This window comes from Streptomyces sp. 17_S59 (assembly GCF_056930295.1).
In genome coordinates this window covers 1,830,341-1,885,891 of record NZ_JBXOWD010000001.1, presented here as the reverse complement: position 1 = coordinate 1,885,891, position 55,551 = coordinate 1,830,341, and the positions used below count along the sequence as shown (strand labels likewise).

The 55,551-nt window shown below is 70.3% G+C and carries 56 protein-coding genes and 1 pseudogene (2 of these 57 only partly in view); 24 read left to right on the top strand and 33 right to left on the bottom strand.

Translation table 11 applies throughout. The features are described 5' to 3' along the window. From ahcY to AC1Z4A_RS08215, 5 genes are all read left to right on the top strand, one after another. Nucleotides 1–358, top strand: partial view of an adenosylhomocysteinase gene (gene ahcY, locus AC1Z4A_RS08235; RefSeq protein WP_483677206.1) — the 3' end only. It extends 1,079 nt beyond the left edge of the window; only the last 358 of its 1,437 coding nucleotides appear in the window; its start codon lies off the left edge, out of view; it ends in the stop codon at nt 356–358. A 99-nt stretch (nt 359–457) separates the two neighbouring features. Further along, nucleotides 458–1,813 (top strand): phosphotransferase family protein, encoded by a 1,356-nt coding sequence (locus AC1Z4A_RS08230; RefSeq protein WP_483677205.1) that lies wholly within the window; start codon nt 458–460, stop codon nt 1,811–1,813. After that, a complete protein-coding gene (locus AC1Z4A_RS08225; protein WP_483677204.1) occupies nt 1,810–3,339 on the top strand; it encodes a lyase family protein in 1,530 nt (509 codons plus the stop codon). Before AC1Z4A_RS08230 ends, AC1Z4A_RS08225 begins: the two co-directional genes overlap by 4 nt. After that, nucleotides 3,336–4,322: a GHMP family kinase ATP-binding protein gene (locus AC1Z4A_RS08220; protein WP_483677203.1), complete on the top strand. Its 987-nt coding sequence runs from the start codon at nt 3,336–3,338 to the stop codon at nt 4,320–4,322. Before AC1Z4A_RS08225 ends, AC1Z4A_RS08220 begins: the two co-directional genes overlap by 4 nt. Further along, nucleotides 4,319–6,589 carry a pyridoxal-phosphate dependent enzyme gene (locus tag AC1Z4A_RS08215; protein ID WP_483677202.1) on the top strand — a complete coding sequence of 757 codons (2,271 nt, stop codon included), beginning with the start codon at nt 4,319–4,321 and terminating at the stop codon, nt 6,587–6,589. Before AC1Z4A_RS08220 ends, AC1Z4A_RS08215 begins: the two co-directional genes overlap by 4 nt. Before the next feature lie 97 nt (nt 6,590–6,686). On the opposite strand, the gene AC1Z4A_RS08210 is transcribed toward AC1Z4A_RS08215, so the two are convergent. The 4 genes from AC1Z4A_RS08210 to AC1Z4A_RS08195 form a co-directional block, all read right to left on the bottom strand. Beyond that, a complete protein-coding gene (locus AC1Z4A_RS08210; RefSeq protein WP_483677201.1) occupies nt 6,687–7,892 on the bottom strand; it encodes an FG-GAP-like repeat-containing protein in 1,206 nt (401 codons plus the stop codon). A 100-nt stretch (nt 7,893–7,992) separates the two neighbouring features. Further along, nucleotides 7,993–10,056 carry a glycoside hydrolase domain-containing protein gene (locus tag AC1Z4A_RS08205; protein ID WP_483677200.1) on the bottom strand — a complete coding sequence of 688 codons (2,064 nt, stop codon included), beginning with the start codon at nt 10,054–10,056 and terminating at the stop codon, nt 7,993–7,995. 178 nt (nt 10,057–10,234) lie between these two features. Next, the gene (locus tag AC1Z4A_RS08200; RefSeq protein WP_483677199.1) at nt 10,235–11,701 is read right to left on the bottom strand and encodes a C40 family peptidase; all 1,467 of its coding nucleotides are present in this window, start codon (nt 11,699–11,701) and stop codon (nt 10,235–10,237) included. Nucleotides 11,702–11,999: 298 nt separating this feature from the next. Next, nucleotides 12,000–12,188, bottom strand: a complete 189-nt coding sequence (locus AC1Z4A_RS08195) for a hypothetical protein (RefSeq protein ID WP_483677198.1) — start codon at nt 12,186–12,188, stop codon at nt 12,000–12,002. A 256-nt stretch (nt 12,189–12,444) separates the two neighbouring features. On the opposite strand from AC1Z4A_RS08195, the gene AC1Z4A_RS08190 reads away from it, so the two are divergent. Together AC1Z4A_RS08190 and AC1Z4A_RS08185 are read left to right on the top strand one after the other, a co-directional pair. Next, nucleotides 12,445–12,693, top strand: a complete 249-nt coding sequence (locus AC1Z4A_RS08190) for a hypothetical protein (protein WP_483677197.1) — start codon at nt 12,445–12,447, stop codon at nt 12,691–12,693. A 251-nt stretch (nt 12,694–12,944) separates the two neighbouring features. Next, nucleotides 12,945–13,949: a LuxR C-terminal-related transcriptional regulator gene (locus AC1Z4A_RS08185; protein WP_483677196.1), complete on the top strand. Its 1,005-nt coding sequence runs from the start codon at nt 12,945–12,947 to the stop codon at nt 13,947–13,949. Between the two features lie 6 nt (nt 13,950–13,955). Here AC1Z4A_RS08185 and AC1Z4A_RS08180 read toward each other — a convergent pair whose 3' ends face one another. Together AC1Z4A_RS08180 and AC1Z4A_RS08175 are read right to left on the bottom strand one after the other, a co-directional pair. Then, nucleotides 13,956–14,666, bottom strand: a complete 711-nt coding sequence (locus AC1Z4A_RS08180) for a nucleotidyltransferase domain-containing protein (protein ID WP_483677195.1) — start codon at nt 14,664–14,666, stop codon at nt 13,956–13,958. Nucleotides 14,667–14,737: 71 nt separating this feature from the next. Then, nucleotides 14,738–15,376: a CatB-related O-acetyltransferase gene (locus AC1Z4A_RS08175; protein ID WP_483677194.1), complete on the bottom strand. Its 639-nt coding sequence runs from the start codon at nt 15,374–15,376 to the stop codon at nt 14,738–14,740. 406 nt (nt 15,377–15,782) lie between these two features. Here AC1Z4A_RS08175 and AC1Z4A_RS08170 point away from each other — a divergent pair, with 406 nt between their 5' ends. After that, on the top strand, nt 15,783–16,007 hold the full coding sequence (locus tag AC1Z4A_RS08170) for a nuclear transport factor 2-like protein (protein WP_483677193.1): 225 nt from the start codon (nt 15,783–15,785) through the stop codon (nt 16,005–16,007). 9 nt (nt 16,008–16,016) lie between these two features. Beyond that, nucleotides 16,017–16,988, top strand: coding sequence for an SCO4651 family lipoprotein (locus AC1Z4A_RS08165; RefSeq protein WP_483677192.1), 972 nt, complete (start codon nt 16,017–16,019; stop codon nt 16,986–16,988). 234 nt (nt 16,989–17,222) lie between these two features. On the opposite strand, the gene AC1Z4A_RS08160 is transcribed toward AC1Z4A_RS08165, so the two are convergent. The 5 genes from AC1Z4A_RS08160 to AC1Z4A_RS08140 all read right to left on the bottom strand — a co-directional run bounded on the left by AC1Z4A_RS08160 (nt 17,223) and on the right by AC1Z4A_RS08140 (nt 22,067). Then, on the bottom strand, nt 17,223–17,678 hold the full coding sequence (locus AC1Z4A_RS08160; protein ID WP_483677191.1) for an NUDIX hydrolase: 456 nt from the start codon (nt 17,676–17,678) through the stop codon (nt 17,223–17,225). A gap of 101 nt (nt 17,679–17,779) precedes the next feature. Then, nucleotides 17,780–18,904: a DNA glycosylase AlkZ-like family protein gene (locus tag AC1Z4A_RS08155; protein ID WP_483677190.1), complete on the bottom strand. Its 1,125-nt coding sequence runs from the start codon at nt 18,902–18,904 to the stop codon at nt 17,780–17,782. A 74-nt stretch (nt 18,905–18,978) separates the two neighbouring features. Then, nucleotides 18,979–20,316, bottom strand: a complete 1,338-nt coding sequence (locus AC1Z4A_RS08150) for a B12-binding domain-containing radical SAM protein (RefSeq protein WP_483677189.1) — start codon at nt 20,314–20,316, stop codon at nt 18,979–18,981. A gap of 81 nt (nt 20,317–20,397) precedes the next feature. Then, on the bottom strand, nt 20,398–20,859 hold the full coding sequence (locus tag AC1Z4A_RS08145) for a hypothetical protein (protein ID WP_483677188.1): 462 nt from the start codon (nt 20,857–20,859) through the stop codon (nt 20,398–20,400). Between the two features lie 728 nt (nt 20,860–21,587). Next, complete coding sequence (locus tag AC1Z4A_RS08140) at nt 21,588–22,067, bottom strand: hypothetical protein (RefSeq protein WP_483677187.1); 480 nt, start codon at nt 22,065–22,067, stop codon at nt 21,588–21,590. 323 nt (nt 22,068–22,390) lie between these two features. Between AC1Z4A_RS08140 and AC1Z4A_RS08135 the strand changes: the two genes are divergently transcribed. Then, complete coding sequence (locus tag AC1Z4A_RS08135) at nt 22,391–22,942, top strand: flavoprotein (RefSeq protein ID WP_483677186.1); 552 nt, start codon at nt 22,391–22,393, stop codon at nt 22,940–22,942. 32 nt (nt 22,943–22,974) lie between these two features. Here AC1Z4A_RS08135 and AC1Z4A_RS08130 read toward each other — a convergent pair whose 3' ends face one another. From AC1Z4A_RS08130 to AC1Z4A_RS08105, 6 genes are all read right to left on the bottom strand, one after another. Further along, a complete protein-coding gene (locus tag AC1Z4A_RS08130) occupies nt 22,975–23,319 on the bottom strand; it encodes a hypothetical protein (protein WP_483677185.1) in 345 nt (114 codons plus the stop codon). A gap of 91 nt (nt 23,320–23,410) precedes the next feature. Then, complete coding sequence (locus AC1Z4A_RS08125) at nt 23,411–24,244, bottom strand: transposase family protein (protein WP_483677184.1); 834 nt, start codon at nt 24,242–24,244, stop codon at nt 23,411–23,413. Between the two features lie 73 nt (nt 24,245–24,317). Further along, on the bottom strand, nt 24,318–24,770 hold the full coding sequence (locus AC1Z4A_RS08120; protein WP_483677183.1) for a hypothetical protein: 453 nt from the start codon (nt 24,768–24,770) through the stop codon (nt 24,318–24,320). A 107-nt stretch (nt 24,771–24,877) separates the two neighbouring features. After that, nucleotides 24,878–25,132: a hypothetical protein gene (locus tag AC1Z4A_RS08115; RefSeq protein WP_483677182.1), complete on the bottom strand. Its 255-nt coding sequence runs from the start codon at nt 25,130–25,132 to the stop codon at nt 24,878–24,880. Nucleotides 25,133–25,562: 430 nt separating this feature from the next. Beyond that, nucleotides 25,563–25,934, bottom strand: a complete 372-nt coding sequence (locus AC1Z4A_RS08110; RefSeq protein WP_483677181.1) for a hypothetical protein — start codon at nt 25,932–25,934, stop codon at nt 25,563–25,565. 107 nt (nt 25,935–26,041) lie between these two features. Further along, a complete protein-coding gene (locus AC1Z4A_RS08105) occupies nt 26,042–26,536 on the bottom strand; it encodes a hypothetical protein (protein ID WP_483677180.1) in 495 nt (164 codons plus the stop codon). Between the two features lie 123 nt (nt 26,537–26,659). On the opposite strand from AC1Z4A_RS08105, the gene AC1Z4A_RS08100 reads away from it, so the two are divergent. From AC1Z4A_RS08100 to AC1Z4A_RS08090, 3 genes are all read left to right on the top strand, one after another. Then, complete coding sequence (locus AC1Z4A_RS08100; RefSeq protein WP_483677179.1) at nt 26,660–28,150, top strand: alkaline phosphatase D family protein; 1,491 nt, start codon at nt 26,660–26,662, stop codon at nt 28,148–28,150. Nucleotides 28,151–28,274: 124 nt separating this feature from the next. Then, entirely contained in the window at nt 28,275–29,588 is a 1,314-nt protein-coding gene (locus AC1Z4A_RS08095; protein ID WP_483677178.1) for a multidrug effflux MFS transporter, read from the top strand. Between the two features lie 27 nt (nt 29,589–29,615). Beyond that, entirely contained in the window at nt 29,616–30,638 is a 1,023-nt protein-coding gene (locus AC1Z4A_RS08090) for a small ribosomal subunit Rsm22 family protein (RefSeq protein WP_483677177.1), read from the top strand. A 76-nt stretch (nt 30,639–30,714) separates the two neighbouring features. Here AC1Z4A_RS08090 and ddaH read toward each other — a convergent pair whose 3' ends face one another. After that, entirely contained in the window at nt 30,715–31,539 is an 825-nt protein-coding gene (ddaH, locus tag AC1Z4A_RS08085) for a dimethylargininase (protein WP_483677176.1), read from the bottom strand. A 125-nt stretch (nt 31,540–31,664) separates the two neighbouring features. Then, nucleotides 31,665–31,853 carry a DUF6243 family protein gene (locus AC1Z4A_RS08080; protein ID WP_483677175.1) on the bottom strand — a complete coding sequence of 63 codons (189 nt, stop codon included), beginning with the start codon at nt 31,851–31,853 and terminating at the stop codon, nt 31,665–31,667. 182 nt (nt 31,854–32,035) lie between these two features. On the opposite strand from AC1Z4A_RS08080, the gene AC1Z4A_RS08075 reads away from it, so the two are divergent. Together AC1Z4A_RS08075 and AC1Z4A_RS08070 are read left to right on the top strand one after the other, a co-directional pair. Continuing rightward, a complete protein-coding gene (locus AC1Z4A_RS08075) occupies nt 32,036–32,629 on the top strand; it encodes a TetR/AcrR family transcriptional regulator (RefSeq protein ID WP_483677174.1) in 594 nt (197 codons plus the stop codon). 134 nt (nt 32,630–32,763) lie between these two features. Then, on the top strand, nt 32,764–33,492 hold the full coding sequence (locus AC1Z4A_RS08070) for a bifunctional DNA primase/polymerase (protein ID WP_483677173.1): 729 nt from the start codon (nt 32,764–32,766) through the stop codon (nt 33,490–33,492). A gap of 78 nt (nt 33,493–33,570) precedes the next feature. On the opposite strand, the gene AC1Z4A_RS08065 is transcribed toward AC1Z4A_RS08070, so the two are convergent. From AC1Z4A_RS08065 to AC1Z4A_RS08035, 7 genes are all read right to left on the bottom strand, one after another. Beyond that, the gene (locus AC1Z4A_RS08065) at nt 33,571–34,569 is read right to left on the bottom strand and encodes an SCO2278 family lipoprotein (RefSeq protein ID WP_483677172.1); all 999 of its coding nucleotides are present in this window, start codon (nt 34,567–34,569) and stop codon (nt 33,571–33,573) included. After that, a complete protein-coding gene (efeU, locus tag AC1Z4A_RS08060) occupies nt 34,463–35,437 on the bottom strand; it encodes an iron uptake transporter permease EfeU (RefSeq protein WP_483677171.1) in 975 nt (324 codons plus the stop codon). The genes AC1Z4A_RS08065 and efeU overlap by 107 nt, the downstream gene beginning before the upstream one ends. A 103-nt stretch (nt 35,438–35,540) precedes the next feature. Beyond that, nucleotides 35,541–36,875, bottom strand: coding sequence for an iron uptake transporter deferrochelatase/peroxidase subunit (gene efeB / locus AC1Z4A_RS08055; protein ID WP_483677170.1), 1,335 nt, complete (start codon nt 36,873–36,875; stop codon nt 35,541–35,543). Between the two features lie 11 nt (nt 36,876–36,886). Beyond that, on the bottom strand, nt 36,887–38,017 hold the full coding sequence (efeO, locus tag AC1Z4A_RS08050) for an iron uptake system protein EfeO (protein WP_483677169.1): 1,131 nt from the start codon (nt 38,015–38,017) through the stop codon (nt 36,887–36,889). 127 nt (nt 38,018–38,144) lie between these two features. Further along, complete coding sequence (locus tag AC1Z4A_RS08045; RefSeq protein WP_483677168.1) at nt 38,145–38,993, bottom strand: heme ABC transporter ATP-binding protein; 849 nt, start codon at nt 38,991–38,993, stop codon at nt 38,145–38,147. Between the two features lie 121 nt (nt 38,994–39,114). After that, entirely contained in the window at nt 39,115–40,239 is a 1,125-nt protein-coding gene (locus AC1Z4A_RS08040; RefSeq protein WP_483677167.1) for a FecCD family ABC transporter permease, read from the bottom strand. A 1-nt stretch (nt 40,240) separates the two neighbouring features. Continuing rightward, nucleotides 40,241–41,266 carry a heme/hemin ABC transporter substrate-binding protein gene (locus tag AC1Z4A_RS08035; RefSeq protein ID WP_483677166.1) on the bottom strand — a complete coding sequence of 342 codons (1,026 nt, stop codon included), beginning with the start codon at nt 41,264–41,266 and terminating at the stop codon, nt 40,241–40,243. Between the two features lie 147 nt (nt 41,267–41,413). Between AC1Z4A_RS08035 and AC1Z4A_RS08030 the strand changes: the two genes are divergently transcribed. The 3 genes from AC1Z4A_RS08030 (at nt 41,414) to AC1Z4A_RS08020 (ending at nt 45,268) form a co-directional block, all read left to right on the top strand. Then, nucleotides 41,414–42,886 (top strand): HtaA domain-containing protein, encoded by a 1,473-nt coding sequence (locus AC1Z4A_RS08030; RefSeq protein ID WP_483677165.1) that lies wholly within the window; start codon nt 41,414–41,416, stop codon nt 42,884–42,886. Nucleotides 42,887–43,017: 131 nt separating this feature from the next. Then, the gene (locus AC1Z4A_RS08025; RefSeq protein WP_483677164.1) at nt 43,018–44,637 is read left to right on the top strand and encodes an HtaA domain-containing protein; all 1,620 of its coding nucleotides are present in this window, start codon (nt 43,018–43,020) and stop codon (nt 44,635–44,637) included. A 172-nt stretch (nt 44,638–44,809) separates the two neighbouring features. Further along, nucleotides 44,810–45,268 (top strand): DUF8189 domain-containing protein, encoded by a 459-nt coding sequence (locus AC1Z4A_RS08020; protein WP_483677163.1) that lies wholly within the window; start codon nt 44,810–44,812, stop codon nt 45,266–45,268. 2 nt (nt 45,269–45,270) lie between these two features. On the opposite strand, the gene AC1Z4A_RS08015 is transcribed toward AC1Z4A_RS08020, so the two are convergent. Further along, complete coding sequence (locus tag AC1Z4A_RS08015; RefSeq protein WP_483677162.1) at nt 45,271–46,143, bottom strand: hypothetical protein; 873 nt, start codon at nt 46,141–46,143, stop codon at nt 45,271–45,273. Nucleotides 46,144–47,152: 1,009 nt separating this feature from the next. On the opposite strand from AC1Z4A_RS08015, the gene AC1Z4A_RS08010 reads away from it, so the two are divergent. Further along, nucleotides 47,153–48,385, top strand: a complete 1,233-nt coding sequence (locus tag AC1Z4A_RS08010; protein WP_483677161.1) for a M20 metallopeptidase family protein — start codon at nt 47,153–47,155, stop codon at nt 48,383–48,385. A 66-nt stretch (nt 48,386–48,451) separates the two neighbouring features. Here AC1Z4A_RS08010 and AC1Z4A_RS08005 read toward each other — a convergent pair. From AC1Z4A_RS08005 to AC1Z4A_RS07995, 3 genes and pseudogenes are all read right to left on the bottom strand, one after another. Further along, nucleotides 48,452–48,915: pseudogene (locus AC1Z4A_RS08005) on the bottom strand (NUDIX domain-containing protein). Between the two features lie 78 nt (nt 48,916–48,993). Further along, the gene (locus AC1Z4A_RS08000; protein ID WP_483677160.1) at nt 48,994–49,572 is read right to left on the bottom strand and encodes an HD domain-containing protein; all 579 of its coding nucleotides are present in this window, start codon (nt 49,570–49,572) and stop codon (nt 48,994–48,996) included. A gap of 22 nt (nt 49,573–49,594) precedes the next feature. Next, nucleotides 49,595–50,383: an XRE family transcriptional regulator gene (locus tag AC1Z4A_RS07995; protein ID WP_483677159.1), complete on the bottom strand. Its 789-nt coding sequence runs from the start codon at nt 50,381–50,383 to the stop codon at nt 49,595–49,597. 102 nt (nt 50,384–50,485) lie between these two features. On the opposite strand from AC1Z4A_RS07995, the gene AC1Z4A_RS07990 reads away from it, so the two are divergent. From AC1Z4A_RS07990 to AC1Z4A_RS07975, 4 genes are all read left to right on the top strand, one after another. Beyond that, nucleotides 50,486–50,692, top strand: coding sequence for a hypothetical protein (locus tag AC1Z4A_RS07990; protein WP_483677158.1), 207 nt, complete (start codon nt 50,486–50,488; stop codon nt 50,690–50,692). A gap of 477 nt (nt 50,693–51,169) precedes the next feature. Continuing rightward, nucleotides 51,170–51,340, top strand: a complete 171-nt coding sequence (locus tag AC1Z4A_RS07985) for a hypothetical protein (RefSeq protein WP_483677157.1) — start codon at nt 51,170–51,172, stop codon at nt 51,338–51,340. A gap of 92 nt (nt 51,341–51,432) precedes the next feature. Beyond that, complete coding sequence (locus AC1Z4A_RS07980) at nt 51,433–52,209, top strand: aKG-HExxH-type peptide beta-hydroxylase (protein ID WP_483677156.1); 777 nt, start codon at nt 51,433–51,435, stop codon at nt 52,207–52,209. 19 nt (nt 52,210–52,228) lie between these two features. After that, nucleotides 52,229–52,366 (top strand): hypothetical protein, encoded by a 138-nt coding sequence (locus AC1Z4A_RS07975; RefSeq protein WP_483677155.1) that lies wholly within the window; start codon nt 52,229–52,231, stop codon nt 52,364–52,366. 183 nt (nt 52,367–52,549) lie between these two features. Here AC1Z4A_RS07975 and AC1Z4A_RS07970 read toward each other — a convergent pair whose 3' ends face one another. Both AC1Z4A_RS07970 and map read right to left on the bottom strand, forming a co-directional pair. Continuing rightward, complete coding sequence (locus AC1Z4A_RS07970) at nt 52,550–53,215, bottom strand: biliverdin-producing heme oxygenase (RefSeq protein WP_483677154.1); 666 nt, start codon at nt 53,213–53,215, stop codon at nt 52,550–52,552. A gap of 161 nt (nt 53,216–53,376) precedes the next feature. Continuing rightward, nucleotides 53,377–54,234, bottom strand: a complete 858-nt coding sequence (gene map, locus AC1Z4A_RS07965; RefSeq protein WP_483677153.1) for a type I methionyl aminopeptidase — start codon at nt 54,232–54,234, stop codon at nt 53,377–53,379. 71 nt (nt 54,235–54,305) lie between these two features. Between map and AC1Z4A_RS07960 the strand changes: the two genes are divergently transcribed. After that, entirely contained in the window at nt 54,306–54,536 is a 231-nt protein-coding gene (locus AC1Z4A_RS07960) for a hypothetical protein (protein ID WP_483677152.1), read from the top strand. Between the two features lie 40 nt (nt 54,537–54,576). On the opposite strand, the gene AC1Z4A_RS07955 is transcribed toward AC1Z4A_RS07960, so the two are convergent. Beyond that, on the bottom strand, nt 54,577–55,551 hold the 3' portion of the coding sequence (locus AC1Z4A_RS07955) for an MFS transporter (protein WP_483677150.1). It continues 354 nt past the right edge of the window; 975 of the gene's 1,329 nt are visible here — the last part of the coding sequence; its start codon lies beyond the right edge, outside the window; the stop codon is at nt 54,577–54,579.

Below are 55,551 nucleotides of genomic sequence, written 5' to 3'. Positions count from 1 at the left end.
CGGCATCCTCAGGCGCGAGCTGAAGCCACAGGTCGACGAGTGGATCTGGCCCGACGGCCGGTCGCTGCTGGTCCTCTCGCACGGCCGGGACCTCAACTTCGGCAACGCCACCGGCCACCCGGCGTTCGTGATGTCGGCCTCCTTCACCAACCAGGCCCTCGCCCTTCTCGAACTCGCCGGGAACCGCGGTGGCTACCCCGTCGGGGTGCACAAGCTGCCCCGCAAGGCGGACGAGCAGGTGGCCCGGCTCCACCTCGGCGCGCTGGGCGTCCGCCTGGCCGAACTGACGCCCAGTCAGGCCGAGTACGCGGGCGTCCCCGTGGACGGCCCGTACAAGCGGGAGGACTACCGGTACTGACCCGGGGCGTGTCCGACGGGCCCGCACCCCTCCCACCGGGCGGGCACGCCCCGGCCGCACCACCGCACCGACACCGGCACCACCGGACAGGACCCGACCTTGCATATCCGTCTGCTCGACCTCCCGCCCGCTCCCGGCGCCACCGGCCCGCGGGAGACCACGACCGCACAGGTGGCGGACCGCCTCACCCGCGCGGGCCACACGGTCACCCTCGCGGGCCCCGGCGCCGACGCGCCGCCGGGACCCGTGCCCCGGCTGGTGTTCGTGCTGCCCTCCGGGCAGGAGCACGGCCTCGTGGCGCGCCGGGTCGCCGAGGCGCGGGCCGGCTGCCCGGGCGCGCCCGTGATCGTGGCCGGGCCCGCGGCGAGCCTCGACCCGGAGGGCGCCCGGCGCGCCCTGGGCGCCGACGGCAGCCTGCCCGGCACACCGGAGGAATCGATTCCGTGGCTGGTCGGCGCCTGCGCCGAGGACCCGGGGGTGCTGGAGCCGGACGCCATCGGCCGCGTCCGCCCCACCTTCGGGCGCTGGGACGCCGCGGCCCGGCGGGACGCGGCACGGCAGCAGGCGGAGGTCGGGGAGATCGCCGACCGGGCGGCCCGCCGACTGGGTCTCGGCACGCCCGTCCCGGCCGGCACGGGCCTGGAGTTCGCGGTCTTCCGGGCCCACGGCAGGGAGCTGGGGGACGTCGCCCTCCGGGTGCCCCGGCAACCCGTGATCCACTACACCGCCCGGGACCCCTTCACCGCCCGGCAGGCGCTGGAGCAGGAGCGGCTGATCGCGGCGCACCTCCACCCGCGGGGGCTGCCGGTCGCCGAGCCGCTCGCCCTGGTGGAGACCCCCACGGCGCCCGTGCTGGCCTCCCGCTTCCTGCCCGGCGCGGGCTCCGCCCCCGCCTCCGACCGGATCGGCGAGCTGCTGGCCCGGCTGCACAACGAACCGCCGCCGCCCGGGATCCGCCCGCTGGACCACGACGGCTGGCCCATCGACGTGAACATCGCCCGGCGGGTCTCCCTGCGCTGGGCCTGGCTCGCCGAGCAGGTCCCCGGCCTGCCGCCGCTGCCCCCGCTCGACCGGCTCGTCCCGCTGCTGGCCCCGCTGGCCGGCCACCCCCGGCTGCTCCACCTCGACGTCCGCGCCTGCAACATGGCCGCCTCGGACGGCGAGGTCACCGGCCTGTTCGACTGGGGCTGCTCGATGATCGGGCACCCGGCCCTGGAGCTGGCCCGCGTCAAGGAGAACGCCGCGCTGCCGGAGAACGGGCTGGACACCGAGGCGCTGCTGGCCGGCTACCGCCGCCACGCCCCGGAGCCCGTCCTGGACCGGGCCGTGGACGCGGTGCTGCGCCTGGACGGCGTGACCATGCTCTGCGTCGTCTTCGGCGGCGACGACCCGGACACCGAACGGATGGCGATGCTCGTCGAGCGGGCCAGGACCCTTGCGGAGGACGTGAAATGAGCACGCCGAGCACCAACGGAGCCACCGGACCGTCAGCCGCCCCCGCACCCCTCAGCGGCCGGGTCACCGGCAGCCCCAGCGAACTGTGGCACGAGGAGGTGCTGGGCCCCCACTTCCGGTACGAGGTGACGCACCTGCTGCCCTGGTACGTCGCGATCGAGAAGGTGCTGGCCCTCGAGTACGCGCGGCTGGGCGTGCTCGGCGAGGAGCAGGCCCGCCTGCTCGGACAGGCCCTGCACACCGCGGACGCCGCCGCGCTCGTCGCGGACCCGGCGGCCAACATGTCCGACATCACCTTCGCGCTGGAGCGGCACGTCGAGCAGCGGCTGCCGGAGCCGGTCCCGGCCTGGCACGTCGACCGCAGCCGCAACGACCTCCAGTCCTGCGCCCAGCTGATGTACGGCCGCCACGAGCTGGCCGCGGCCGCCGGTCGGCTGCTGGACTTCGGCACGGCCGTGCACCGCCTGGCCGGCTCCGGCCGGGAGCTGCCGATGCCCGGCCACACCCACTTCCAGGCCGCCCAGATCATCACCCCCGGCTACTACCTGGCCGCGGTCTCCGAGCAGATCCTGCACACCCTGCGCCGGCTGCTGGCGACCTACGACGGCCTCGACGCCTGCCCGCTCGGCTCCGGCGCGATGGCAGGCCAGGAACTCCCCTGGGACCGCGACCGGATGGCCCGGCTGCTGGGCTTCCGGCGCGCCCAGCCCGTCGCGCTGACCGCGGTCGCCTCGCGCGCCTGGGTGGCCGAGGTGACCGCCGAGCTGGGCCTGCTCGGCGTCGCCCTGAGCCGCTTCACCACCGACCTGCTGACGTGGGGGAGCAGCGACCTCGGCTTCATCGACCTGCCGGACGAGCTGTGCGGCATCTCCTCCGCGATGCCGCAGAAGAAGAACTTCCCGGTCCTGGAGCGGATCCGGGGCCGCACCGCACATCTGACGACCTATCACCTCGATGCGGTGCTGGGCCAGCGGAACACCCCGTACACCAACCTGGTCGAGGTGGGGAAGGAGGCCGGGGCCAACCTGGCCACTGCCTTCGGCACGCTGCGCAGCGTGCTGCGGCTGTTCACCGAGGTCGTCGAGCGGCTGACCTTCCGGGCGGACCGGATGCGGGCCGCCTGCGAGCGCGAGTACCTCGGCGGCTTCGGCCTGGCCAACGCGCTCACCCTCGGCGAGGGAGTGCCCTGGCGCCGCGCCCAGGTCGTCGCGGGAGCGTACATCGTCGCGGCGATGGCGGCGGGCCTCTCCCCGGACCGGCCCGACCCGGAGCTGCTGCGGCGCGTCGCGGCCGAGCGCGGCTTCGCGCTGGCCGACCCGGCCGCGGCGCTGCGGGCCGTGACGGACGTCGACGCGGGCCTGCGCCGCCTGGCGTCGGCCGGCTCGGCGCACCCGGACGCCACCGCCGCCGTGCTCCGCGAACAGACCGCCGAGTACGAGCGGTTGCGCGCCGAGTGGACCCGGCGCAGTACCTTCGTCGGCGACGGCCTCGCGGAGACCGACGCCCTGCTCGGGACAGGCCGGTGACCCGCTCCCCGGGCACGGCGGGCCGGCTCGGCGGACCCGGCCTCGCGGAGCCCGGCGACGCGGCGGGAGCCACCGGCACCGGCACGGCCTTCGGCACCTTCGGCGAACTCCTCCAGGGCGTGCTGCCCGACGGCGGGCACTTCCTGGTCACCTTCCCCATCGACACCTGGGCCCGGGCCAGGTTCCGGCTGTGGGACGCCACGGACGGGCCCGCCGCGCAGGACGTCCTGGCCCGGCCGGAGGGCAAGCGCAAGTCCCGGACCGCCGCCCGGCTGGTGCTGGACGCCCTCGGCCACCGCGGCGGCGGACTGCTTGAGCTGGAGAGCGACCTCCCCGAGGGCAAGGGCCTGGCCAGCTCCTCCGCCGACCTCGTGGCCACCGTGCGGGCGGTGGGCGCGGCCCTCGGCGTCCGCTTCGGACCCGCCGAGATCGAGGCGTTCCTGCGCCGCATCGAGCCCTCCGACGGCGTGATGTACGACGAGATCGTCGCCTTCGACCAGCGGGAGGTGCGGCTGCGCGAGCGCCTGGGCCGGCTCCCGGCCCTGGCCGTCGTGGCCCACGACGAGGGCGGACAGGTGGACACCGTCCGCCACAACCGGATCCCGCTCCCGTTCCGCGCCCCGGAACGGGCCGAGTACGCCCGGCTGCTGACCGAACTGCAGGAGGCCGTCGCCACGGGCGACCTCCCCGCGGTCGGCCGCGTCAGCACCCGCAGCGCCGAACTGAACTCCCGGGTACGGGCCCGCGGCGACCTGGAAGTGCTGCGCCGCGCCTGCCGCGACCTGGACGGAATCGGCCTGGTGCTCGCCCACAGCGGCACCATGCTCGGCGTCGCGTTCGCCGCCGACGACCCGGAGCTGGCCGACAAGACGAAGCATCTGCGCACGGCGTGCGCACCGCTGCCGGGCACGGTGTCCGTGTTCCGCTCGCTCGGCGAGGGCAGCGCGTGGTCCGCCGTGGCCGACGGGGGAGGAGAGCCGTGATCCACGACAGCATGCATGAGGTGATCGGGCGGACCCCGCTCGTCCGGCTGCGCCTCGACGCCCCGCCCGGCGTCGAGGTGTACGCCAAGCTGGAGCTGGCCAACCCGTTCGCGATGAAGGACCGGGTCGCCCGGCACATCGTCCTCAGCGCCCGGCAGCGCGGGGTGCTCCGCCCCGGCGCCCCGATCGTGGAAAGCTCCTCCGGCACGATGGCGCTGGGCGTGGCCCTGGTCGGCCGGGCGCTCGGCCACGACGTGCACATCGTCACCGACCCCAGGATCGACCGGGTCACCCGCGCCAAGCTGCGCTCACTGGGCTGCACCCTGCACGTGGTGACCGAGATGTCGGACCAGGGCTGGCAGGGCGCCCGGCTGGAGCGGCTGGCCGCGCTGATGCGCGAACTGCCCGGCGCCTTCTGGCCCCAGCAGTACAGCAACCCGGACAACCCCGGCGCCTACCGGCAGCTGGCCGGTGAACTCTGCGAGGACCTCGACCGGATCGACATCCTGGTGGGGGCGGTCGGCTCCGGCGGCTCGCTGTGCGGCACGGCGCGGGCGCTGCGGCGCACGCAGCCGGGCCTGTGGGTCGTCGGCGTCGACTGCGTGGGCAGCGCCCTGTTCGGGCAGCCCGACGAGCCCCGGCGGCTGCAGAGCGGGCTCGGCAACAGCCTGCACCCCAAGAACCTCGACCGCCGGGTCGTCGACGAGGTGCACTGGCTCAACGACCGCGAGGCCTTCGAAGCGGCCGCGGCCCTCGCCCTCGAACAGCAGATCTTCGCGGGCAACACCTCCGGATCGGTCTACCGCGTGACCGGCGACGTCGCCGCCCGCGCCCGGCCCGGCGCCAGGATCGTCTGCATCTTCCCCGACCGGGGCGACCGCTACGCCGACACCGTGCACAGCCCCGAGTACTGGCGGGAGCAGGGCCTCGACGCCCTGGAGTCGTCCCGGTCGCCGGAGGCGGTCGACTACGGGACCCCGGTCCGGGCCTGGTCCCGCGCCGTGGTCAAGGACGTGGAGGGCGAACGGCACCTGCTGTTCGTCGAGTCCAACACCACCGGCACCGGGATGATGGCCCTGCGGTCGGCCGCCGCGCTGGGCCTGCGGCCCGTGCTGCTGACCGGCGCGCCCGAGCGCTACGCCGGGCTCGCGGAGACCGGCAGCGAGGTCCTGCGCTGCGACACCAACGACGCCGACGCGCTGCGGGCCGCCGTCCAGGACCGGTTCACCCGCGAGGAGATCGCCGGGGTGACCACCACCAGCGACTTCTACGTGCCCGCCGTCGCCGGCATCGCCGAGTGGCTGGGCCTGCCCGGCAACCCGGCCGACGCCATGACCACCTGCCGCAACAAGGCCCTGATGCGCGAGGCCCTCACCGCGGCCGGGGTGGCCCAGCCCCGGTACGCCCTGGTGCGCGACCCGGCCGAAGTGCCGGACGCCGTCACGGCGGTGGGCCTGCCCTGCGTGGTCAAGCCCGCCGACGACTCGGCCTCCAGCAACGTGCTGCTGTGCGCCTCGCCGGAGCAGGCCCGCGCCCATGCCGAGCTGGTCCTCGGCATCCGCACCAACGTCCGCGGCATGCCCACCGCCCGCACGGTGCTGGTCGAGGAGTTCGTCGACGCCCCCGAGTTCAGCGTCGAGATGTTCAGCCGCGACGGCGTGGCCGAGTGCGTCGGCATCACCGCCAAGCACGTCACCGGCTCCCCGTACTTCGTGGAGCACCGGCACGTCTTCCCGGCGCCCCTCCCGGCGGATTCCGCCGCCGCGCTCGAGCGCACGGTGGCCGCCGCCCTGACGGCCTGCGGCGTCGAGCTGGGCCCCACCCACACCGAGGTCAGGCTCACCGCCGCCGGACCGGTGATCATCGAGATCAACCCGCGGCTGGCCGGCGGCATGATCCCCGAACTCGTCCGGCTGGCCACCGGGACGGACCTGCTGGAGCAGCAGCTGAGGGCGGCGGTCGGCCTGCCGCCCCTGCTGCTGCCCACCCGGAAGGAGTTCGCGGGCATCCAGTTCCTGCTGGCCGACCGGGAGGGCGTCCTGACCCGGGTGGACGGCGAGGCCGAGGCGGCCGGCGTCGAGGGCGTCGCCCAGGTGAAGGTCACCGGGCGGCCGGGCAGCCGGGTGGCACCGGCCCGCAGCGCCTACGACCGCCTCGGCCATGTGATCGCCGCAGCGTCCACGCCCGAGGCCGTGACCGCGGCCCTCGACACGGCCGCCGCCGCGATCCGCCTCGGTGTGGCGGACGGCACGGCGGACGCGGGCTAGAGCGAAAAGGTGCGGGGCACCCGGGCGAGCCGGGTGCCCCGCACCACTTTCACTGCGCTGTCCTGCCGTGCCTTCGGCTGCTGTTACCAGCCGCCTGTTACCAGCCGCCGGTGCCGATCTCGACGCGGTCGCCGAGCTTCTTGCCGTTGCCGGGGTAGAGGTAGAGCTTTCCGGTCTGGCCCGGGTCGGAGGCGACGGCGGCGAGGTCGGCGATGCCGTCGCCGTTGAAGTCGGCGGCTGCGTAGTCGCTGATGCCGTTCCAGCCGCCGGTGCCGATCTGGGTGCGCTCGCCGAGGGTGTCGAGGCCGGACTTGCCGGTGCCCGGGTAGAGGAACAGCTCGCCGGTCTCGGTCTTGGTGGCGACGATGTCGGGCTTGCCGTCCTTGTTGAAGTCGCCGGCCACGACCTTGTTCATGCCGTTCCAGCCGCCCGTGCCGATCAGGACGCGGTCGCCCAGGGCGTCCGGGCCCTTCTTTCCGGTGCCGGGGTAGAGGAACAGCTCGCCGGTCTCCTTCTTCGAGGCGATCAGGTCGGTCTTGCCGTCGCCGTTGAAGTCGCCCGCGCTCAGGTTGTCCATGCCGTTCCAGCCGCCGGTGCCGATGAGGATCCGGTCGCCGAGGGCGGCGAGGCCGGACTTGCCGGTGCCGGGGTAGAGGAACAGCTCGCCGGTCTCGGCCTTGGAGGCGATGATGTCGTCCTTGCCGTCGCCGTTGAAGTCGCCGACGGTGAGGTTCTTCATGCCGTTCCAGCCGCCCGACCCGATCTGGACGCGGTCGCCGAGCATGTCGAGGCCGGACTTGCCGGTGCCCGGGTAGAGGAACAGCTCCCCGGTGTCGACCTTGACCGCGACGAGGTCCTTCTTGCCGTCGCCGTTGAAGTCACCGGCCGCCAGCTGCGTCATGCCCGGGTCGTTCGGGGGCTTGGGCTTGTCCGGGAACGGGTCCGCGTGGTCGCTGCCCAGCCCGGCCTGGCGGCCGCACTCCGGCCAGGCGCCCGGGCCCTGGCCCTTGAGCACCTTCTCCGCGATGCGTATCTGCTGTTCCTTGGTGGCCAGGTCGGCGCGCGCCGCGTACTGCTTGCCGCCGTAGGCCTGCCAGGTGTCCTGCGAGAACTGGACACCGCCGTAGTAGCCGTTGCCCGTGTTGATGTGCCAGTTGCCGCTGCTCTCGCAGTCGGCGACCTTGTCCCAGGTGGCGACCGAGGCGGCGGAGGCCGACGAGCCGGAGCCGAAGAGGGAGAGGGCTGCGACGGGAGCGATCACCAGGGGGAGGAGCCGCCTGCCGATGCGGGTCTTGGAAGACATGGGAAGCCTGTTCGGTGAGAAGTGAAGGAGAGAGAAGAAGAAGGGGAGAAGGGCCGGCCGGGGGCGCCTCGGTCGTCAGGCGCCGCGCCTTCGGGGGCTGTTACCAGCCGCCGGTGCCGATCTCGATGCGGTCGCCGAGCTTCTTGCCGTTGCCGGGGTAGAGGTAGAGCTTTCCGGTCTCGCCCGGGTCGGAGGCGACGGCGGCGAGGTCGGCGATGCCGTCACCCGTGAAGTCGGCGGCCGCGTAGTCGGAGATGCCGTTCCAGCCGCCGGTGCCGATCTGGACGCGGTCGCCCAGGGTGTCCATGCCGGACTTGCCCGTGCCGGGGTAGAGGAACAGCTCGCCGGTCTCGGTCTTCGCCGCCACCAGGTCGACCTTGCCGTCCTTGTTGAAGTCGCCCGCGACCAGCTTGTTCATGCCGTTCCAGCCGCCGGTCCCGATGAGGACGCGGTCGCCGAGGGTGTCGAGGCCCTTCTTGCCGGTGCCGGGGTAGAGGAACAGCTCGCCGGTCTCGCTCTTGACCGCGCCGAGGTCGGTCTTGCCGTCGCCGTTGAAGTCGCCCGCGAACAGGCCCTTCATGCCGTTCCAGCCGCCCGTGCCGATGAGGATCCGGTCGTCCAGGGCGTTCAGGCCGTTCTTGCCGGTGCCCGGGTAGAGGAAGAGTTCACCGGTCTCCGTCTTGGAGGCGATGATGTCGTCCTTGCCGTCGCCGTTGAAGTCGCCGACGGTGAGGTTCTTCATGCCGTTCCAGCCGCCGGATCCGATGAGGATGCGGTCGCCGAGCGTGTCGAGGCCGGACTTGCCGGTGCCCGGGTAGAGGTACAGCTCGCCGGTGTCGACCTTGACCGCGACGAGGTCCTTCTTGCCGTCGCCGTTGAAGTCGCCGGCCGTCAGCTCCGTCATGCCCGGGTCCGTGACGGACGGGGCCACGTCGACGTAGTTGCGGTCGATGCCGAGCGTGGTGCCGCCGTGCGACTCGCTGACGTCGCCCGAGTACTGGTGGACGCGCTGACGGTTGGCCCAGTAACCGGACGGTATGTAGCTGTCGTCGGTGTCGGCCTTGCCGTTCCAGTTGGCCGACCACACCACGTCCGGGCGGTGGTAGGAGTCGTTGTTGTAGACCGACGCGAGGTCCTTCATCCCGCTGGACGCCGAGCCGTACACGCCGGAGCGGAAGCCGAGCTGGCGCACGCGCTCGGACCAGCCGGACAGGTAGTTGAGGACGTTGGAGCGGTAGTCCGGGTCGTAGTTCTCCATGTCGACGTAGAGCACCGTGCCCGGCGCGAAGCCCAGGTCCTTCGCCAGCTCGACGGCCTTCTCGGCGGCGGCGCGGCCCTGGCCCGCGGCGTTGCCCGACGAGATGCCCGCGGCCTGCGTGCCCGCGTAGATGGGCATCATGTGCCAGCCGGCCTTGGCCTGGGTCTGCACCCAGGAGGCGTTCAGGTTGGGCTGGGCGCACACCCGCGTCGGGCCGCCGATGTAGATGCCGACGCCGCGGTACGGGGAGTCGGCCCAGTCCGACATCGTGGAGTTGGACGGGGCGGCACAGGCATCGAACGCCTTGCCGGTGAAGCCCGTGCTGGGCGTGACCGTGGCGGCGCCCGCGGCGGCGAGGGGTGCGCGGCGGAACTTGGGGGCGGCGGCGGGCTTCGCCGCGCCACCCGTCTTCGCGGTGGAGAGGATCTTCTGGACGGTCGCGGTGGAGCCCTCGTAGCTGGCGGTCGCCAGCAGGCCCGCGCCCTCGAACGCCACCCGTACCTCGCGCCCGTCGTCGGTGGGCAGCGAGCCGGGCACCTGCTTGCCCGCGGGGACGGTCACCGTCGGCACGTCCGTACGGGCGGCGGCCCCCGCCACCGGCTCGACGACCAGCGCGTCGGTCTTCTGGCCGACCAGGTGGGTGGGGCAGTTCTGGTTCGCGCCGGGGTGGCCGAGGTAGAGGGTCTTCTGGTCGAGGCGGACACAGGTGTCCGGGTGGTCCTCGAGGTTCACCACGTTCCAGCCCGCGGGGACGTTCAGGGACATGCCCTGGTACGAGACCGGGGTGCCGGACTGGCCGGCGGCCGGGCCGGCCGCGAAGGCCGCGGTGGCGGACTGGACCGGGGCGGCGACGACGGCGGCGGCAGCCACGAGGGCGGCCAGGCCGCGCATGTGCTTGGGGCTCATGGAATCTCCAGGGAGAGCGCCGGCAGGCGGGCGCGGGCCGGCCTGGGCTGAGGGCATCGGGGCAAGGGGTGAGGAAGGGGCGGGGTGGGCCCGTGCACGGTGGGGGCGGGCCCACCCCTGTCGAGGGGGCGCCTGGTCGTCAGGCGCCGTGCCTTCGGCTGCTGTTGCCGGCCGCCTGTTACCAGCCGCCGGTGCCGATCTCGATGCGGTCGCCGAGCTTCTTGCCGTTGCCGGGGTAGAGGTAGAGCTTTCCGGTCTCGCCCGGGTCGGAGGCGACGGCGGCGAGGTCGGCGATGCCGTCGCCGTTGAAGTCGGCTGCGGCGTAGTCGGAGATGCCGTTCCAGCCGCCGGTGCCGATCTGGGTGCGCTCGCCCAGGGTGTCCATGCCGGACTTGCCGGTGCCCGGGTAGAGGAACAGCTCGCCGGTCTCGGTCTTGGTGGCGACGATGTCGGGCTTGCCGTCCTTGTTGAAGTCGCCGGCCACGACCTTGTTCATGCCGTTCCAGCCGCCGGTCCCGATGAGGACGCGGTCGCCCAGGGCGTCGGGGCCGTTCTTGCCGGTGCCCGGGTACAGGAACAGCTCGCCCGTCTCGTTCTTGGACGCGATCAGGTCGGTCTTGCCGTCGCCGTTGAAGTCGCCCGCGCTGAGGTTGTTCATGCCGTTCCAGCCGCCGGTCCCGATGAGGATCCGGTCGCCGAGGGCGGCGAGGCCGTTCTTGCCGGTGCCGGGGTAGAGGAACAGCTCGCCGGTCTCCGTCTTGGAGGCGATGATGTCGTCCTTGCCGTCGCCGTTGAAGTCGCCGACGGTGAGGTTCTTCATGCCGTTCCAGCCGCCCGACCCGATCAGGATGCGGTCGCCGAGCATGTCCAGGCCGGACTTGCCGGTGTTCGGGTAGAGGAACAGCTCGCCCGTCTCCACCTTCACGGCCACGACGTCCTTCTTGCCGTCGCCGTTGAAGTCACCGGCCGTCAGCTGCGTCATGCCCGGGTCGTTCGGGCCGTCGTCCACGACGGACTTGTTGCGGACGGGGAAGAAGGTGCCGTAGCCCGAGTAGTAGGGGTACGGGATCTCGCGGTAGTGCACACCGCTGGGCGTGAACTCGTAGCCCATGTAGGCCGAGTGGTCGGAGTTGGACCACTTCTCGAAGAGGACGACGTGGCCGTTGGCACCGCTGCCGTCCTTGAGGAGGGCGTCGCCCGCCTTCAGCTCGCTCTTGCTGATCTTCTCGGTCACACCGCGGTCGGCGAAGGTGTCGGTGGTGAGGGAGTCGTCCAGGTTCCAGGCCATGGAGACGTAGCCGGAGCAGTCGGTGCGGTAACCCCCGTGCGAGCCGTCCCAGCTGTACTGGAGGCCGATGCCCACCCAGGTCTTGGCCCGCTTGATGGTCTCGGAGCGGGATATCTTCGGGGCCATCTTGCTGAAGCCCGGGGAGGCGAGGAGGCCCTTCGCTCTGGGGTGCGCCGGGGTGATCTTGCCCTGGCCGTTGCTGCCGTATTCGCCGTTCGTCTGCTGCGCGGCGCTCGCCGGGGCCTTGGGCGCCGGGGCCGCGAAGGAGGCGGTGGCGGAGGCGACCGTGCCGCCCGTGATGGCGGCCACCAGGGCGATGCCGATGGCGGTCTTGCGCAGGGAGGGGCTCTTGGACATGGAATTCTCCGGTTAGGAAGTGTTTTGCGGCATGCGAATCGGTCGGACCGACCGAGATGCCGTGCTTGGTCTTCGGGAAAGCGGCTCAGCGGATGGCTGCGACTACTGCGCCGTGCGGCGCGTCATAGGGCGCCGCTGCTCCGGGGCAGCATCAAGAGGCAGTGCCAGTGCTCGACGCGAGCCGGATTGCGATGAATACGCGGGGAAAGTCAGGGGCCCGAATTACGGGGCGGTGGATGGTGGCGGCTGAGGAGGCGGAAGGGCCGGTCTGTCGACTGGGGACCGGCCCCGCCGCTGCTTACTGCCAGCCCATGGACTGCCAGCCCATGGAGGGGTTGGCCACCGTCGACGTCTGACCCTGCGCCGGCGCCTTGGCCTGGACGGCGGCCGCCGGAGCGGTGGGCCCGGCGACGGCCTGGACGGCAACGGCGGACCCGAGTGCGAGCGCGGCGACCGCGGCGGCCTTGGCGATTCGGGTGCAGAACATCTCTGGTGGTCCTTTCCTGCGGAAGCTCAGTGGTGACGAGCCCGGTGGCGACGGTGGCATCCCGCGGTGATGCCGGTCCGTTCGTACGGGTCCTTCGGTTCTTTCGGTCTTGCTCTCAGCCGGTGTGCCGTGCTGATGAGCAATAGCTTCGTCGCAGGTCAGGCGGGTGGGAAGAGGTTTCCGGTGGCCCGAAGGGGCCCTGGCCGGATCGGTCCAGGGGACCGGTGGCGTGGCCGGATCGGTCCACGGGGGCGGGGTGGCCGGCAGTTCAGTCCAGGAGCCCGGAGGGCTGGAGCGGCCCGTACAGATCCAGCAGCGGAACCTCTGCCCCGGCCAGCTCCCACTGCGCCAGCTCGGGGCGCTGCCGGAGGGTGCGGCGGCAGGCGTCGGCGGCATGGCGTTCCGCAAGCTCCAGCCGATCGGCAAGAAGCCACACCCCCAGGACGGGGTGTGGCTCGGCCCGGGAGTGGACCACGACGTGTTCGACGCGTTCCCGGGGAAGTGAATGGGCGCGGACCAATTCGCCGGTTCCAGGTGGAAGAGTCGCTTTGTTCGGCCCGCGCAGGGCGACGTGCACGAGGTACATGGCGCCAAATGTTCCAAGCGCGGCGCGTCATGTCAGGCATTGAAACGGAGCGGTTCCGGTCTTGGCCCAAAGCGGCCAGCGGCAATGCCCGGATAGGGCTATAAATAGCCGTACATACATGCAATGATCTTCGGTGTTTTGGAGACACATCTCTTTTTTCGGGGGTTGAGGTGCTGGACACTCTGGGGCTCGATGCCGGATCCGAGCAGGTCTACCGCGGCCTGCTGGCCATGCCGGGGGCGGGCGTGGCGGCACTGGCCGAGTACCTGGGAATGGCCGAGGCCGACGTGCGCCAAGGGCTGGACGTACTGAGCGAGTTGTCGCTCGTACGCCCCTCGGCGGAGCTGGGCGGGCTGCCTCGCGCGGTCTCGCCCGACATCGGCCTCGATCTCCTGATGTCCCGTCAGCAGGCCCAACTCGCCGCGCAGCAGAAGCGACTGGAGGAGTCGCGGGTGGCCGCGGCCCAGCTCATCGCGGAGTTCGCCGACCACCGCTCGGCCTCGGCGGGCTTCGGCGGGGAGCAGCTGGTCGGCCTGGACGCGATCAGGGACCGGCTGACCCGCCTCACGCGCGACGTCCGCGCGGAGGTGATGTCCTTCAGCCCCGACGGCGCCCAGACCGAGGACAACCTGGAGGCCTCACGCCCCCTGGACCGCGAACTGCTGGGCCGCGGCATCCGCATGCGCACGATCTACCTCGACAGCGTCCGCAACAGCCCCCACTCGGTGGAGTACGCGCAGTGGCTGACGGACCTGGGCGGCCGGGTGCGGACGGTGCCCTCGCTCCCGACCCGAATGATCATCGTCGACCGCACGACCGCGGTCATCCCCGTGAACAGCGAGGACTCGGCGGCCCGCGCGCTGGTCCTGACCGGCCAGGGCATGCTCACCGCGCTGTGCGCCCTCTTCGACACGGTCTGGGCCGGCGCCCAGCCGCTGGGCGAGGCCCCGTCGCGCGACCCCCTGGGCCTGACGGCACAGGAGGCGGCGACGGTCAGGCTCCTGGCGGAGGGCAGGACGGACGAGGCCATCGCCAAGCGCCTGGGCGTCTCCCAGCGCACGGCGCGCCGGATAGCGACGGGCCTGATGGAACGCCTGGGGGCGCGCAGCCGCTTCGAGGCGGGGGTGCTGGCGGTGCAGGCGGGGTGGCTGCCGGGGCGGCGGGAAGGGGAGTAGGGCCGCTCAAGGGCGCATGGGGCGCATAGGGCGCACGGAGCGACGGCGGACCGAGATCAGCCAGCTCTCCACGCGGGTGGTGTCGGGGTGTTCCGGAAGCGGGCTCGTGGCCGGTGCCCGGTCCAGACGCGCGGACAGCTCGTCACGCCAGGCGCAGACCTCGTCCCAGGACAGCTCGCCGCGGCGTACGGCCAGCAGGCGTTCGCGGTAGGGGCCGGCGTCGATGTGCAGGGTGCCGGTCTCCAGCAGCACGGCACCGCTGATCATCAGCCGGAGCATGTGCATGATGTGCTTCCACCGCGGCTCGCCCTCGTGCTCCCGGCGGCTCTCCGCCTTGGCGAACTGGGAACCGGCGTACCGCGCGAACGTGGTGTGCGCCCTGCGGGAGAGGAACGCCGGGGCGAGGTCCTGCAGTTCGGCGCCGAGCGCGGAGCGCTGTTCGACGAGCGGGCTGTGCAGGACCTCGAGGATGTTGGGGTTGCCGGAGAGCGCAAGCTCGCAGAACCGCTCCACCTCCCAGCTGAACTGCTCGGGCAGCGGGCCTTCCACGTGGGTGGGCGGCTTGGCCAGGCGCCAGAAGTCGGCGGTGGGGGCGACGTATACGCCGCGGCGGTCGACGTCCGAGGCGGCCGTGGAAAGCCCGAACGCGCGCGATCCGACGACCACCGACAGGATCGTGTGCCGCTCCACCAAGTACGTGTGCTCCGCCTCTGACATGCGGCCCATCTTTCACAGAACCGCCGCCACCGGCCAAATGCTTTCCGGATGCCTTCCGGATGCCTTCCGGCTTACGGGGCCTCCGGAGCCACGGCCTCCAGCTCCTCGACACTCCCCGACATGACCGTCCGGATGTGCCGACTGAGGTGCTCCAGAGGCCAGTCCCACCAGGCGAGGGCGAGCAGACGATCGATGTCCTCGCTGCTGTACCGGTGGCGGATGAGCCGGGCCGGATTGCCCCCGACGATGCCGTAGTCGGGAACGTCGTCGACCACGACGGCACCGGAGGCGATGATGGCCCCGTGCCCGATGCGGACGCCGGGCATCACGGTGGCCCCGTGGCCGAACCAGACGTCGTTCCCGACGACGGTGTCACCGCGGCCGGGCAGCCCGGTGATGAGGTCGAAGTGCTCGGCCCAGGAACCACCCATGATCGGGAACGGGAACGTCGAGGGCCCGTCCATACGGTGGTTGGCGCCGTTCATGATGAACCGCACCCCCGTACCCAGCGCACAGAACTTCCCGATGACCAGCCGCTCGGGCCCGTAGTGGTAGAGGACGTTGCGCGTCTCGAAGGCGGTCGGGTCGTCGGGGTCGTCGTAGTAGGAGAACTCCCCGACCTCGATGAGGGGCGACGTCACGAGCGGCTTGAGCAGCACCACGCGGGACTGGCCGGGCATGGGGTGCAGGACGGTGGGGTCGGCGGGCATGGGGGCCTTTCGCTGGTGCGGAAGTGGAGATTGTCGGGCAAGAACCCCGATGGGGGCCAACGGATTGCGCCCCCCCACGTAGAGTGCCGCGAAGGAGGTCTCCAAAACGGTTGCCACAAGCGGAGCTTGGCCGCTCTCGCGCGTTCGTTCGCACGACTCAGTTGAACGGAGTCCTGCCGCCATGCCGGAAACAGCTGCGGCCTCCCCTTCAGGATCCCCTGCCTCCTGGTGATGCGGATCCGCGACGGTCGGCTGGTGCATGTGCGCGACTACATGGACGGGCTCGGCGTGGCACACGCCATGGGGCGGCTGAGTGCGGTTGTCGCCGGGCTCGGCGACCCTTCCTGAGCGCCGGACTTCGACCACGAGCCCTGCGCACCGTAGACGCGCTCGGCACTGCCAGGTAGTGAAAGCGCCAGGCTGCCGGGGACTGCGTACCGAGCTGCTGCACGTACTCGTCGGTGCACAGGGCGCAGCCCTCTCGCTCCACAACACGGCGACCGCTCATGACGGCCGCAAGCTCGATGAGTACCTCGCGACCGTGCTGAGCTTCCGCGACGGCCGGATCACGGCCATCGACAGCTACCTGTCGGACGTCGACGGCATGAGCGCGTTTTTCACCGCGCCCTGATACTTGCCGATGCCGTCGACAGGTCTGGGAGGGCGCTCAGCAACGGGATTCAAGGCTCTGCCGGTCGTTCCGAAAGCCTCCGCGAACGGTACGATTGCTGTTCGATATTGGGGGAATTTCGGCGATACCCCGCCACGGCGCCCTGGAGAGAAAATGCGGCGATTAGTCGCCCTTGTCGGTTCCGTTGTCCTGCTGTGCTCGGCATGTTCCACGGACCGGACGAAGAAGCCGCAGCAGCCCGCAGCGGCGTCCGCATCTGCCTCCGTGGCCAGTGCGCCTGCCGATCATGGTGCGGTGATACGGGCCGCGGTGGCTGCAATGACGAACACGACGGCTCGGATCGACGAAGAGGTCGAGATGAGCTATGACAGTGAGACGCTCACGGTGTCCGTCAGAGGCAGCTTTGACATGACCGGCGGCAAAGGCCTTCTGACGGCCAGCCTTCAGGGCGCTGGAAGACCAGTGCGCCTCGACGAGGTCTTCGCCGAGGGCACCGTATATTTCAGGATGCCGGAAGAGAGAAACGGCGACACTGCCTGGCGATCGACTCCCCGGGACCAGGCCGAGGCCCACTACCTGTTTCGCGCACCAGTGAACGACCCCGAACACGTCCTCCGTCAGGTGGCACGGTTGCGCCACGTTACGAAGGTTGGCGAGGAGAACGTGAACGGCGCGTCGGCGGTGCACTACCGCGGCAGGGTGGACCACGAGACGCTCACGCTCCGGATGGCGGAGGAGAGACGCGCCAAGGTTGATGCCGCACGCCAGAAAATAGGCGGAGATATCCCCGCCTTCGCGGACGTCTGGCTCAACCGAGATGGGCGCATAGTCCGCATCCGCCTCAACTGCCCCATGGGGTCGGCCGGGGTCAAGGCAACGATAAACCTGGCGGACATCGGTAAGCCCATGGAGACTCCGGTCGTCCCGGAAGCCGCCGAGGCATTGCCTCCAACGGCGGTCGGTGGCCCGCTCACAGGCTGAGTGAAGGAAGGCATGCTGAGTACGGTTGCGGTCATGACCAAGGCGAAGGGGCGCTGGCCCAAGCTGGAACCGGACAGCGGCGTCGAGGATGCGACGCTGCTCATTCTAGAGTGGCTTGGTGAGCAGGGCGTGGGGGCCATGATCCGGGTCGATGCTGAACGTTTGCGGGAAGGCCGACCAGCGTGGACTTTCGCCGCCGGCGGTGGACCGCTGCCTATTGGCATGAGAGGTGCGTCAGGCAAGCGCCTGTTCCCAGCCGAATCGCGAACGCACGCGTCCGGTCGCGATGTGCGCGAGGGCGGCCGCGTGGTACGGCACGGTGTTCTCCGGGATCTCGTCGAACGTGAACCAGCCGATCCCGCCACACTTCGAGGGCTCGGCGTTGTACGGCTCGCCCTCCCAGGAACGGGCGAGATAGAAGACGCCGAGTCGGGGCTCCTCGCCCGGTGCACGATGGTCGATGAAGTGTGCGAACTCCAGCCGATCGGGGAGAACGCGGACGCCGATCTCCTCCAGTCCCTCACGGACCGTCCCGTTGTCCGTGGGTTCGAGGGCTTCCAGGTGCCCGCTGGGGACCTGCCAAAGCCCCGAGGCGTAGCCGCCCCGGCGGAGACTGAGGAGGACCTGGTCGTCCCGGACGAGGAGAAGGTGAACGTCGCAGATGCGGCGGTGCCGTTCGGTAGTGGTCACAGCGGTGCGCGTTTCTCGTGGGTCTGGTCTGGTGAATGACAGCGATTATGGCCGCTCGTATGCGCCCGTGGTCCCGTTTTCACCCATCGAGTGAAAGGGACTCACGACGGCTCGGTGCGCAAGAAAGCCTCAGCTGCTGCGAGCTGCTGCCGGATCATGGGGATGATCCCACGCGTAGGACGGGCGAAGAGTTCGAACCGTACGGTCCGGGTCCTCTTGTCCCATGCCCAAGTGCCGATGATCCGGCCGGCCATGGTGATCGTTGCGTGCACTTCGCCAATTGCGTTGAAGGCGCGTGTCGCGTCGGCGGGGTCGAGGTAGCGGGTGCGGGTGCTGAAGTAGCCCTTGAACGTCGGGTCCTCGAACGCGAGCAGACGGACATCGTCGGCGGGTAGCGGCGGCGTGGCACGGAGATGCTCAAGGTCCTCGTCGAGCACCAGGAGCGGATCGGCGAGTCCTTCGACACGTACGGGTGCGATCTCTGACTGAAGTGCCGCGAGAGCGGGGGCCACCTCGGCGCGGGTGAGGCCCGACCACCACAGCAGGTCGGTCTCGGCGGCGGGTCCGTAGGCGTGCAGGTACCGGCGGACGAGTGCCACGGTGGCGGAGCGTGGATCAGTGTCGTTAAGGGTCAGGCCGGGGTGGGCGTGCTCGAGGAGCGCGAACTCTCGCTGCTCGCGGTGCAGCGAGGAGGCGGTGTTGCGGCAGGTGAGGTGTCCGGACTCCCACGCCCACTTGATCCCGAGCCTGATGGTCTCGATGGGAGTACCGGACTGTTCCTTGGCCAGGTGCGCTTGCAAGCTGCGGTAGTCGAGGGGGCCGACAGCGAGCGCTTCGCGGGCGAGGCCGCCCCAGCGTTCCAGTTCGAGCGGGCTTATGTTGTGCCGACGCGCGGTGGCCTTGGTGGCTCCAAGCCGGAGGCGCAGCGTGGCGGTGTGGGCATCGGCGGCCTGGCCCAATGGCCACAGGTGCAGGGTGCGACGCATACAGCGCACCTTCACCAACGAACCGTCCCGGGTCAGGGCCTGTCTGAGGTGCAGGGCCGCGAAGGACGGAATGCGCGTGTGGGCGGTGACGTAAGGGGTCAAGAGCCGGGCCGCGTGCAGCCCGGCCTGAGCATCTGCAAGTGCGGCCAGAGCGTTCGGGCCGGGCGCGTGGCCCCAGCCATGGCGGGTGGCCACCGCTGCCCGTTCGACATCTGCGGGCAGCGTCACAATGGGGGCCACTGGGATGCTCCTCTGAGGGCGGGGGCTATTGAGGCCCGGGAGTCATAAGGAACATCCGAGCGTAGTGGTTGCGATCAGTCCGTTGTGGCCGATGTCGGAGGTTGGTGCCGGTCCGGCCACAGCTCGCCGACCATGGTCGCCAGCTCCTCGTACCCGGCCTGGACTTCGGTGAATTGGTCCTGGGTGCCCCACCAGTGCTTGTCGTTGTGATGGATGTGGTATTGGCCCCAGTCGCCGGTCCAGCCCGGTTGGCTGCTGGTCCCGTGGAGGTCGAACTCCTCCGGATGGTCGTACACGTACGTGCCCGGCAGGGGGACGAAGCGGAAGAGAGAGACGCGCTCTACGGCGGGGGAGACCTCCTCCAGGAGGTCCATCGTTTCCCGGGTGGTCTGCCGGTCTTCTCCTGGATAGCCATGGATGAGGAAGAGCTTGATGTTGATTCCTGCGTTGCGGGTCCATCGGACGGTGCGGCGGATGTGGTCACCGGTGATGTTCTTCCGCATGGCCTTGAGGATCTTCGGGCTGCCGGACTCCATGCCGTACTTGATCTCCAGGCAGCCGGAACGCGCCATGTCCTCGAGAAGCGGTTCGTCCACGGTGTCCACGCGAGACAACGCCGACCAGCGGAGGCCGAGGTCGGTGATGCTTGCGCAGATGTCGCGAACCTTGTTTTTGTTGACGATGAAGTTGTCGTCCACGATCGCGAAGCCCTCGATCCCGTATCGCTCAATCATGCCGATCAGCTCACGACGGGTGTTCGGTCCGGACCGGTACTGGATACGGGTCTGGGCTGCTGCGCAGAAGCGGCAGGGGAACGGGCATCCTCGGCTGAACATGACGTGCGCCATGCGCAGGTCGGTGTTCGAGAGCCGGTCGGACATCACCAGGTCTTCGGTCGGCAGCAGGTGCCGGGCGGGTAACGGCAGGCTGTCGATGCTCTTGAGCAGCGTGCGCGGCGGGGTGCGTACAACGGTGCCGGAGCGTTGATAGCAGATTCCGTTGATCTCGTCGAAGCGCCGGTTGCGGCCTGCGGCGAGGAGCTGGAGGAAGGTCTCCTCGCCTTCACCGATGCCCACCGCGTCCGGCTCGATGTCGAGGAGGGTCTGCTCAGGGTAGAAGTTTGGATGGACGCCACCCGCGATCACTAGAGGGTGGCCGTGGTACGAACTGTCACGGCGGCAGTCGCGGATGACCCCGTAGGTGGCCGAGGACGGAATCGTGAAGGCAACTGCTTCGAAGCCGGAGAAATCGCGTACGTGGTCACCGCTGCTGACCTTGATCACTCGGACTTCGTGGCCGGCCGCCTCGGCGACGGCAGCCAGATAGAGCACCCCGAAAGGTGGGAACTCCTTGCGGTTTTCCTTGAACCGTGCCAGATCCAGTACCTCGGGATATACGAGAGCAACACGCATGTGGTTCCTCCGTTCTTCGCGCGAGGGGGGGCTGCGGCGCGAGAGAGCCGGCTGGGGGCTCTGCTCGCGCTCAGCTAGTGGTCATGGGGTCACCATTGCTCGCTGGGTGAGCTGATGGCGGGCGGAGTGAACGGCGGCGCACAGGCTGCCGGGTGAGGTGAGGGCGGGGCATTGGTTGCTTGCCTGCGTTTGTTCTGGGAGGACCCAGACGCGGCTGCCGACGTGCTTGGCAGGCGGCGGTGCGACGAATGACCAACCGGTGGGGCAGACGATGACGCCGGGCATGCCGGTGAGGCGGTAGCCGGTGCCGAGGGGGAGCAGCCACCACATGAGGCGTTCGGTGCCGCTCATGAGGTAGGGGCCGATGCGGTGGTTCTGAGTCTTGAGGTGCGTGATGGCAGCGGTGGCCAGGGTGAAGTCGAGCTGGACCACGTCCCACTGGTCGCCGGCCCGGAGAGGGGCGGGCCTGCCCGTCTGCCAGAGGCTGGTCGCAAACAGGGGATCGGTGGAAGCCAGAGACAACCAGTGGGGTAGCTCAGTCACGAGGGCCTCCGACGGATGCGGCTGTGGCTGGAAACGTCATGCCGCAAGCACATCGTTGACCGGAGCCGTGGGCCAGGCCGGATCTGCGGCCGCTTCGCAGGACATTTGGCAGGACGTTTCCCAGTCCTCCCTGTAGTTGTCACGCTACGTTGAGGTACACGACAGACCTGCGGAGGCCATCCATGCCCAACGGGCCAGGAAACCCGCTCTTCGTGCAAGCACGTATTGCGCAGGGGATCCACACACAAGAGGAACTCGTCGAAGCGTTCGAGCAGATGGCAAGAGGGCTGGGCCTCAACCTGACGATCTCGGTCCGGCAGGTGCGGCGCTGGGAGTCCAGACAGCCTGGCTGGCCCCACCCGACTACGCGGACAGTCCTTTGCGCTCTGCTTCAACGGTCCGTTGAAGAACTAGGGTTCCGTCGGACGAGTCGGCGGCCCGGCAATGTGGTGGCGAGCAGTACAGCGCAGGATGGTCCTGTGAAGAGACGCGATTTCATGGCGTGCTCGCTTGCCGCGGTCGGAACAATGGCCGTCCCCGCATCTGTGGAGAACCTCCTTTCCCCGCCTGCCGTCGATCCCATGGAGCAGCTTCGGGAGGTCCTTACAGGTGGCGTGACCTGCACGACCGAGCCGAGCACCCCCAGAGCACTCGAGCGATCCGCGGCCGCTGCCAAGCGACAGGTTCAGGGGTGCCGGTACACGCGGTTGGCAACCACCCTTCCTGGTCTACTGGTTGAACTCGGGACGCAGCGCTCCTCTGCTGACGAACAGCATCGGGTCGATCACATTGCTGCTCACGCGTATCACACGGCTGCAACGCTTCTCCTGAAGCACAACGACGCGGCGTCGGCTTGGATTGCCGCTGATCGTGCCGTAGCAGCAGCTCGTCGGACGGAGGATCCCAAGGCTGTTGCTTCCGCATCCCGCATCCTGACCCATGCGGTGGCTGCCGTCGGGCATGTGGCCCAAGGGGTCGGTGTGGCCGTCCGAGGGGCGGATCAGATTGCTGGTTCCGTTTCCCGGTCGAGTCCTGACATGGTCGCCGTGTTCGGTGCTTTGCTGCTTCGGGGAGCTTGGGCGGCATCTGTCGCGAACGACCGGCATACAGCCGAAGTACTTCTGGACGAGGCCGAGCGCGCGGCCAAACTTTTGGGAGAGTCGAACCGGCAATGGACAGCCTTCGGGCCGAACAATGTCCTTCTGCACAGGGTCTCCATCGCGCTCACCCTCGGAGACGCAGGGCGGGCACTTTCCGAAGCCCGGAAGGTAAGCGTCGACAGGCTGACCGTGGCGGAACGGCGAGCGGTTTTCTGGACTGATGTTGCCCGCGCTCTCCAGGCGTGCGGGAGGACGGAGAAGGCTACCGCGGCCCTTTTGGCAGCTGAAAGAGAGGCTCCTCAGGAGGTACGGTCTCGTACGGTGGTCCGAGAGCTGATCGGAGAGTTGCTGATGCGTGACAGGCATGGGCGAGTGCCTCAGCTGCGTTCTTTGGCGTCTCGGGCACGGGTTGTTGCATGAGCCGCCCGGTCTTGTACCTGATCGTCTGCGCCGCAGGCCCGGCAGGGGATGCTGTGCGACTGGTGACGGACGCGATGGACCGGGGCTGGGACGTCTGCGTCATCGCGACCCGAGCCGCCGTCGAGGGCAATTTCATCGATCAGTCGGCCCTGGAGGCCGCATCCGGACGCCCCGTGCGCAGCGACTGGCGGCGCTCAGGCGAGGAGAAGCGCAACCCGCCCGCGGACGCGGTCATCGTGGCGCCGATGACGATGAACACGGTCAACAAATGGGCGGCCGGTATCGCCGACACGTATGCCCTCGGGCTCGTCGCCGAGGCTGTGGGCATTGGCTTGCCTGTGGTGGCGTTGCCCTCCTGGTCGACGGCTCTGGATACACATCCGGCTACGCGGCGCTCGATCGAGACTCTGCGTAGCAGCGGGGTGCGGGTGCTGTACGGCTCTGGGGAATGGACACCGCACGCCCCGGGAACGGGCGGCAGCCGGGTGGCGTCGTACCCGTGGGATTTGGCGCTGGACGCGGTACAGCAAGCGGCCAACTGCTGCCGCCGTCCCTCCTTGTGAAGCGAGCCGGAACCCTTAGGCGATCGTGTACGTCACGCGGCGTCCTCGCCGAGCATCGCTTCGACCTGGGCCGTGGTGAACGTGGGGCCCGGGTGGGACTTGACGTGCAGCGCGAGGGCGATGTCGGCGCAGTCGACGGCGACTTCGCGAGAGGGCTCCTCCGCGGAGTCGGCGATGGCCTGCACCCACCAGTGGTCGAGGAACGCGTCGAACGTGGCGCCGTCGCCGAGGCGGGCCAGCTCTTCCCGGTAGGTGCCGCGGCGCTGCTCTGCCAGCGCGGCCTCGATGTCTGCGACGGTTTGGCCCGGGATCGGCCCGCTGTAGCCGGACTGCTCACGGGCTTCGGCGAGGATGCTGTCCCACTGAGCCTCCGCCAACCTGAAAATCCCAGGTCAGCAGGGCTGGTGTGACCATGCTCCGGGGTGCTCGTGCTGGTCGTGGGCGACAGTCTGCGCCGTAGATCGTCCGTCAGCGGTTGACTTCAAGGTTCGTCAGGACGAGCAGAGCGCGCAGGAGCTGGGTGGCGCGGGCGGGATCGGTGCGGAGCTTGGTCAGCACGCGCCAGTTCTTGAGGTGGGCGAAGCCGTGCTCGACCGGCGCCCGTCCGACGGCCAGGACGCGGTTGGCTTCCTTCTCGCCGGGGGTGAGCTTGTGGGTGCGGCTGGCGTGGAATCCGGTGACGATCACAGGGTCGAGTACGTCGTTGTCCAGGCCGCGGAAGCCGAGGTCCGCGAGGGCGCCGAGGCCGGCGGCACGCAGATGGGCCAGGATGTGGTCGTGGCGGGCTGCGGTGTTGTCGTGGGTACGGCCGGGCCGGGTGGCGGAGATCCAGACCAGGCGGCCCCTCTCGTCGGTGAGGGCGAGGAAGTGCAGGCCGTGATGGCGGTGCTTGCCGGAGTAGTTTCTGCGGTCGGCCTTCCCGGTGCGGCGCTGAGTGTGGACAAGGGTGCCGTCAATCAGGATCAGTTCTCCACCTTGCCGAGCGATTTTCTTCAACGCGCGGTCCAGGCGCGGGGCCTGCACGGCGAGCAGGGCGATCACCTCGTCGCGCCAGCGCCGGACGGTGGACTCGGACACGTTGTTGCCGCCGGCCATGTCGGCCAGGCGCTGGTCGTGGCGCAGCACGGCCAGGACGATCACCGCGATCCGTCCGGGCGGCAGGATCCGCCACCTCGACCGGATCGTCTTCAGATGGTGCCGCAGCAGACCGGCGAGGTAGTTGACGGTGCGCGTGGACAGCGGCAGGCGGCACTGGTAGACAAACGGGCAGGTGTCCTCGGTGTGTTCTTCGGATTTCGTCACACATTTCCAACGGCCACCGGGGACACCCCGGTTACGCCCGTTCAGCACCGACCACGGACAACAGCGTCCGTGGTCACAGCCGGGTGGTGAACCGGCCGTCGGGCTGTTTCCGCAGCCAGCCGCGGTCGACCAGTCTGACCAGCTTCCCGCGCAGCGGCTCCAGCTTGCTCCTCACGCTGACGTCCACCCCCAGCACCTCGCCGACCTGCCGGGCCATGACGGGACCGGCGGCCTGCCGCACGACGGCCAGGATCCGCTGGTAGTCCGGCGGGAGCGCCGTCTCCTCCACATCAGGCGCGCGGTGCGGGATCATCATCACCGCCCGGCCACCCACCTGCCCGGGCGTCGGCGCGAACGCGGCCCGCTCCTCGGCGAGCTGCTCGCTCATCCGCTCCAGGACCTTCTCAGCAACGGCAAGTTCGTCGCGCTCGGCCTTCACCTCCGCCAGTTGCTTGGCCAGCTGTTCTTCGAGTTCGTCCAGTTCCGCCCGCCGCGCGGTGATCCGTTCCAGCAACTCAGGATCCATACAACGGATCGTAGAAGGCCGCCCGGCCACTGCGAGTAGAAACCGGCTGCCCAGCGACGGGTGAACCTTCACCGATTGCCAGGGGAGGCTGGGCGCGGCTTACTTTCCTACCAGCCCATGTCCTTGGCGACCTCCGCTTGCGCAGCCGCGATCTCCTCGCGGGTAGATGCTGTGACATCTACATCAGCTGCCCACTCGAACCGGGACAGCAGGTCGGCCAGTGCCTGCTTCTGAGCTGGATGCGTGATCGGTACCGAGTTCAGGTCGGTACTCATCAGCCAGTCGAACAGGACGACGGCGTCTGCGTGCCACAGGCGTACGTTAACGGTTGGCACGGATTCCAATGTGTCATTGGTATTCATGGAGCAATCGTGCCAGGTCAGGGGCCTGGGCAGATCAGTCAGCCTCCGCTGGCGTGAACTCGCGTCCGGCGAGGTGGCACATGCTCAGAGTCCGATGCCACCGGACACCGGTGAGTCGACTGCCCCGTCAGACGATCTACTCCTCAGACAGCCGCCCACGACCAGCGTGAGCACCCCGAACGGGCGTCACGCCAGCCCTTTGACCTGCGAATTCAAGTTGGCGGAGGCTCACTGCTGATCACTCACGGATGGCACTCCTTGCGGTGTCGGCATGCCATCCACCGTAGCGGTCGGGCAGCGGATGTCGGCCTGTTTCCCGGTGCGGCACTCCACCAGCGGGAATCCGAATCCGACTGAGGCGGGAAGCCCCGCCTGAGCGGAGCCCCCTCCGGCGCGGCTCCCTGCCCCCCTCAGCAGCCCGCCGCCGCCCTCACCGCACCACCACCGAGAACTCCGGCGAGATCGCCCCGCCCCCCGCCACCCGCAGCGCGTTCTTGCCCTTGATGCCCAGCTTCACGCGCATCGAGTACGTCGACGCCTTGTTCACCGAGACGCTCGCCGGGAGCGAGACCCACTGCTTGCCCTGCTTCTGCTGGAGCGTGACCACCGTGCCCACCTTGATCCCCGTCGCCTTGCCGCCGACGCGGAATTCCTGCCAGGCGTTGACCGAGGACGCGCTCGGCTGGGCGGTCAGGGCGGGGCGCGGGGCCGCCGCCGTGGCGGTGGCGGCGAGGGCTGTGGTGCCGGTGAGGACGGCGGCGCTCAGGGTGCCGGCTATGGCCAGGTGGCGTGCGTGGTTCATGGGGGGCCTCCCTGTGGTCCTGTGCTCGTGCTCGTACTGGTGCTTCATTGGGGAACACGGGGCGGGGAGCGGTCGGGTTGCCTGCTGTTCGGCCAGATTTGCGGTTTCTACGGTGTCTTGAAAGTGAAGTGCGAGTGGTCCGTGGTCAGTTCCGTGCCGTCCGGGCCGTACGCCCTCACCTCCAGTTGCCAGGGGACCGGTGGCGTCTCCACCGCGATCACGGGCTTCCAGTCGGTCGTCTCCCAGCCCAGGACCGGGGATGTCAGGGTGCCGTCCTCGCTCATGGCCAGCTTTGTCTCGTCGTTGTACGTGTGCCAGGAGAGCGAGGCCGCCTTGCCTTTCAGGCCGGTGAAGGTCACTTTTACCTTCACCCTCGTGACGTCCGGGGTTGCGGGCTCCGCCTTCAGGGGGGAGAGGGCGGTGATCCTCGCCGAGCCGTCGAGGGTGGCTGGGCGTTGCCCCGGGGCGTCCTCGGCTCCGGCCCAGGGGCCGGCCTTCGCCGCGATCGGGACCAGCGCCGCCAGCAGTAGCGCCAGCCCGCCCGCCGTCCCGTAGAGCCAGGCACGGAAGCGTCGTGGTGGAGGGTCTTCGTCCGGATTCACGTAGCGGGACGGTACACCTCGAATCGGCCATCCCGGTGGTGTACGGCCGTCGTTCCCCCTTGCCACGCAAGGTTCAGTACCACACACCTTCACAGTCACGCCCGTCACGCGCAGTCTGAGGGCATGACCCCCCAACAAACCTTCGACGTCAATCCGTTCACCCTCGGCGTCGCCTCCGGTGATCCCCTCCCCGACTCCGTCGTCCTCTGGACCAGACTCGCCCCCAAGCCCTACGAGCCGGGCAACGGCTTACCCGCCGACGGCGCCCTCGACGTCCAGTGGGAACTGGCATCCGACGACTCGTTCCGTCGGCTCGTGCAGAGCGGTACCGCCACCGCACCCGCCGCCGACAACCACACCGTCCACCTCGACGTGCAGGGGCTCGAACCCGCCACCACCTACTGGTACCGCTTCCGCACCGGCCGGTGGATCAGCCCCGTCGGCCGCACCCGCACCGCACCCGCCGCCGATGCCGCCGTTGCCGGCGCGAGCTTCGGGCTCCTCTCCTGCCAGCAGTACGACGAGGGCTACTACACCGCACTCGCCCACCTCGCCCAGGAAGACCTCGACGCCGTCTTCTTCGTCGGCGACTACATCTACGAGAACGCGATCAACGCCCAGGCGGGAGCGCGGAACTACACCGATACGCCCCTCCCCGACTTCTTCAGTCACTGGACCTGGAACCTCACCGACTACCGGCTCCGCTACGCCCTCGGGAAGTCCGACCCCGACCTCCAGGCCGCCCACGCCGCCCACCCCTGGTACGTCACCTGGGACGACCACGAGGTCGAGAACAACTACGCGGCCGACATCTCGCAGCACAACGACCCCGTCGACGTCTTCCGGGCCCGCCGCGCCGCCGCCTACCGCGCCTACTGGGAGAACATGCCGCTCCGCGAGGCACAGCGGCCCTCGGGCCCCGACGCGCTGCTCCACCGGCGCTTCCTGTACGGGCGGCTGGCCCAGTTCGACATCCTGGACACCCGCCAGTACCGCTCCGACCAGGCGTACGGCGACGGCTGGCAGTACCCGGGGCCCGAGTCCGAGGACCCCGCCCGCACCCTCACCGGCGAGGCGCAGGAGCGCTGGCTGCTCGACGGGTTCCGCAGCTCCACCGCCCTGTGGAACGTCGTCGTCCAGCAGGTCGTCTTCTGCCGCTGCAAGAACACCACGGCGGACCGCTCCCCCCTCAACATGGACGCCTGGGACGGCTACCCCGCCTCCCGCGACCGCATCCTCGCCGGGGCCGGGCAGGCCGGGCTCCAGAACCTCGTCGTCCTCTCCGGTGACAACCACAACCACTACGCCATGGACATCAAGGAGGACTTCGACGACCCCGGCTCCCGCACCCTCGGCGTCGAGGTGGTCGGGACCTCCGTCTCCAGCGGGTTCGACGGCGCCGAGCGGCCCGAGGACTGGACGCTCCAGCTCGCCGCCAATCCCCACATGAAGTACTACGACGAGCGGCGGGGGTATGTGGTCGTCTCGCTCGACGGCAGCAGGCTCCAGGCCGACTTCCGCTCGATGCCCTATGCCGTCCGGCCCGGCGCCCCCATCGAGACCGCCGCGCGGTTCGTGTCGGAGGCCGGGGCTCCGGGGTTCAGTGCGGCGTAGGACACAGTTCGGATCTTCCGGGGTCGGATTCGATCGTTTGTGTGTCTCCATGAGGTATTTTTGAAAGTTGCAGTAAATCCCCGTGTGTCCTTGTGCCCCACGCGTGACCCCCATGGAGTGCCGAATGACGGATTCCGGCCCCGGTACGGCCGCCGCCTCCGACCGAATAGCCGACGGGTCGGCCGCAGCGGCGGCCCCCGCCTCCGCCGCCCGCCGTACGAGCCTGATCGTCACCCTCGTCCTCGGCGGGCTCACCGCCCTCCCGCCGCTCTCCATGGACCTGTACCTCCCGGCCCTGCCGCAGGTCACCGACTCGCTGCGCAGCCCGGCCGCGACTGTCCAGCTCACCCTGACCGCGTGCCTGATGGGCATGGCCCTGGGGCAGCTCGTCGTCGGCCCCATGAGCGACAAGTGGGGGCGCCGCCGTCCGCTGCTCGCCGGCATGCTGGTCTACATCGTCGCCACGGCCGTCTGCGCCTTCGCGCCCACCGTGGAGCTGCTGATTGCCTTCCGGCTGGTCCAGGGGCTTGCGGGTGCGGCCGGGATCGTCATCGCCCGCGCCGTCGTCCGCGACCTCTACGACGGCGTGGCCATGGCCCGCTTCTTCTCCACCCTGATGCTGATCTCCGGCGTCTCGCCCGTCGTCGCGCCGCTCATCGGCGGGCAGGTCCTGCGGCTGACCGACTGGCGCGGTGTCTTCGTCGCCCTCACCGCCGTCGGCATCGGCCTCACCCTGCTGGTGTGGCGCAGCCTGGGCGAGACCCTGCCGCCCGCGCGCCGGCACTCCGGCGGGCTCGGGCAGGCCCTGCGCACGATGAGCGGGCTGCTCGCCGACCGGGCCTTCACCGGCTACATGCTCTCGGGCGGCTTCGCCTTCGCCGCGTTCTTCGCCTACATCTCCGCCTCGCCCTTCGTCGTCCAGGACATCTACGGGGCCTCCCCGCAGACCTTCAGCCTGCTCTTCGGCCTGAACTCCGTCGGCATGGTCGCCGTGGGGCAGATCAACGGCAAGCTGCTGGTCGGGCGGGTCAGCCTGGAGAAGACCCTGGGCGTTGGCCTTGCAGTCGTGGTGGCCGCGACGGCCGCGCTCCTCCTCATGACGTCCGGAGTCTTCGGCCGGCCGGGCCTGGCGCCGGTCGCGGCCGGGCTCTTCGTGCTGACGTCGGCCATGGGCCTGGTCATGCCCAACACCAATGCGCAGGCGATGGTGCGGTCGCGGGACGCCGCCGGGACGGCGTCGGCGCTGCTGGGCACGTCCACGTTCCTGCTGGGGGCGGTCACCGCGCCGCTCGTGGGGATCGCCGGTGAGCACAGCGCGGTGCCGATGGCGGCGGTGCAGCTGGGGTGCACGCTCGCGGCCGTAGTCTGCTTCCTCGGCCTGTGCCGGCCGTGGCGTACGCGGCAGGGTGCGGGCGAGGGCGTGAGCGACGGCGCATAGCCGCCGAGTGCGCCTAGAATTCGCCAAATGCACGCCCCCGCAAACCCGCCGACCGGCGAGAACCTCCGCACCGCCCTCGCCGGTCTCCTCGACGGGCTGCCGCCCCGCCAGGCCGCCCAGGCCGTCGAGCGGCTGATCGCCAACTACCGGGGGCGCACCCCGACCCACACGCCCGTGCTGCGCGACCGCTCCGACGTCGTCGCCTACGCCGCCTACCGCATGCCCGCGACCTTCGAGGCCGTGCGCTCCGCGCTGGAGGCGTTCCGCGACCGCCTCCCGGAGTGGGCGCCCGCCTCGCACGTGGACGTCGGCGGCGGCACCGGGGCGGCCACCTGGGCCGTCGCGGCGGCCTGGCCGGGCGGCGAGCGGGAGACCACGGTCCTGGACTGGGCCGAGCCCGCCCTCGCCCTGGGCGCCGAGCTGGCCCGTGCGGCCGCGTCCCCGGCGCTGCGCGCCGCGAAGTGGGAGCGGCGGACCATCGGGGACAGGCTCACGATCCCCGACGCGGAGCTGGTCACCGTCTCCTACGTGCTCGGCGAGCTGACCGAGGACGGCCGCCGGGCGGTGACGGACGAGGCCGCCCGCGCCGCCCGCGCCGTCGTGATGATCGAGCCCGGCACCCCGGACGGCTACCTGCGCATCATCGAGGCCCGCGACCGCCTCGTCGCCGCCGGCTTCCGCGTCGTCGCCCCCTGCCCGCACAGCGCGGCCTGCCCGATAGAGCCGGGCAGCGACTGGTGCCACTTCTCGGCCCGGGTGAGCCGCTCCTCCCTGCACCGGCAGGTCAAGGGGGGCTCGCTGGCGTACGAGGACGAGAAGTTCTCGTACGTAGCCGCCGTGCGCGCGGACGAGGCCCCTACCGACGAGGCCGGCGCGGCGCCCGCCCGGATCGTCCGCAAGCCGCAGATCCGCAAGGGGCAGGTCCTGCTCGAGCTGTGCACGCCCGCGGACGGGCTCGCCCGGGAGACGGTGACGAAGCGCCACGGCCCCCTCTACCGCGCAGCCCGCGACGCGGACTGGGGCGACGAGTGGCCGCCTGCCGAGGACTGACGGCGGCGGTCAGTATGGATGTGCGGGCCCAGTTCCGGGCCCGCACATGACAAGCCGAACTCCCTGAGCAGGGCGGCTACTCGCGCAGCTCCAGCGTGCAGCACTTCACGCTGCCGCCGCCCTTGATCAACTCGCCCAGGTCCATCCCCAGCGGCTCGTACCCTCTCGCCCGCAGCGGCTCGAAGAGCCCCACCGCCGCCTGCGGCAGCAGGACGTGTCTGCCGTCGCTCACCGCGTTGAGCCCCAGCGCCGCCGCGTCCTCCTCGCTCGCGATCAGCGCGTCGGGGAACAGCCGCTCCAGCACGGCCCGGCTCCCCGCCGAGAAGGCGCCGGGGTAGTACATGACGTCGTCGCCGTCGAGCACGCACAGCGCCGTGTCCAGGTGGTAGTAGCGCGGGTCCACCAGGTCGAGCCCGATGACCGGGCGGCCGAAGAACTCCTGTGCCTCGGGGTGTGCGAGCGGGCTGCTGCGGAAGCCGCGCCCGGCCAGCAGCCAGGAGGCGGTGACGGCGAAGTCGCCCTCGCCCTCGTTGGCGTGCTCGGGCTCGCGGACGTGCGTGAAGCCGTGCTCGCGGAACCAGGCCAGGTGCGCGGCGGCCTCGGCCCAGCGCTCGGGGTGGGTGAAGCGGGCGCCGAGCACCCGCCCGTCCACGACCGTGGCCCCGTTGGCGGCGAAGACCATGTCGGGCAGGCCGGGCCGCGGTGTCAGCTCCTCGACGGTGTGGCCGAGGGTGCGGTAGCGGTCGCGGAGGTCCTCCCACTGTGCGAGGGCGAGCGGCAGGTCGACCGGCTTGCCCGGGTCCATCCAGGGGTTGATCGAATATGTGACCCGGAAGTACGTCGGCGGGCACATCAGATAGCGGCGGCGGGTGGATGCACGCGGGGCGTCACCGGTTCTCAAGTCGCGCTCCTCACAGTGGCTTTGGGCACGCACGTGGTTCCCGTGCGTGCCCAAATGGTCCTCGCTGCGCGACCGTTGCGCATGAACCGTACGGGTGGTTTACGGACCGCCCGCTCATGCGCTGTTCACGCTTCCGCGGTGCCGCCCCGCCGCGCTTCCCGCAGGGCGCGCAGCAGCTCGCGCTTCTGCGCGTTCGGGTCGGTGCCGCCGCCCGGTCCGCGGCCGCCGCGCCCGGCGCCGCGGAGGGCCTGGCGCCCGAGGTTGCTGCGGGTGCCGCCGACTCCGAGCATGTTGCCGTTGCCGCTTCGGGTCATGGGGTTCCCCTTTCGATCGACGTCCGACGGCGTGCGATGACGCCCTCATGAACGAGACGTATCGTCTCGCAACATGCTCAAGCTTGAACGAGACGGTTCGTCTTGTCAATGGGAAAGAAATGGGGAAGGAACGGGAAAGGAGACGATACGTTTCGCCTCAACACCCCGCTAAACTGCCCGTCATGGCCTCCACGAAGACCCCCGACTCCACCCGCCGCAGCGAGCGCTCCCGTCGCGCGATCTTCGACGCCGCCCTGGAACTGATCGCCGAAGTGGGCTACGACAAGCTCACCATCGAGGGCATCGCCGCCCGCGCGGGCGTGGGCAAGCAGACGATCTACCGCTGGTGGCCCTCGAAGGCCGCCGTGCTGCTCGACGCCTTCACCGCGGACGCGGGCGACCAGGAGGGCGGGGTGCCCGACACCGGAGACCTGGCCGCCGACCTCAAGGCCGTACTCCGGGCCAGCGTCGACGAGTTCAACGACCCGGTCTTCCAGGCCCCCTACCGGGCCCTCGCCGCGGCCGGTGCGCACGACGCCGAGCTGTCCGCCGAGTTCGTCGGCAGGCTGATGGAGCCGGGCATCGGGCTCTACATGGACCGGCTGCGCAGCGCGCAGGAGCAGGGCCAGGTGGCCGAGGACGCCGACCTGCGCATCGCCGTCGAAATGCTCCTCGGCCCCTTCACCCAGCGCTGGCTCATGCGTACGGCCCCGCTCACCCACGACTTCACCGACACTCTCGTCGACATGGTCCTCGCCGGCATCGCCAAGCGCTGAGCCGTGCCCCGAACCGGGCTCCGGAGCCGCTCGGACGCGGCCGGTCTCACACCCCCCGGATACCTCCGGCGGTCACGCCGGGAGCAGGATGGTGGCAGCATTGACCGGAGACCGCGGTCGAAGTGAGGGGATAGATGGAACGCAAGAGCAGGTTCTCCCAGTGGCTGCGCCGCCCCAGGAGCGGAGCGGGCGGCGATACGGGCACGGGGGCGGCCGCCGGAGCCGCCCGCGAGGAGCTGCTCCTGGCCGCGGCCGCCGCGGGATTCCCCCTGGCCCCGGCCGCGCACCCGTCCGGGTACGGCTGTTCCTGCGAGCGCATCGGCTGTCCCACCCCCGGCCGTCATCCGGTCTCCTTCGCCTGGCAGACCCTCGCCAGCACGGACGCGGACAAGGTCGCCAAGTGGCTGCGCAGCCATCCGGAGGCGAACTTCGTCACGGCCACCGGCATCGCGCACGACGTGCTGGACGTCCCCGCCGAGGCGGGCAGACAAGCCCTGGACCGGCTGACATCGGCCGGCGTCGAGGTGGGACCGGTCGCCACCGTCGACCCCGACCGCATGCTCTTCTTCACCGCCACCCGCGGCACCCCGGACGACGAGGACGAGTGGTGGCCCTGCGAGCTGGACTGCCATCCCGAGACGATGGACGAGCACCCGGGCCTGCGCTGGCACTGCCGGGGCAGCTACGTCCTGCTGCCGCCCTCGCAGCTGCCCAACGACGAGCGCGTCGCCTGGCTGCGCGGCCCGGAGCACCCGCTGCCCGACCCGCTGACCCTGCTGGAGGCGCTCACCGACGCCTGCGCCCAGTACGCGGGCGAGCAGCAGGACCACGAGCAGCCCCACCCCTGGCCGATCGGCCGCTGACCGCAGCAGGCCCTGCCCGCACGGGCTCCGGCCGCACCGGCCCGCGCCGTCAGCAGCAGGCCGCACCGGCCCGCGCCGTCACTCGCCCTTCGCGGCGGTCAGCATCTCGATGCGGTTGAGGAAGACCACCCGATCGCCCCGACCGCCGGAGGAGTTGCCGGAGGGGTTCCCCTGCTTCGGCGGCACCACCACGGCCGACTCCGACACCCGCGTATAGGTGATCGCCGTCCGCAGATCCCCGGTGAGCAGCGCCTTGGTGCGCTGGTCGGTGACGGTCGGCCGCAGACCTTGGGCCATGGTGCGCTTCTCCCGGTGGTGCGCGGTGAAGAAGACGACCGCGCCGCCGTCCTTGGTGCGCAGGGCGGGCGCGGGGAAGTCCGGCGCCTGCTCGGGGGAGTCGATGTACTCGGTCCAGAAGCCGGTCGTACGGGCGAGCTTGGCGCGCTCCTCGCGCAGCTGCGAGGTGGCGGCGCCCTCGGCGAAGAGGCTTCCGCCGCCGGTGCGCAGGTAGTCCGTGTACGCGCCGCTCACCGCGGCCGGTTCGGCGGCCAGCCCCGTGGCGGGCTTCTCCGGGCCCACGGGCACCGCCTCGGCGTACCCGTCCTCGCCGACGGCGAACTCGGGCACCGTCCCCTCGGCCAGCAGCGACAGATAGGCGGCCTTCCACGGCTGGCCCGCGCCGTCCCGGGTGAACACCACGAGCCAGCGGTTGCGGTCGCGGTTGCTGCGGGTGTCGGCGACGAAGAACTTCGGCCAGCCCGCCATCTTGGGGATGCCGAACCGGGCGTCGTCCAGCACCAGGGCCGGGTAACCGGGATTGCCGCCCGGCGTCAGGGCGCGCTGGGCGGCGAGGTCGGCCCGGCCGATCTCCGCGAGCGCACCGGTCTCGACCCGGTTCACCAGGGTCGGGTCGAGCTTCCGGTACGCCTCGGTGTAGCCCTCCGTGAACGAGCGGAGGACCTTTGCGGCCTCAGCCTTCCCGGTCACCGCCGGGAGCACCGCCCGTTCGCCGTGCACCGTCACGCAGCCCGTCGCCGTCAGCAGCACCGTCAGCGCCGCCGCCAGAGCCGGGAACACTCGACGTGGCGACCGGCGTCTCATCGCGCTTCGACTCCTCGGTGACTGCTGGGGACGGCGCCACCCTACCTGTCCGCCCCGGAGCGAAGAACACCACCAGGGTGGGGACGAGGTACAGCGCCCACACCCCGACCTGGAGCCAGGTCGGGTCCGGCTGGAAGTTGAAGACGCCCTTCAGGAGGGTGCCGTACCAGCTGTCGACCGGGATCTGCGAGCTGATGTCGAAGGCCTTGTCGCCGAGGCCCGGCAGGACGTCGGCCTCCTGCAGGTCGTGGAAGCCGTAGGCGAGCACGCCCGCGGCGACGATGATCAGCATGGCGCCGGTCCACGTGAAGAACTTCGCGAGGTTGATCTTCAGGGCGCCGCGGTAGAACAGCCAGCCCAGCACGACCGCGGTCAGCAGCCCCAGCAGGGCGCCGACGAGCGGCCGCACGCCGTCGTCCGTGGCCTGTACCGCGGTCCAGATGAACAGCGCGGTCTCCAGGCCCTCCCGGCCGACCGCCAGGAAGGCGGTGACGACCAGGGCGGTGGTGCCCATCGCCAGCGCGGCGTCCAGCTTGCCGTGCAGCTCCTTCTTCAGGTGCCGCGCGGTGCGCCGCATCCAGAAGACCATCCAGGTCACCAGGCCGACGGCGATGACCGACAGGGAGCCGCCGAGGGCCTCCTGGGCCTTGAACGTCATCGTCTGCGAGCCGAACTGGAGCACGGCGCCGAAGGCCATGCTCAGCAGCACGGCCGTGCCGATGCCGAGCCAGACCGGGGGCAGGGCGTCCTTGCGCCCGGTCTTCACCAGGTACGCGACGAGGATGCAGACGACCAGGCTGGCCTCCAGGCCCTCGCGCAGGCCGATCAGGTAGTTGCCGAACACGCGGCTTCCCCTTCCACAGAAAAAACAAGGGTCACGCGGAAACCAAGGGTCATGCGAAGCCCCGGGGGCATATGAGGACCCGGGGTCAGACGCAAACCCGGGGTCACGCGAAGAGCGCCTTGCCCCACCAGTCGTCCTTGTCCTTGACGCCCGGCGGCACGGCGAAGATCGCCGAACCCACGTGCTGGATGTACTCGTTCAGCGCGTCGGAGCGGGAGAGCTGCGTCTGGAGCGGCACGAAGCCGTCCCGCACGTCGCGCTGGTAGGCGATGAAGAACAGTCCCGCGTCCAGCCGCCCCAGCCCGTCGGTGCCGTCGGTGAAGGAGTAGCCGCGGCGCAGAATCGTCACGCCGTTGTTGCTGTCGGGGTGGGCCAGGCGCACGTGGGCGTCCGGCTTCATCGCCTTCAGCAGCGGCTCGTCGTGCTCGCGGTCCTTGCCCACCGGGGCGCCCTCGGACTTGTCCCGGCCGAAGACGTCCTCCTGCTCCTTGAGCGAGGTGCGGTCCCAGGTCTCGATGTGCATCCGGATACGGCGGGCGACGAGGTACGAGCCGCCGGTCATCCAGTCCGGGCCGTCCTTCTCGCCGACCCACACGTGCTTGTCGAGGCGCGCGGTCTCGGTGCCGGCGATGTTCCGGGTGCCGTCCTTGAAGCCCATCATGTTGCGCGGGGTCTGCGCGTCCGGCGTCGTGGAGGACGTCTTGCCGAAGCCCAGCTGCGACCAGCGGATCGCGACCGTGCCCATGCCGATGCGGGCCAGGTTGCGGATCGCGTGCACCGCGACCTGCGGGTCGTCGGCGCAGGCCTGGACGCACAGGTCGCCGCCGCTGCGCGCCGGGTCGAGGTTGTCCTTGGGGAAGGCGGGCAGGTCGATCAGGGCCTGGGGGCGCCGGGACTTGAGCCCGAAGCGGTCCTTGCCGTCCTTCTCGAACAGGCCCGGGCCGATGCCGAAGGTGAGGGTCAGCCGGGAGGGCTTGAGGCCGAGGGCCTCGCCGGTGTCGTCCGGCGGCAGCTCCTCGTTGTCGCTGATCGCGCCCTCGCCGACCTCGTGCCCGGCGGTCATGCGCGCGGCGGCGGCCGTCCACTCCTTGAGCAGCTTGATCAGCGCGTTGCGGTCGGTCGTGGTGACGTCGAAGGCGGCGAAGTGCAGCCGGTCCTGGACGGGCGTGGAGATGCCGGCCTGGTGGGCGCCGAAGAACGTCACCGCGTCCCCGGCGGAGGCGGCCGGCTGGGCGTCGCCGCCCGTGCGCAGCGCGGCGGCCGTGCCGCCGGCCGCGGCGGCGCCGAGGGCCAGGCCCGCGCCGCCCCAGCCGAGCAGGGCGCGGCGGGACGGGCGCGCGGTCTTCACGGCGGACGCCTCTTCGACGGGCGCCTCGGTCTTCGCCGACTCGGCGGCGGTGTTCGCGGCAGTGTTCGCGGTGGTGTTCGCGTCAGTCATCGTCCGATCCCCTACTTGACCACGACGCCGGCGAGCTTGGACAGCGGCTCGGACAGGGCGTTGACCGCGTCCGAGAGCTTCTTGCGGTCGTCCTTGCCGACCGAGTCGTACGCCTTGAAGCCGTCGCCCTCGCGGTAGTCGCCGAGCGCCTTCTTCACGGCCTCGAACTGCTTGTCCAGTTCCTGGGTGAGCGCGGCGTCGTTCTTGGCGGCGACCGGCTTCAGCAGCTGGTAGGCCTTCTCGGCACCGTCGACGTTGGCCTCGAAGTCGGCCAGGTCGGTGTGGCTGTAGCGCTCCTCCTCACCGGTGATCTTGTTCCGGTAGACCTCGTCGAGGAGTTCCTTGGCGCCGTTGGCCATGCTGGTCGGAGTGATCTCGGCGGTGCCGACGCGCTTCTGCCACTCCTTGAGGTCCGTCATCAGCTGGTCGGCGAGGGCCTTGTCCTCGTCCGTGATGGCCTTGTTCTCCCAGAGGGACTTCTCCAGCCGGTGCCAGCCGGTCCACTTCTGGTCCTTCTCCAGGCCGTCCTCGCGGGTGTCGGTCTTCGGGTCGATGTCACCGAAGGACTCGGCCACCGGCTCGGTGCGCTCCCAGCCGGTGCGGGAGGGCGCGTAGGCGGCCTTGGCCGCGTCCAGGTCGCCGCTCTTGACCGCGTCGGCGAACTTCTGGGCCAGCGGGATGGTCTCGTCGGCCTGCTGCTGCACGTACTTGCGGTACTCGGCGACCGCCTTGTCCAGCTCCGGGTCGGCCTTCTTCTCCGCGCCGTCGCCGGTCACGGTGATCTTCTGCCGGATGCCGTCGCCCTTCATGCCGGGCTTGCAGGCGATTTCGTACGAACCGGCCTTGATGGTCGCGGTGATCTCGGCCTTGGTGCCCGGGCCTATGTTCTCGCGCTCGGTGACGATCCGGTCGTCCGGGGCGTAGACATAAACCTCGGTGACCTTGGAGCCCTTGTTCTCCACATTGATCTTCACGTGCCCCGCGGCGAAAGAGGTCGTGGAGACCTCGCACTTGTCGTCGGAGGCGGTCACCTTGACGGCGTCCGAGCCCTTGCCGTCGGACTTCTCGGCGCAGCCGGACACGGCGGTCAGGGCCGCGGCCACCGCAATGGCGGTGACGGCGGAGGAGCGGAGGACTCGCATGGGGGCTCCCAGGCTCTCGAAATCAGGACGGAACAGGGCATGGCCGAAAACGACCGGCCGGATAAGGCCGCCCTAACTTATCTGAGGCTTGCCTTCCCTGTTCCCCATTCGGTGCGTGATTCAGCTCTCACGAGGCAAAATTTCGCCCATCGCGCAACGGGATCACCATGGGTTCTCCCGTGCGCGGATGATCAATTACTTCGACCGGCTGGGAATAGACGCGGCTCAGCAAGCCGGGCTCGAAGACCGTCCGGGGCGGGCCGACGGCCGCGACCCGCCCCTCGTGCAGGACGGCCACCCGGTCCGCGTACGCACCCGCGAGCCCGAGGTCGTGCAGGACGACCACCACGGCGTCGCCCGCCGCGGCGCGCTCGCGGCAGATGCGCAGGACGAGTTCCTGGTGGCGCAGGTCGAGCGCGGCCGTCGGCTCGTCGAGCAGCAGGAGCGGGGCGCGCTGGGCCAGCACCCGGGCCAGCGCCACGCGCGCCCGCTCGCCGCCCGAGAGCGCCGCGAACGAGCGGGAGGCGAAACCGGCCACCTCGGTGGCGGCCATGGCCGCCCGCACGGCCTCGTCGTCCTCGTCCTCGGCGGCCGTCCCCGCCCAGGGGGTGCGGCCCATCCGCACGACCTCCGCCACGGTGAAGGGGAACGACAGCTCGGCAGCCTGCGGCAGCAGCGCCCGGCGCAGGGCGAGTTCGGCGGCCGTCCAGGCGCCGGCCGGGAGGCCGTCGACGAGGACCTCGCCGGACTCGGCGGGCAGGTCGTGCGCGAGGGCGGCCAGCAGGGTGGACTTGCCGGCCCCGTTGGGCCCGACGAGCGCGAGGACCTCACCGGCGGCGACGGTCAGATCCACGCCGGAGAGCACGGTCCGGCCGCCGACCCGCATGCGCAGCGAGCGGGCCTCGGCGCGCACGGAGCCGGGCGGGGTGGGAGAGGGGAGGCGGCGGGTGCGCGGTCGGAGAAGCGTACGGATCATGCCCAACCCCCTTGCCTGCGCCGCGTCCTCCGCAGCAGCCAGCTGTGCTTTCCCGGGGGACAACCCCCGGACCCCCGGCCGGACACCCGCCGGGGCAGGCCGCCGATGTCGAGCGCACACGTCACGCCCAACCCCCTTGCCTCCGCCGCGTCCTCCGCAGCAGCCAGAAGAAGAACGGGCTCCCGAAGAGCGCAGTCAGGACCCCCAGCGGCAGCTCCGCGGGCTGGGCCACCGTGCGGGCCGCCAGGTCCGCGGCCACCAGCACCAGCGCACCGCCCAGCGCGCTGCCCGGCACCAGGAAGCGGTGGGCCGGGCCCGCCGCCATCCGCAGCAGGTGCGGCACCAGCAGCCCGACGAACGTGATGATGCCCGCGACGGCCACCGCGGCCGCCGTCAGCAGCGCGACCACCAGCACCAGCACCATCCGCAGCCGCTCGACGTCCACCCCCAGGTGCCGCGCCGGGCGTTCACCCAGCGCCAGCAGGTCCAGCTTCCGGGCGTACCAGGGCGCGATCGCCAGCCCGGCCAGGGCGCACGGCAGGACGGCGAGCACCTTGGGCCAGGTCGCCTGGGCGAGCGAGCCCAGCTGCCAGAAGGCGATCTGGGAGACCTGCGCGTTGTCCGCGAGGAAGACGAACAGCCCGATGAGGGCGCCCGAGAAGGCGTTCACCGCGATGCCGGTGAGGATGAGCGTCACCACCTCCGTACGCCCGCCCGAGCGCGACAGCGCGTACACCAGCACCACCGTCACCAGCCCGCCCACGAACGCGCAGACCGTCACCGTCCAGGTGCCGAAGAGGCTCAGGCCCAGCGAGATGGAGGCGACCGCGCCCACGGCTGCGCCCCACGAGATGCCGATGACGCCGGGTTCGGCGAGCGGATTGCCGAACACCCCCTGCATCAGCGCCCCCGCGCACCCCAGTGAGGCGCCGACGAGCAGTGCCAGCACCACGCGCGGCAGCCGGACGTTCCACAGCACGCTCTCCCCGACCCGGTCGAGCGGCTCGCCGCCGAGGCCGGTGCGGTGCAGGAGCGAGCCCAGCACGTCGCCGACGGGGATGTCGTACGCGCCGAGGCCGGCCGACAGCACGCAGAGCACGACGAGCGCGGTGCTCATCCCGCACGTCAGCAGGAACGCGGTGCGGGCGCGGCGGGGCGGGGCGGTGGCCGTCGGCAGGGTGTCGGCAGAGGCGCCCGTGCCCGTCTCCGTATTCGTCTCCGTGCCCGTCTCCGTAACGGCGGCCATGTCAGCGACCACCGCCGTGAATTTGGTCGACCAGGGACTTGAGCACGGCGTCCGTGCGAGGCCCGAAGTTCAGCAGGACGCCGTCGTCGACGGAGGCGATGCGGCGGTCGAGCCCGGCCGGGGTCTGGCCGACGCCGGGCACCTTCAGCAGGCCGTCCACGCCGCCGACGGACTCGAGGCCCTTGGTCATCACGAGGATCACGTCCGGCGCGGCCTTGGCCAGGGCCTCGCTGGTGATGGGGGTGAAGTCCTTCTTCAGCCCGGACTCCTTGCCCGCGTCCACGCCGCCCGCGGCCTCGATGAGCGAGTCGGCGCCCGACCCCGCGCCGCCGAGGAGGTAGACGGAGGCGGAACCGCGCAGGTAGAGGAAGGCGACGCGCGGCTTCTTGCCCGCGGCTTCTCCAGGGATGCCCTTCCTCGCCGTGTCCATGCGCTGCTCGGTCCGCTTGCGCAGCTCGGCCCCGGCGGCGGGCGCGCCGAGGGCGGCCGCCACCTTGTCGATGCGCGTGCCGACGTCGTCGAGCCGCTTGGCGGGGTCGAGGACGACGAGCGGGACGCCCGCGGCCCGGATCTGACCGACGGCCTCGGCGGGGCCGGTGGTGGTCTCGGCCAGGACGAGCGTGGGCTTGAGGGAGAGCACGCTCTCTGCCGAGACGTCGTGCGCGCGCGTGACGACGGGCAGTTCGCGGGCCTGCTCGAAGGTGGCCGTGACATCGCGGGCGACGACGCGGTCGCCCAGACCGAGGCTGAAAACCACCTCGGAGAGCGAGCCGGAGAGTGGGACGATTCGATCAGTGGCGTGCACGGTGACGTCACGGCCGTCGGCCGAGCGCACGGTGACGGGCAGTTGCTGTGCAGGAGTGCCCGCCAGCGGCTCCACCCGGTCGGCCGCAGGCTGCGTGCCGCTCGCGCCGTTGCCGTGCTTCCCGGAGCCGCCGTCCGCCGTGCCGCAGCCGGTGAGGGCGGCCAGGAGGGCGAGCAGGACGAGCAGGGCCGTGAGGACGCCGGGGAGGCGTGGGAGGCGCATCTGCGCTTCCACCGGCTGGCGTTGGGACACGTTCCCGCCTTTCCGCTGTGGGGTCTGCTGCGAGGGATTCCGGATCTAGCTTAGGTTAGCCTTACCTTAATTGCTATCGTTCGAGTCGTTCGAGAGTCCGTGGAGAGGGGTCCCCCGATGCTGCCGTCCAGACCTGCCCATGCGCCCGTGACGGCGCTTCTTGCGGCATTGCTGACGGCCCTGCTGACGGCTCTGCTTCCCGTGGGCGCCTCGTACGCGGCGGGGAATCCGGATGCCTCGGGCGCCCGCGAGGTGTCGGGCGGCCGTCTGGACTGGGGCATCAAGTCCTCCTTCCAGGGCTATGTCACCGGCCCGATAGCCCAGGGCAGTTGGCAGCTCCAGGGCGGAGCGGCGACGATCGGCGGCAGCCGGTTCCGCTTCCACTCCGCGAAGGGCTCGTACGAGCCCGGCAGCGGCGACTTCACGGCGGGCTTCGCGGGCGGTGTGCACTTCACCGGCCACCGGAAGCCGGACGGCTCGTACGAACTCGACCTCACCGTCAGCCGCCCCACCGTCCGCATCCAGGGCGGCCGCGGCACCCTCTACGCCGACGTGACGAGCAAGGCCAAGGGCTCGGGCCAGGTCACCAGCGCCTCTCAGGTGGCCTTCGCCGCGCTGGACCTGTCCGGCGTGAACCTGCGCGGCGGCGGCACGGCGGTGACGCTCGCCGGCATCCCGGCCACGCTCACGGAGGAGGGGGCGAAGTCCTTCGCGGGGTACTACACGGCGGGCACGGCGCTCGACCCGGTGGGCCTGTCGGCGGACATCGTCCCCGAGCGGGCGACGGCATCGGAGCCGCCGTCCCCTACGCCCTCCGCGCCCGAGGAAAAGGGCGAATTCACGAACGCCGCCGTGGACTGGGGCGTCCGCCGCACCTTCCGCGAGTACGTGACGGGCTCCATCGCTCAGGGCGCCTGGCAGCTGGCCGACGGCGCCCAGGACGGCGGCGCGCTGTTCCGCTTCACGGCCGGCAAGGGCACGTACGACAAGGACCGCAAGCAACTGGACGCCGCCTTCGCAGGCACCCTCCGCTTCACCGGCAAGCACCTGGACCTCACGCTGAGCGGGGCCAAGGTGACGGCGGCGGACGGCAGGGGCACGCTCGCGGCCGATGTGACGAGCGGCGGGAACGGCACCCGGAAGGGCGTTCCGCTTGTTGCCTTCGACGCCTCTGGCCTGGCGGAGAAGGACGGCCTCGCGGCGGTGACGGAGGCCCCGGCCAAGCTCACGGCGGAGGGCGCCGAGGCGTTCGGCGGGATGTACCAGGAGGGCACGGACATGGACCCGGTGTCCTTGGCGGTGCCGCTGGCGGCGGACGCGAAGCTGCCGCCGCTGCCGGACCTGGGGAAGGGGGCGGGGGCGACGCCCCCGGCTTCCGCTTCGGCCTCCGCGGAGCAAGGGACCACGATGGAGGAGACGTTCTCCCAGGACGACAAGTCGTCCTCCGATTCCTTCCCGGTGCTTGCGGTCTCGGCGGCCGGTGCGGCCCTGCTGGTGGTGGCCGGAGCGGCGTACGTGCTCGTACGCAGGCGCCGCCTGGCGGCCGCGGGCACCCCGGCAACGGATTCCGCTTCCGGGCATCGCAATTGACTCCGCGTCGGCCGTGACGAACCCCTCACCCGCCACGGCCGGCGCGGCCCTTCCCCGCCCCCCACGTCACTGCTGTCATAGGCAGCGCGCATACCTCGCATATCCCAAGTCCCCTTAGGAGAGAACCGACGATGACCGTCACCGCACGCCGCGCCGCCCTCGCCGCGCTGGCCACGGCGACCGCCCTCGGGGCCACGGTGCTGACCGTGCCCGCGTATGCGGCGGACACCGCCCCCGGCGCGGACGGGGCGCCGAAGTTGGAGCTGAAGGACGGCACACTCGACTGGGGCGTGAAGAAGTCGTTCCGGGAGTACGTCACCGGCGACTTCGCCGAGGGCGACATCCAGGTCGCCGACGGCGCCAAGCGGGCCGGTGACGGTGCCTTCACCTTCACCGAAGGCGTCGGCTCGTACGACATGAGCACGCATGCCGTCGCCACCACATTCAAGGGCAGCGTGCGCTTCGTCGGGCACCCCGACGGCCAGGGCAAGTGGGCACTCGACCTCAAGCTCACCGACCTGAAGGTCAAGACCGAGGGCAAGTCCGGCACCATCACCGCCGACGTGACCGTGGGGGACGAGACCAAGGACGACGTCGCGATCGCGGCGCTCGACCTGACGAACGTGAAGCCGGGGCACGGCGCGGGCGGTGCGATCACCTACGCGCGGATACCGGTGAAGCTGACGGCGGACGGCGCGAAGGCGTTCGTGTACAAGCAGCCGAACGACAAGGTCAAGGAGTTCTACAAGGCGGGCGACGAGCTCGACCCGGCGACGCTGTCGGTCAAGCCGGGCGGCGGCGCCAAGCAGCCGACGGGAGGGGAGAAGACGGACGACAAGTCGAAGACGGACGACAAGTCCAAGACGGATGACAAGTCGAAGCACGACGAGAACCCGAAGACGGACGGCAAGTCGAAGGACTCCTCCGACAAGAAGAAGCCCTCGAACGCCATTTACGACGGCAATCTCGACTGGGGAGTGAAGGAATCCTTCCGCAAGTACATCACCGGCTCCTTCGCCAACGGAAAGGCGGAACTCTTCGGTGACGCCGTGAAGTCCGGCGACGGTTACCGCTTCACCAAGGGCCACGGCACGTACGACGCGAATGCGTCCTCCCTCGACGCCACCTTCAACGGGCAGCTGCTCTTCACCGGCCACGAAGACGAGCTGAATCTGCGGTTCAGCAACTTCAAGGTGAAGGCTTCGGGTGCGACGGGCACGCTCAGCGCGGACGTGGGCATCAAGGACAAGAAGACCGGTACGACCAACAAGACGAATGACGTACCGCTCGCGGACCTGAAGCTCGGTGCGGACGCTCTGAAGGCCAAGGACGGGATCGTGACGCTCTCGGCGGTCCCGGCGACGCTGACCAAGCAGGGCGAGAAGGTCTTCCTGTCGCAGGGCAAGTCCATCTACCACGCGGGGGACGCCCTCGACCCGGTGACGGTCGCGATCGCCGTCGACAAGAACGCCAAGCTTCCGGACGTCCCGTCGGGCACCGGCTCGGACAAGGGCACCGGCGCCATGGGCAGCACGGGCTCCGAGGCCACGACCGGCAGCGGTACCGGCACCGGCGGCGGCACCGGCAGTGTCACGGGCGGCGGCGACACCGCCGCCAACGGCTCCTCCGCTTCCCTCGCGGCGACGGGCGCGAGCGCCCCGACCGGCCCCCTCGTCGGCGCGGCAGCCGCCCTCATCGCGGCAGGCGGCGCAGCGGTCTACGCCACCCGCCGCCGCACCGCCCGGGACTGACACCCGGCCTCCGTCCCGAATCCACCCGCGCCCGCCGGTACGGTCCCGGCGGGCGCGGGTTTTGTATGCGTCACCCGTTCGGGGGATAGGGCAGGCGCTCCCGTTGCAGGGCGGCCCGGTCCGTGCGGTGCTCGAATGAGAGGACCCGCTTCCTGTACGGAGGGTGTTACTCATGTCTGTGCGGAGCGTGACGTCAGCGCGGCTGACGGATGGCCGACCGCAGCTCTTCGCGGCGACGGGGCAGGGGATGTTCACCAACTGGAAGGTGTCCACGGACCCCGACGCGGGCTGGACCGGCTGGCAGCCGTTCGACTTCCCCCATGGGCGTGCGACCTCGCTGGTGGCGGTGCCGCTCACGGACGACCGGCCGCAGGTCGTCGCGACGACCGAGACCGGGGAGGTGTGGACGACCTGGAAGGTCTCCACCGATGCGAGCGCGGCGTGGGCCGACTGGACGAAGTTCGACGGTGTGCCGGGCACGGCCCGGAGCGTGGGGGCGGCGTCCCTGACGGACGGCCGTCCGCAGCTCGTGGTGGGTACCGAATCCGGGGCGTTCACCTCCTGGAAGGTGAGCACGAACCCCGATGCGGCGTGGACCGGATGGGTCGTCTTCGACAGCCTGCCCGTGTGAGGTCAGCGGCTTGCACGCACCATGGCGCGCAGCTGTGAGACGCGGGCGTGCACTTCGGCCTCTGCCGGACCGGGAGGGGCGAGGAGCGGAGCGTCACCGTGGCAGGTGCGGCAGAGCCCGCCGGGGAGGTTTTCGGGGCGGCCCGGGCGGCCGCAGCCGGTGCATTCCATGATGCGGCGGGGTGTGGGCGTAGGCGCGGCCGGGGGTGGCTCGGGCGGCATTTTGTCAGCAAGCCTCTTGCGGGTGAATGCGCCCGGGCAGTGGATGACGTCGGGGAGCCCGGCGGTGAGGTTGCGGACGAGGTCGGGCGGGGTGATGCCGCGGGCGAGCCATTCGGCGGCGAGTTCTTCGAGGGCGGCGCACTCGGCGGCGGAAAGGGCCAGCCGGGGCTCGGCGCGCCCGAGGGAGGCGAGGGCGTCGTAGGCGGGGGAGCGGGTGGGGCGTACCGGGTGCGGGGACGGCGCGCCCTCAGGCTCTGCCTCCGCCTCTGCCTTCGCCACTGTCGGAACGTCGTCTGCGAGGAACTTCTCCCACCAGGCGTCGTCGCGCGCGGTGCGGGAGAAGTACGAGCGTGTCACCCACTGGGTGCTGCCCTTGGCGATGGGTTCCTGGATACGGCGCAGGTGGCCGGCCTCGGAGAGAGCGTTGAGGGCGGTGGTCACGGCTTGCTGGCCGTAGGCGGGGAGTTCCCGGGCGAGGGCCTTGATGTCGATGGCCGCGCCGTCGGGCAGCCGGTCGATGTGAGCGGCGATGTAGGCCTCGCGGGCGGGCAGGTGTGCGAAGTCGCCTCGGGTGCGGGGGGCTTGGTCGGGCGCGGAGTGCTTGCCGTATCCGGGCGCGGCCATGGGGGCAGCGGTAAGCTTGGCGTCAGCCACGAGATCGTCCTTACCGATCTAGGTGGTCAGACCCCGGCATGGTGTTGGTAGCACCGGCCGGGGTTGTTTGTTGTGCCGCACGCTACACGGCGACAGCGGTTCGTGGCGACTCGGTTGCGGAAAGTCACTCGCGTGTGCTTGCACGGGAGTTGGGTGGGAGGGTGGGTTGTCACCCACCTCCCATTCCTTGAAAAAGGCGCTCGGGTCTCGGTACCCGAATCCCGGATCTCGGGTTTCCGGGGCGGCAGGGTCTGTGTCGACTGACACTTTGCGGGGCCCGAGACTCGGGGCTGAGAGTTAGGCAGTGCGGGAACTGATGGATATATGCATGCCGCTTGAAGCGAGAGTCCTGCAACTCCTGCAATTCACCCGTTAGTTGGAGTTAAGCGGTTCGAGCGCGCCCGTATGCCAATCGCGTTGTAGTCTCTGCGTGCGCTTCAAGTGCGCCCCCCTTAAGAGGAGGTCGCTGCCGGGACATTCGGACAGGGTGTCCCGTCGTGGGCCCCTCCGGTGCAGCCACCGGCCATGGCTGCAATCCCGAAAGGGGGGCGCCAATGGGGCGCCACAGGAAGCCGAAGCTCCCGATCTGGAAGCGCGTCGCGCGGAAGGTGAGGGGGTGGTTCAAGGGCTGACCGGAGCCTCAATACACGAGGCTCCGATCGGATAGCCCTTGTGCTTCCGGCGGAACCCTCGTCGCGGAGGCCACCGCGGCGGGGGTTCTTTGTGCTGCATCCCGCTGGGTACACCCCGGGCAAGCGTCTACCCGGTGAGACCCTGACCAGCACCGTACCGTGCCCGGCCCGCGGCGACAACGTGAACCACCCGTTCGTCACGCCGTGCGTCCAGTTGTCCCGCCACGGCTGCGCCAGAAGAACTGACGGGGCGTCCACCTGGGGCTGTCCCCACCCCCAGGTCGGTGGTTCGCCGGATGGGCAGTGACGCCCGTGACCCCGAGGATCTACGGAAGAGATCGACTTCTGGGGTCATCCGGGATCAGGGGGGAACGGCAATGAAGACGGTGAACCGTCGTGCGGTGCTGGGCGGGGCGGTGGCAGCCGCAGCGGGGATGGTGTGGGGCGCCGCGGGACGGGCCGGAGCGGCCGGTGGCGGAACGTCGCACCCGGCGTTGCCCGGCCTGATCGAGCTGCGGCGGGATCTGCACGCGCACCCCGAGGCGCCGGGCCAGGAGGCACGTACCGCCGCCGTCGTGGCGAGCCGCCTGCGGGCGGCCGGGCTGTCCGTCACCACGGACGTGGGCGGCCACGGCGTCGTCGCCGTCCTGCGGGGCGCGCGACCGGGACGGACGGTGGCGTACCGGGCGGACATGGACGCGGTGCCGCCGGAGAGCATCGTCGGGGGCGGCACGGCCCCGGCCCACGTCTGCGGCCACGACATCCACACCACGGTGGCCGTCGGCGTCGCCGAGGCCCTGGCGTGCCGGCGGCAGCGGCTGAGCGGAAGCGCGGTGTTCCTCTTCCAGCCGGCGGAGGAGGCCCTGGCGGGGGCCCGCGCACTGCTGGACGCGGGCGTGCTGGAACGTCACGGGATCGAGGAGATCCACGCACTGCACTGCGGACCGTTCCCCGTCGGGCAGTTCGCGGTGATGCCCGGCTACGGGCTGCCCGGCCAGGACCACGCCCAGATACAGCTGACGGGCCCGGATGCACCGGACGCGGCCCGGCGGCTGGCCGCCGGGATCGCGGCCCTTGCCACCGTCACGCCGCCGCAGACCCCGGCCGAACTGGAGCGGATGGTCGCCGACGTGCAGATCCCGGACGGCCCGCTCGCCCGCTTCGTGGCCGTCCGGGCGAAGGCGGAGGACGCCGCGGTCCGGGTGTCCTTCCGCTGCTGGCCGCAGGAGCGGTACACGGAGATCCGCCAGGAGATCCGCCGCCTGGCCGGCGCGTACGCGGGCGCCGAGGTCACCTTCCCCGCCGACCCCTTCCCGGCCATGGTCTGCCCGGAGCGCGATGCCCGCGCCCTGGCCCGCCACCTGCGCGGCACCCTCGGCCCGGAGTCCGTCACCGAACTCCACGCGGCCTTCCCTTTCAACGGCGAGGACTTCGCCCTCTACCTCGACCGCGTCCCCGGCACGTACACCTTCCTCGGCGTCCGCACCCCCGGCGCCCCGGTCACGACCGCCTACCCGCACTACCCCGACTTCGACCCGGACGAACGCGCGATCGGCGTCGGGGTGCGCGCGATGGCGGGCTGGATCGCGGAACGGACGCGGCGGGGGTGAGTTGCGAAGCCGCTGCTGACAGTCGCAGTTCGGGTGGGAAGCCGGTCCAGCTGCGCCGGACCCTCGCTACCGAGCTGCCGGCATATTGCCGCTACGCCAATCGTCCACGCGCTTCCGGATGCTGGGGACCATCGGCAGTGTCTCGACCTCCACCGGATCGAACCAACGGACGTCCGTGGACTCCCCGGAGACCGACAGTTCTCCTGTCACAGGCCGTGCCAGAAAGCAGATGGAGAACTCCTTCCGCACCTCGCCGTCGTCGTACGCAAACACGTGGCGCGGGTTGGAGCACGTGCCAACGATGCCGACGACCTCGACATCCATCCCAGTCTCTTCTTTGGTCTCCCGTACGGCACACTCCGGCAGCGACTCGCCGATATGCATCGCACCCCGGGGAGAGCCCACATACCGTTGTCGCTTCGGCGCTGGAGCAGGACGCGCCCGCCGTCATCGACGACGGCAGAAGCAGCCGGAACAAGGCTGTTCGCGGCGGGGGCGTTCGGATCGTCCTCGTAGTCGCGCCTACCCATGGCATTCTCCTTCCCATACCGGAGTGCCCCGCTCCTCTTTCTGAGAGCACGGGGCCCGATGTCGTGGGGGGGATCCGACTACCGCAGGTAGGTCTGCTGCCACTCCACCGACGACATCTTCAGGGCTGCCTCTGCGAGAGCCTGCGCCGAAGCCGTCTTGAGCTTGGCCTGGCTGGTGTCGATCCAATTCTGCACATTCTGGATGCCCTGCTCCCGGTACTCGACGGCCTGGATGAGGCATTCGAGCTTGTCGGCATCGTGTGCGCACAAGACTTCCAGGCTGGTGCCGTTCTCGTACTCCTCAACGACACGCTGGACACCCGAAGCCACGGCAGGGTGGGCTGCTGACACCTGGTCCGCAGTGACCTTCTCGTTCGAGGACGCGTCAAGGTAACGACGACCGATGTGCGGGATGTCCCCGACCCGTGTCTCCTGAGTGTCATGGAAGAGGCACAGCAGGGCTACCTTGGCCGGATCAGCGCCCTCCATCATGGCCAAAACCGAGCCGATGATGCCCGTGCGGAATGAGTGCTCAGCGATGGATTCAGGGTCTTTGACACCAGCGATCCACCAGCCGGACCGCTTGGCACGCTTGAGCATGCCCATCTCCAGCAGAAAGCTCGCAGTGCCCTGAACGTGGGCCGTCTCGTCCGCCATGTGGCGCCCTTCGGTTCGTCAGTTACTCCGCTCTCCGTAGACGGTATTGCACGGCGCTCAGCTCACGTCGGGATCTTGTCGAGATGCCTCCCTCACTCAGGATTCGCTCAATGCGTTCGTCGAGGGCTGCGGCAAGTGGCGGTGCCGCCAGAGGGAGCCAACGGAAGGCTTCCAGGAGGGCCCAGAACGAGTGTGCATACAACTCAACGTACGTCGGCGCCTCGTCCACGCCCTGGATGAGCAAACGCAGGAGCGTCACGGGATCCCAACCAGCCAGGTTCCGGTCGCGCATGAAGCCGTCGTCGGCTTGCGGGCCATCGGCGGCACCTAGCCAATACGCCCAGTAATTCAGATTTGCAGCCTCGGCCGCGTCGTCGTCTGCCAACGCACGCTCGATGAAGTCCAGCAGCGGCTGCTGGTCGCCCTGTCGGGCAAGCGCGGCAGCGACCGAGCGGCCTTCCACCCAATGTGGCGACCACCCGCGTACAGCGAGCACACCGCGTCGGCTGTGCACCGTGTGAGAGGTCCAGGCTGCAGCGTCGAGGCTCCGGTCGTAAGAAGTGAGATACAGAGCCTGCCGACGCAAGAGCGCAGCAACATCCCCGGCCCGCTGTGCAGCCTCGGCGGTGTCGCGCAGGTGCACGAACAGCTCCGCCCTGTCCTGAGCCGGCAGCCTGGGCGCGGTCGGCACAGCGCCCCGGCGAGAGGGAGCGGGCAGACTCGCGATCAAGGGCGGAGGCGTGCCGTTCACGGCCCAGGCAATCATGTGTGCGGTGGCGCGGGTGTGCACCCACTCGGCGCTCCTGCTCATGACAGCGCTCCCGGCCGGCCCCCTCCACGGCACTACCGCGAGCGTGCAACGAGCCCGCGCTGAATCGCAGTCCACAGCACCACCCCTGAGAGGTGAAATTCCGTGATCACCCACGCCACCCCGCAGATGCGCGACCTGAGGTACGACGAGCGGTCACAGCGGTTCGTGATTCCGATCGACGTGCACCATCTGAACGGCAACACCGAGCCCATCAAGCTAGTTCTTACGTGCGACCAGATGGCCACGCACGCCGTCCAGGTCGAGCAGAAGTACCACGAGCATCGCGAGGCCGTGCCCTCCCGCCCTTAAGACGCGGCGCCACCGCGGTAGCTTGCGGCACTCCCCCTCAGGGCGGACTTCCCACTTGGACCGTACACACCGGCGGCCCAGATCGAGGGCTGGTGCAACCTCAAACGGCTGGACAGCAGCCTTGGGTACCGAAGTCCCGCCGACTACGGAGCCGCCGCTGTGGCGGCCTGATCACCGCACCGATGGTGTCCGTCGAAGCGGAACAAGCTCACAAGGACGTCGTTCGAGCCATGAAGACTGCCCAGCTCATGGAACGAGCGACGCGCAGCGACGGCAAGGAACGGCAGATCCAGGGCTTCATCGCGCCCGATCAGCAGCCTCGACTCCCGCACCGCGAAGAGAGCTGAGCACACCTTCCACAGACTCCCGTCCCGGCATGGGCCGGGCCGGGACACCGGGCCTGCCAGGACGTTCTCGTGGCAGTGGACTCCGGGCGGGTCAGCAACAGCGCGTCACTTCCAGAGAAAGAGAAGCACTATGAGTAGCAATAGGCCCCAGGCAGCCATGCCCAACGGCGTCCTGACCGACATCGTGTCGGCCGTCCAGGATGACCCCGTCGGTGTGGCGTCCTCCATCCGTCAGCGCATCGAAGCAGCTCAGGAGTCCGGGCACGTCGTGATGATGGGCGGCTGGACCGACAACAAGTAGTCCGGCCCGCTCTCCGCTGAGCCCCGAGTGCGCCCGGAGCGGCCTTGCTGCTCCGGGCGCACGTCCTCACCCACAACGGAAGGAAGAGGTTCATGCACTTGCTCAACGCAGGGCACCTCTACGAGACGACCGCCCGCTTCGCTCATGCAATCAACGGTACGTACCCGAATGGCACCGATGATCTGCGTGGCGAATACGTGGCGGCGATCAATGACCTACGCCCCCGGTCCCTACCCGCGAAGGCAAATGGCTTCGCCATCTCCTACGAAGACGGCGGATGGGCCGAACACTGCCGGACCAGCGGTGTTTTCGCACACATCGTCGGACCGTCAACTCCTTCCACCGGACCGGTCCGAGAGGCGTGGGACACCAACATCACACAGGCCGTAGAGCTGGTCCACAGCATTTACCCGGACCTCGGCCGAATGGTCGATCTCCTGGTGACTGATGTGATCGTGTTCAACAGCGGTGCGGACGGCGGAGGCAGCGCGAACAAGATGCCCGGCGTGGTGCTGATGAGCCCCGGCACCAGCTGGCAGGTTCTGGACTACGCCATGTGCCTCGTGCACGAGGGTCTGCACACCAGCCTGTTCATCCTGGACATGGTCAACGGCATGTTCACGCTCGCCCCCGAAGCCCTCGGAGGTGAGCAGTACCGGGCCCTGTCCGCGGTCAAGATTGGACAGAGGCGCCCGCTGCACGCCGCCTTCCACGCGGCACACGGCAGGGCAGTGGTGGCGTCGGTAGCTAGGGTGGCCGCCCACACGTGGGAAGGGTTACGGCATGGACGCAGAACAAGCCCGCCAAGTGGAAGCCGCACTGAGGCGCCTGGGCATCCCTGGCGTGGTTGCGCCGGAAGATCCGGATGACCCCACGGGGCCGTGGCGGGTGTACGACCAGGCCGATCCTGAGAGCCGCAAGGACACGACCGTTGAAGCGTTGGCGGCTTTGAAGGGCGAGTTCCTTGAGGACATCCCTGAGCCCGTCCGGCGCGGCAACGGCCCGACCCGCGGATTCGTCTTCTGACTTCCGCGAGTGGTCCACGGAGGGCGGCGAGGGTGCACAGTACACGCCACCGTCCGCGGCAACTCCCAGACGGAACCGTCGTCACGCAGGGCAAGTAGGAGCCAGTCGGGCCAGCCGCGGTGGTGGACCCCTTCAGGGGCGATACCGTGCAGGTCGGCTATGGGGTTGGGCCCTGATATTCCCCTAAGCACTCAACGGGAACTCCCGCCCCAGCTCCCGGAACACCGCCGTGTTCAGTGCGAACGCGCGCTTGCACTCCTCGATCACGCGCTGTTTCTCCAGGTCGTCCAGCGGCAGTCCGTCCAGCAGCTCGCGGTACTCGCGCTTGAACGCGGCCGGGTTGCCGATGGACTCGAAGACGTAGAAGCGGACGCCGTCGCCCTTGCGGGCGAAGCCCCAGGTCTTCTCCGCGGTGCCGCGGATGATCTGGCCGCCGGAGAGGTCGCCGAGGTAGCGGGTGTAGTGGTGGGCCACATAGCCCGCGGGCCAGGCGTGGGCGCACTCCTCGATGCGGGTCGCGTACGCCGCCGTCGCGGGGAGCGGCTCCAGGTCCGTGTGCCAGTCGGGGCCGGCCAGGTGGGCCAGGTCGCGCTCCAGGTGGGCGGTGCGGGCCAGTTCGGGGCGTATGAAGGGGCCCGCCACGGGGTCGGCGGCCAGGGTCTCGGAGGCGGCTTCCAGGGCTCGGTAGACGAACCAGAGCTGCTCCGTGTAGCGGCGGTAGGCCTCCACACCCAGCCGGCCTCCGAGCATGTCGCTCATGAACGACGACGTCTCGGCCTCCGTGTGCTGTTCGTGCGAGGCCGTGCGGATCAGCGTGGAGAACGGAGTCGGGGCGGCGGGTGCGTCCAAGGCGGGCCTCCGGAGACCGAGCGTGCGGGAAGAAAAGGGGGATGGCAGGCGGTGGCGGTTGCGCCGCAGCGCAGCCGCCACCGCCGCCCATCCTCGCCACTTAGGCTTACCTAAGTCAATTGCTTCCCGACGGGCTGTCGGTAAAACCTGTCGGTCAAACCCTAGGGCAGCGTGAGGATCTCCGCACCCGTTTCCGTCACGACCAGGGTGTGCTCGAACTGCGCCGTCCGCTTGCGGTCCTTCGTGACGACCGTCCAGCCGTCCTCCCACATGTCGTACTCGTACGTCCCCAGCGTCAGCATTGGCTCGATCGTGAACGTCATGCCCGGCTCGATGAGCGTGTCGTGGTACGGGCTGTCGTAGTGCGGAATGATCAGGCCCGAGTGGAAGGACGAGTTGATGCCGTGGCCCGTGAAGTCGCGGACGACGCCGTAGCCGAAGCGCTTCGCGTACGACTCGATGACCCGGCCGATGATGTTCACCCGGCGCCCCGGCTTGACCGCCTTGATCGCCCGGTTCAGCGCCTCGCGCGTGCGCTCGACGAGCAGCCGCGACTCCTCGTCCACGTTGCCGCAGAGGTAGGTGGCGTTGTTGTCGCCGTGCACGCCGCCGATGTAGGCGGTCACATCGAGGTTCACGATGTCGCCGTCGCGCAGCACCGTCGAGTCCGGGATGCCGTGGCAGATGACCTCGTTGACCGAGGCGCACAGCGACTTCGGGAAGCCGCGGTAGCCGAGCGTCGACGGGTACGCGCCGTGGTCGCACATGTACTCGTGCGCGACGCGGTCCAGCTCGTCCGTCGTCACGCCCGGGGCGATGTGCTTGGCCGCCTCCGCCATCGCCCGCGCGGCGATGCCGCCGGCGATCCGCATCCGCTCGATCGTTTCGGCGTCCTGGACCTCGGGCCCGGCGTACGGGGTGGGTGAGGGCTTCCCGACGTACTCGGGACGCGGGATCGAGGAAGGGACGGAGCGGGCGGGGGAGAGGGTCCCCGGGACAAGAAGCGACTGGCCAGACATGTCAGCGAGTGTAGTCAGAGGGCGTGGGGGAGCATGGGGGCGAGATTCCCGAGCGAGGCGAGGAGAGGGCTGTGGCGCTGTTCAAGAGGCGTACCGCGGGCAAGCCGGGCGAGTGGTACTACTGCCTGAAGCACGGCACGGTCGAGGAGGGGCCGGAGTGCCGGGCGGCCGACCGCATGGGGCCGTATGCGACGCGTGAGGAGGCGGGGCACGCGATGGAGACGGCGCGGGAGAGGAACGAGGCCTGGCGGGAGGATCCGCGGTGGAAGGACGAGGAAGAGGGCGAGGGTAAGGAGGGCTGAGGCGGTTCGGGACCGCCCGGCGCTCCGGGAGGAGGCGGCGCTACGCCGCCTCCGTCACCTCCGTCGTCGTTCGCGCTGCGCGCATCCGTACCGCGTGTTCGTTCGTCCGCTGGTCGTACGACATCAGCTTGGGCAGCGTCAGTGCCAGCAGGCCCACCGATGCCACGCAGGCCAGGCCGCCCGCCCACACCGACGTGCGGACGTTCGTCAGCGAGGCCATGCCGCCCGAGCGGACCTGGCCCAGCTGCGGGCCCACCGAGTACGAGAGCACCTCGATGCCCGCCAGGCGGCCGCGCAGCTCGTCGGGGATCGTCTGGTCCCAGATCGCCGAGCGGAACAGGCCGCTCACCGTGTCGCAGCCGCCCGCCACGGCCAGGAACAGCAGCACCAGCCAGACGTTGTGCATCCAGCCCGCCACCGCCATGGCCAGGCCCCAGCCGAGCGCGGCGACGACCACCATCCGGCCGTGCCGGTTGATGCGCGACACCCAGCCGCTGGTCAGGGTCACCGTCAGCGAGCCGACCGCACCGGCCCCGTACATCAAACCGAGCGCCCAGGGCGCGTCCAGGTCCTCGGCGAGGAAGGGGAAGATCGCGTTGGGGAAGGCGAAGAACATCGCCGCCAGGTCGACCGCGTACGTCCCCAGCAGCTCCTTGCGGCCCCACGCATAGCGCGCGCCCTCCAGGATGCCGCGCAGCGACGGCTTCTCGGCGTCCTTCGAGGCGGGGGAAGGGGCGAGCCGCACGGTCAGGGCGATGGAGATCACGAAGGAGGCGATGTCCAGCGAGTACGCCAGCGGGAGCCCGGCGAAGGCGATGACCAGGCCGGCCAGGGACGGTCCCGCGATGGCCCCCGCCTGCCAGCGCAGGGAGTTCAGGGCGATGGCGGCGGGCAGCTGCTCGTGCGCGACGATGCGCGGCACGATGGCGTGCAGCGCCGGGCGCTGGAGCCCGGTCAGGGCGCTGGTCAGTGCGGCCACCACATACAGCGGCCAGATCATGGGGTGCGGCAGGAC

Excerpts from the sequence above, each read along its gene's own strand:
- AC1Z4A_RS08225 (WP_483677204.1), top strand. The coding sequence starts at position 1,810 with ATGAGCACGCCGAGCACCAACGGAGCCACCGGACCGTCAGCCGCCCCC.
- AC1Z4A_RS08210 (WP_483677201.1), bottom strand. The coding sequence starts at position 7,892 with ATGTCTTCCAAGACCCGCATCGGCAGGCGGCTCCTCCCCCTGGTGATC.
- AC1Z4A_RS08205 (WP_483677200.1), bottom strand. The coding sequence starts at position 10,056 with ATGAGCCCCAAGCACATGCGCGGCCTGGCCGCCCTCGTGGCTGCCGCC.
- AC1Z4A_RS08200 (WP_483677199.1), bottom strand. The coding sequence starts at position 11,701 with ATGTCCAAGAGCCCCTCCCTGCGCAAGACCGCCATCGGCATCGCCCTG.
- AC1Z4A_RS08195 (WP_483677198.1), bottom strand. The coding sequence starts at position 12,188 with ATGTTCTGCACCCGAATCGCCAAGGCCGCCGCGGTCGCCGCGCTCGCA.
- AC1Z4A_RS08180 (WP_483677195.1), bottom strand. The coding sequence starts at position 14,666 with ATGTCAGAGGCGGAGCACACGTACTTGGTGGAGCGGCACACGATCCTG.
- AC1Z4A_RS08175 (WP_483677194.1), bottom strand. The coding sequence starts at position 15,376 with ATGCCCGCCGACCCCACCGTCCTGCACCCCATGCCCGGCCAGTCCCGC.
- AC1Z4A_RS08165 (WP_483677192.1), top strand. The coding sequence starts at position 16,017 with ATGCCGTCGACAGGTCTGGGAGGGCGCTCAGCAACGGGATTCAAGGCT.
- AC1Z4A_RS08150 (WP_483677189.1), bottom strand. The coding sequence starts at position 20,316 with ATGCGTGTTGCTCTCGTATATCCCGAGGTACTGGATCTGGCACGGTTC.
- AC1Z4A_RS08120 (WP_483677183.1), bottom strand. The coding sequence starts at position 24,770 with ATGGATCCTGAGTTGCTGGAACGGATCACCGCGCGGCGGGCGGAACTG.
- AC1Z4A_RS08115 (WP_483677182.1), bottom strand. The coding sequence starts at position 25,132 with ATGAATACCAATGACACATTGGAATCCGTGCCAACCGTTAACGTACGC.
- AC1Z4A_RS08110 (WP_483677181.1), bottom strand. The coding sequence starts at position 25,934 with ATGAACCACGCACGCCACCTGGCCATAGCCGGCACCCTGAGCGCCGCC.
- AC1Z4A_RS08100 (WP_483677179.1), top strand. The coding sequence starts at position 26,660 with ATGACCCCCCAACAAACCTTCGACGTCAATCCGTTCACCCTCGGCGTC.
- AC1Z4A_RS08095 (WP_483677178.1), top strand. The coding sequence starts at position 28,275 with ATGACGGATTCCGGCCCCGGTACGGCCGCCGCCTCCGACCGAATAGCC.
- AC1Z4A_RS08090 (WP_483677177.1), top strand. The coding sequence starts at position 29,616 with ATGCACGCCCCCGCAAACCCGCCGACCGGCGAGAACCTCCGCACCGCC.
- AC1Z4A_RS08080 (WP_483677175.1), bottom strand. The coding sequence starts at position 31,853 with ATGACCCGAAGCGGCAACGGCAACATGCTCGGAGTCGGCGGCACCCGC.
- AC1Z4A_RS08075 (WP_483677174.1), top strand. The coding sequence starts at position 32,036 with ATGGCCTCCACGAAGACCCCCGACTCCACCCGCCGCAGCGAGCGCTCC.
- AC1Z4A_RS08070 (WP_483677173.1), top strand. The coding sequence starts at position 32,764 with ATGGAACGCAAGAGCAGGTTCTCCCAGTGGCTGCGCCGCCCCAGGAGC.
- efeB (WP_483677170.1), bottom strand. The coding sequence starts at position 36,875 with ATGACTGACGCGAACACCACCGCGAACACTGCCGCGAACACCGCCGCC.
- efeO (WP_483677169.1), bottom strand. The coding sequence starts at position 38,017 with ATGCGAGTCCTCCGCTCCTCCGCCGTCACCGCCATTGCGGTGGCCGCG.
- AC1Z4A_RS08045 (WP_483677168.1), bottom strand. The coding sequence starts at position 38,993 with ATGATCCGTACGCTTCTCCGACCGCGCACCCGCCGCCTCCCCTCTCCC.
- AC1Z4A_RS08040 (WP_483677167.1), bottom strand. The coding sequence starts at position 40,239 with ATGGCCGCCGTTACGGAGACGGGCACGGAGACGAATACGGAGACGGGC.
- AC1Z4A_RS08035 (WP_483677166.1), bottom strand. The coding sequence starts at position 41,266 with ATGCGCCTCCCACGCCTCCCCGGCGTCCTCACGGCCCTGCTCGTCCTG.
- AC1Z4A_RS08030 (WP_483677165.1), top strand. The coding sequence starts at position 41,414 with ATGCTGCCGTCCAGACCTGCCCATGCGCCCGTGACGGCGCTTCTTGCG.
- AC1Z4A_RS08025 (WP_483677164.1), top strand. The coding sequence starts at position 43,018 with ATGACCGTCACCGCACGCCGCGCCGCCCTCGCCGCGCTGGCCACGGCG.
- AC1Z4A_RS08020 (WP_483677163.1), top strand. The coding sequence starts at position 44,810 with ATGTCTGTGCGGAGCGTGACGTCAGCGCGGCTGACGGATGGCCGACCG.
- AC1Z4A_RS08010 (WP_483677161.1), top strand. The coding sequence starts at position 47,153 with ATGAAGACGGTGAACCGTCGTGCGGTGCTGGGCGGGGCGGTGGCAGCC.
- AC1Z4A_RS08000 (WP_483677160.1), bottom strand. The coding sequence starts at position 49,572 with ATGGCGGACGAGACGGCCCACGTTCAGGGCACTGCGAGCTTTCTGCTG.
- AC1Z4A_RS07995 (WP_483677159.1), bottom strand. The coding sequence starts at position 50,383 with ATGAGCAGGAGCGCCGAGTGGGTGCACACCCGCGCCACCGCACACATG.
- AC1Z4A_RS07985 (WP_483677157.1), top strand. The coding sequence starts at position 51,170 with ATGAGTAGCAATAGGCCCCAGGCAGCCATGCCCAACGGCGTCCTGACC.
- AC1Z4A_RS07980 (WP_483677156.1), top strand. The coding sequence starts at position 51,433 with ATGCACTTGCTCAACGCAGGGCACCTCTACGAGACGACCGCCCGCTTC.
- map (WP_483677153.1), bottom strand. The coding sequence starts at position 54,234 with ATGTCTGGCCAGTCGCTTCTTGTCCCGGGGACCCTCTCCCCCGCCCGC.